The organism is Streptomyces sp. NPDC046831, from assembly GCF_040645305.1.
Taxonomy (GTDB): domain Bacteria; phylum Actinomycetota; class Actinomycetes; order Streptomycetales; family Streptomycetaceae; genus Streptomyces.
In genome coordinates this window covers 1-55,181 of record NZ_JBEYXZ010000002.1, presented here as the reverse complement: position 1 = coordinate 55,181, position 55,181 = coordinate 1, and the positions used below count along the sequence as shown (strand labels likewise).

Below are 55,181 nucleotides of genomic sequence, written 5' to 3'. Positions count from 1 at the left end.
ACGACCTGCTCACGGTGCACGGACGGCCGGACGAGCACGGACCGGACCGGTGAACGCGCCCCGCCCGGGGCCGGCGGCGACCGTTTCCGTTCGCACTGCGGGGAACCCGGGGATCTCCGAACGGCACAGGAGGACCGACATGACCGGTGACAACGACGAGCAGGGCGACCGTTTCGACCGGGCACGCAGCTCCGAGGAGCCCGGCGCCCACTCGGGCGCGGAGAGCGATCAGCAGGAGCGCACGATCCCCGGTACGGCCAGTGCCGCGGAGGGCTACCAGGAGGAGCGGGGCACGCGCGCCGGCACGCCCCTGGAAGGCGTCGAGGCGGGGGAGGAGTCCGGGCCCGAACGGGAGGACGAGGACCAGGAAGGGGAACCCGGCGAGGCGGGTACCCCTCTCTGAGGACGACGGAGCGAAGGACGGCCGGCCGGGGCGTGCATGCCGCGGCCGGCCGTCGCGCGGCCGGGACGAGGTGCGTACGACGCCCGCCGGTGCGGGGCGGGAAGGGGAGGGCCCTTGCTGGACGGGGCGACGCGGGGGAGCCGGCGACCTGCCGGACGGGAGCGCGGACGCGGGGACGCGCGGCTCCCGGGCGCGGGCGGGGCACGGCCCGACGGCGCACCGTACAGGGCCGACGGCCGCAGCGGGTCCCCTCCGCCGCGGTCGGTGCGCGCGCGGGCCGCGGCGCGCGGGGGACCGGTGCCGCGGACGCCGGGGGCCGTGCGGTCCACGGTCCGCGACGGGCCGTCCACGCCGCGGATCCGGCTCGCGCGCGCCGCGGCGTACGCGGGCCGCACCCTGCGCGGCGAGTGGCACGGGATCGTGGTCGATCCGGTGCGGCGGCTGCTGCGGCGCGGGCTCGGCGGGCTGTTCCTGGCGTTCCTGGCCTCGTTCGGCGTCATCTTCTTCCATGCGATCGCCCAGCGGCCGGCCGGCGAGGCGGCGGTCCGGCTCCTCGGCGGGGTGACGGCGGACCTGCCGCTGTGGCTGGCCCTGCTGCGCACTCCGGTGTCGCTGTACGTGCCCGCGCTGGATCTGCCTGTGTGGGCGGGCATCACCCAGCTCTTCCTGGCGTTCGCGCTGGCCGAACTCACGCTCGGCCGGACCCGGACGCTGGTGATCGCCTATGCGGCCACGCTGGCGGGCACGCTGACGGTCCGGGTGATGGTCGCCCTGGGACCGGGCCGGTGGGGGCTGGGCCTGCCGCCGGAGACCGGCCAGGTGCTCGACACGGGGCCCTCCGCCGCGGTGGTGGGCCTGTTCACCTATCTCTCGATCGTCCGGCGGGCCCCCGTCGTCTTCACGCTCACCGGCGGCTCGATGGTGGCGGAGTCGGTCCTCGAGCCCAATCTGGCCGGCCGCGAGCACCTGATCGCCGTGGCCGCCGCCGTCGTCCTGGGCCTGCTGCACGGACGGTGGCGCGCGCTGGTGCCGACGCGGCTGCCCGGACGGTGCGCCCGGTGGGGCGAGCCGGACGCGAGGAGGACACGGGACGCTGGGCCGGTACCCTCACCGGGCCGCCCGCCCGCCCCCGGCGCCCCGGCACCGGGCCGGCCGGCGAGCGGGGGCCGCGCCGCGGACACGCCGGGCTGACCCTCTCCGGGTGCCCGGGCCGGGCTGACCCTCTCCGGGTGCCCGGACGGAAACCAGGCGTGGGCGCCTCCGGCGCGGCGGCGCGCCGCACATGAGGAGGACGGCGGAACCGCCCGGGTGCACGGCGGTGTCTCGGGCCGGTCCGTCGCACCTCGGCAAGCGGCCCGTTCGGCCCTCCGCGACACCCCGGTCCGTGAGAACCGCGGACGGAGTCCGCCGACAGCTCAGGACGGAAGGGGCCGCCCGCCCGGCACGCGCCCTCCTCCGCCGGGCCTCTAACTCCAGGATGCTCAGCCGGGCGTCGGGCCGGCAGTGGCCGCACGCGGTCAGGCCCGTGGCGAGGAGCCGGCGGGCCTCGTCGCGGCTGACGGGACGGCGCCGTTCGCCGGCCAGATGGCAGTCGCCGGTGTGGACCTGGAGCGGGCGGCGTCCGCTGCCGATGCCGAGTTCCACGAGCCACTCCGGCGGCCGGGGCCGCAGACGGCGGCCCCGCTCCTCCTCGGCCTGCCGCTCCTTGAGCGCGGCGATCTTGCGGTCGATGCGCGCCAGCCACATGGCGTGCCACACCCGCAGGGTGTGCAGGCGGTCCAGGTCGGGCGGCAAGTCATCGAACACGTTTTTGATTCTAGATCCATGATCCGGCGGTGCGCGCCTCGCATGTTCGAATTTACGTTCGATAGGGTGGGGTCTGGGAGGTGAGAGTCATGACGTCGCAGACACATGCGCCGGAGGTGTCGACGGTGATGCACGTGCGCTGCCCCGACCGCCTGCCGGAAGAGCTCTACCGGCAGGTCCTGGAGCAGTTGGCCGGCCTGTCCCCGGTCGTGCAGGCGCTGCCCCCGTCCGCGGCCCTGGTCGAACTGAAGGGCGCGCTGCGCTACCACGGCGTGCAGGCCCGCCGCCTGGGCGAGGTCCTGCGGATCCGCACCATCTCCCGGCTGGGCGTCGACGTACGCGTCGGCATCGGCCCGTCGATCACCGTCGCGGCCACCGCCTCCGCCCAGGTCGAACTCCCCGGCGGCGTCCTCGCCGTCGGCCCCGGTGAGGTCGCCGACTGGCTGGGCCCGCTGCCGGTCGAGGCCCTCCACGGCATCGGCCCCCGCCAGGCCGAGGTGCTGCGCGAGTACGGCATCCACCGCGTGGGCCTGCTCGCCGCCACGCCGCCCGCCACCGTGCAGCGCCTGCTGGGAGGCCGGGCCGGACGGCTGGCCGCCGACCGGGCGCGCGGCATCGACCCGCGCCCCGTCGTCCCGCGCGCCCTGCCCGCCACGGCAGCCGTGCGCTGCGCCTTCCCCCGGCACGCCCTGGAGGGTGCCGAGGTCCGGGCGGCGCTGCTCGACCTGGTCGTCCGGCTCGGCCGGCTGCTGCGCCGGCGCGGCCAGGCCGCCCGCGCGCTCACCCTGGTGCTGAAGTTCGCCGGCGGAGCGACCTGGGACACCACCCGGCGCCTGCCGGAGCCGTCCGCGCACGACGAGGACCTGCGCGCCCTGGCCTACCGGCTGATGGACGCCGCCGGCCTCCAGCGCGGCCGGCTGACCGGACTCGTCCTGAAGGGTGAGGACCTCGTCGACGCCGGCCAGGTGGCGGAGCAGATCAGCCTGGACCACGCCCGCGAGTCCCGCCTCGTCGCCGAGGAGACCATGGACCGCATCCGCGACAAGTTCGGCCCCGGAGCGATCGGCCCCGCCACCCTCTTCCGGCGCGCCGGCTGACCGGGCCCGCCGGGACGCGCCCGCTGGTCGACGACGGCCTCCAGGAGCGTCGACGAGGCGCTGTTCCGCACCGTGTTCACCGTCTCCCGCGACGAGGCGGTGGAGGCGCTGCGTCGTCATCGGCCGGACGGTGGCCTCGACGTACTCGACGTACTCGACGAGCCGGCGCAGCGACACCCGCTCCGGGCAAGCGGGGCCCTGGTCGACGCCTGGCCGCGGTCGCCCTCTCCGGGCGCGTGGCGGACCCCGAGGCCGAGGGGTTCGCGGCGGTGCGCGAGCAGCTGTCCCGGATGGCGGCCGCCCGCACGCGCGCGGGCCTGAGCCCGGTGCAGCCCGGGGCACCGGGCGGGTGCGGGCGGCACAGCGGCGAGGTCCCGCACGGCCGGACCCCGGCCGTGCGGGAGACGGGGCCCCGGCCGTGCGGGGGCGGCGGACCGCAAGGACCCGCTCCGGGCTCGGGGGCACGCGGAGCACCACCGCACCGCCATGCTCCGGGGAATCGGACCTGTCGCGCGGGTGCGCCCGCCGGCGGACCGGGAACCCGGTGTCCGCGCCGACCCGCCGGGACCGTTCCCCGAGCCGAACGGAGGGCAACCGAGCGGCCCGCCGGCCCGCCGGCGCCCCGGCCTGCGCACGGGGAGACCGCGACCGGCCGGGTCCGTGGGGAAAACGGCGAATGTCCTGGTGATGTGCGGAAAGACGTGCGCTGAAGACGTTCCGCCGCTCGGCGTGTCGTGCCGTCGGCCGCGGGCCCTGCGAGACGATGGGCGCTCCTGCACAGAGCCGGGAGGCCGGGCCCGGAAGGAGGGCGTCGTGGAGCAGCGGGTCACACCGGAGCGGACCGGTGAGACCGAGGTGGCGGTGACCGGAGGCGGCGGCGCGGACCGCGGACGGGCCCCCGCCGACGCCCGGCGCCGCATCCCCCGTACCGACGTCCTGCTCGGCGATCCGCGCCTGGTGGACGCGGCCCGGCGGCTCGGACCCGGCGCGGTGAAGGCGGCGGTACGGCAGGCGCAGGAGCAGGCGCGCACCGGAACCCTCCCGCCCGAGCGGGTCGCGGACACGGCGGTCGCCCTGCTGCCGCGCACCGCCGGCGGGCTGCGGGCGGTGATCAACGCCACCGGGGTGCTGCTGCACACCAACCTCGGCCGGGCGCCGCTGTCCGCCGCCGCCCGGCAGGCGGTGGGGGAGGCCGCCGGGTTCACGGACGTCGAGCTGGACCTCGGCACCGGGGTGCGGGCCCGCCGGGGCCGCACCGCCCTCGAAGCGCTGGCCGGCCGGGTGCCGTCGGCGGCGGCCGCGCACGTCGTCAACAACGGCGCCGCCGCGCTCGTCCTCGTCGCGACCGCGCTCGCCGCGGGCCGGGAGATCCTCATCAGCCGCGGCGAGATGGTCGAGATCGGCGACGGCTTCCGCCTGCCCGACCTGCTGGTCTGCACCGGGGCCCGGCTGCGCGAGGTCGGCACCACCAACCGCACCACCGCCGCCGACTACGCCGCCGCGATCGGCCCCGACACGGCGTTCGTGCTCAAGGTCCACCCCTCCAACTTCCTCATCACCGGGTTCACCCGCGCCGCCGAGACCTCCGAACTGGCGGCGCTGGGCGTCCCGGTCGTCGTCGACATCGGCTCCGGGCTGCTCGCCCCCCACCCGCTGCTGCCCGACGAGCCCGACGCCGAGACCCAGCTGCGGGCCGGCGCCTCCCTCGTCACCGCGAGCGGCGACAAACTGCTCGGCGGACCGCAGTGCGGTCTGCTCCTCGGCGAGCAGCCGCTGGTGCGGTCCGTCTCCCGGCATCCGCTCGCCCGCGCCCTGCGCGTGGACAAGCTGACCCTGGCCGCGCTGGAGGCCACCCTCACCGGCCCCGCGCCCCCCACCGCCACGGCCCTCGCCGCCAACCCGGAGCAGCTGAGGCGCCGGGCCGCCCGGCTCGCCTCCGCGCTGCGCGCCGACGGCGTCGACGCGCACGCCGTCGACAGCGTCGCCACCGTGGGCGGCGGCGGTGCCCCCGGCGTGACACTGCTCAGCGCCGCGCTGTCCCTGCCGGAGCGGTACGCGTCCGCGCTGCGCACCGGGCCGACGCCCGTCGTGGGGCGCGTCGAGGCGGGGCGGTGCCTGCTCGACCTGCGGGCGGTGCCGGCCGACGACGACGAGCGACTGGCCGGTGCCGTGCGCGCGGCCGGGGAAGGGTAGGAGCCATGCGGGTCCTGGCCACCGCCGGGCACGTCGACCACGGCAAGTCCGCCCTCGTGCGGGCCCTGACCGGGATGGAACCCGACCGGTACGAGGAGGAGCGGCGCCGGGGACTGACCCTCGACCTCGGGTTCGTGTGGACCAGGCTGGGACCGGACGGCGAGCACCTCGCCTTCGTGGACGTCCCGGGCCACGAGAGGTTCGTCGCCACCATGCTCGCCGGGGTCGGCCCCGTGCCCGCCGTGCTGTTCGTGGTCGCCGCCGACCAGGGCTGGCAGCCGCAGTCCCAGGAGCACCTGGAGATCCTCGACGCGCTCGGCGTGCGGCACGCCCTGCTCGCGGTGACCCGGAGCGACCTGGCGGACCCCGAGCCCGTGCGCGCCGACGCCGTCGAGCGGCTGGCCGCCACCTCGCTCGGTACCGTGCCGTCCGTCGCGGTCAGCGCGGTGACCGGTGCCGGCCTCGACGCCCTGCGCACCGAACTGGGCCGCCTGGCGGACAGCCTGCCCGTGCCGCCCGCCGACGCAGACGTGCGGCTGTGGCTGGACCGGGCCTTCTCCGTGCGCGGCCACGGCACGGTCGTCACCGGCACCCTCGGCTCGGGCACCCTGCGGGTGGGCGACCGGCTGGTGACGGGGGACGGGTCGGCGGCGCTGCGGGTCCGCGGGCTGCAGTGCCTGCACGAGACCAGGTCCGCCGTCAGCGGGGTCGCACGCGTGGCGGTCAACGTGCACGGCGCCCCGGAGGGCCTCCTGCGGCGCGGGCAGGTGCTGCTGACCCCGGAGCGGTGGCTGCCGACCGATCTCGTGGACGTCCGGGTCGTCGGCGAAGCGGTCGGCGACCTGCCCCGCACGGTCACCCTGCACATCGGCACGGCCGCGGTCCCGGTGACCGTCCGCCCGCTGGGGAAGGACACCGCCCGGCTGACCCTGGACCGGGCCCTGCCGCTGCGCGTCGGGGACCGGGCGGTGCTGCGCGAACCGGGCGGCGGGCACGTGCCCTCGGCCGTGACCGTGCTGGACGTGCGGCCTCCGCGGCTGGCCCGGCGGGGTGCGGGACGCGCCCGGGCCGAGGAACTCGCGGGTATGACCGGCCGTCCCGACGGCCGGGCGGAGCTGCGGCGGCGCGGGCTGATCCGGCGCTCGCAGCTGCTTGCCATGGGCGTGCCGGCGCCCACCGAGCCCGTCGCCGGGGACTGGCTGGCCGACGAGGCCCACTGGAGCCGTCTGCGTGAGCGGCTGGCCGCCGAGGTGGAGCGGTACGCCGCCGGCCACCCCCTGGAGCCGGGCCTGCCGGCGGAGGCGGCCCGGCGCCTGCTCGGTCTGCCCGACCGGGCCCTGGTCGACGCGCTCGCCGCGACGCCGGGGGAGCCGCGCCTGCTCGCCCGCCAGGGCCGGCTCCACGGCCCCGGAAGCCGGCGGCCGACCCTGCCGCCACCGCTCGAGAAGGCCGTCGCCGCCGTACGCCGGGATCTGCAGAAGGCCCCCTTCCGCGCGCCGGAGGCGGGCCGTCTGACGGAACTGGGGCTCACCCGCAAGGCGCTGGCCGCGGCGGTGTCGGCGGGGGCGCTGCTGCGGATCGCCGACGGCATCGTGCTGCTCCCCGGCGCGGAGGCGCAGGCGGCCGCCGTACTGCGCCGGCTGCCGCAGCCGTTCACGCTGAGCGAGGCACGCCGCGCCCTGGACACCACCCGCAGGGTGGCCGTCCCCCTGCTCGAACGGCTCGACGCCGAGGGATACACGCACCGCGTGGACGACCAGCGCCGGCGCTGCCGGGCGGGGGAGGGGAACGGAGGCGGACGGGAATCGAACCCGCCTGCCCGAGATCCTCGGGCACCTCGGTTTTGAAGACCGGGAGGGCCACCAGGCACCCACACGCCTCCACCGCCCGTCAGGCTACAGGACGCCCCGGGACCCGCCCGGCACCGGCCACGCTGCGACCCGGCACCGGCCACGCCCTGCCATTGGGCGCCGCCGCCCGCCGGCCGGCGCGGTGTCACCGGTCGGCAGGCGGCCCGGCCTTGCGGCCGTCCCCGGCCGCCGGTTCTGCGGCCGGGGACGGCCGCAGAACCGGCGCGGGACATCGCCCGGGCGGGCCGAGCCATCGCTTTCACACGTTCGACGAGGCTCCACGGCGACACCCGGAGTCCCGTTCCTCACCCCATCCGCTTCAGCACCCCACAGGAGGCCGACCATGACCGCGACGCACGGGACGCCGGTACGGCTCACGCAGTTCGCGCACGGCGGCGGATGCGCGTGCAAGATCCCGCCCGGTGAGCTGGAGGACGTGCTCGGAGGCCTCGCGGCCACCCTTCCGGCCGCGAGCGACACGCCGCTCCTCGTCGGCCTGTCCACCGGTGACGACGCCGCCGTCGTCACCCTGCCCGCGCAGGGCGGCGCGGCCGCGCAGGCGATCGTGTCCACCGCCGACTTCTTCACCCCCGTCGTCGACGACCCCTACGACTGGGGACGCATCGCCGCGGCCAACGCCCTGTCCGACGTGTACGCGATGGGCGGACGGCCCGTGCTCGCCGTCAACCTGCTGGCGTGGCCCCGCGACGTCCTGCCGTTCGACCTGGCGCGCGAGGTGCTGCGCGGCGGCCTGGAGATCGCCACCGAGGCCGGCTGCCACGTCGGCGGCGGACACAGCGTGGACGACCCCGAGCCGAAGTACGGCATGGCCGTGACCGGACTTGCCGATCCGCAGCGGCTGCTACGCAACGACGCCGGCCGTCCCGGGGTGCCGCTGTCCCTGACCAAGCCCCTCGGACTGGGCGTGCTGAACAACCGGCACAAGGCCACCGGCGAGCGGTTCGAGCAGGCGGTCGCCACGATGGTCGCCCTGAACCGGGACGCGGCGGCCGCGGCCCTGGCGTCCGGCGCCACGTGCGCCACCGACGTCACCGGCTTCGGCTTCCTCGGGCACCTGCACAAGACGGCCCGGGCCTCCGGTGTGACCGCCGTGGTCGACACCGCCGCGGTGCCGTACCTGGACGGCGCCCGCGAAGCCGTCCGGGACGGCTATGTCAGCGGCGGCACCAGGCGCAACCTGGAGTGGGTCGCGCCGTTCACCGACTTCGGGGACACGGACGCCGACACCCGCCTCCTGCTGGCCGACGCCCAGACCTCGGGCGGACTGCTCGTCGCGGGGGAGGTGCCCGGCGCCCCCGTGGTCGGGGAACTCGTCCCACGCGGCTCCCATTCGGTCGTTCTCAGGTGAGGTCGCGCGCCGCACACGGTCACCGCCCTCCCCGTCCCCGCCGCGCCCGACTTCTCACCGAGGGGACGGTGCGCCGTCGCCGGTCACGGCCGGTAGCCGGGGGCCGTGATCCGGCCGTCCGCGTCGTGGAAGCCCAGGGCGTCGACCGCGGCGGCGAGGTGCGCGAAACCGCTCTCCCGCCCGGGCACCCACCGTGTCAGGCCTTCGAGGTCGAGCAGGTGGCGCACCTCGGGATCGGCGTAGGACATGGACAGCAGCAGGTCCGCGAGCCGGTCGGCGGCGGCCGCGTCGAGCGACGGCCCGGCCGGCAGTGCGCAGTGGTCGTACGGCGCCGTGCGGGTCAGCGTCCTGGTGGCGCCCGGCGGCAGGATGCCTTCCTGGCCGAGGAGGAGGTGGCCGGCGTCCAGCATGCAGGCCGCGGCCGCCTCGCCCGCGATAAGGGCGCGGGCCGCGTCGCGCTCCCCGCCGACGTGGTCCCCGTGCAGACCGACGCCGGTGTCGTGGCGCAGGACGTCGAAGTCGGCGCCCGCCGTCAGTCCCAGCTGCGCCAGGTGGTGCAGGGGCAGCAGGGGCGCCTGCGGCCAGGTGGTCGGAGGTTCCTACGCGCTCCTGGCTGCCGTCGTACCCACCGGCTGCGCCTCCGGCAGTGACACCGGCACGCACCACACGCCCCGCTGTAGGGCACGCACTGGTTAGGTAGGTTCGCGCCGCGCAGGTCCGCGTGTCCCAGGTTCGCGCCGGGCCGTGTGGTGCCGGCCAGGCCCGCGCCGGGCAGATGCGCGCCACGCAGTGAAAACCGCGAGTTCCGGCTCAATTGCACCGTCGCAGCTCGAAATTCCGTTACCGTCGCTGCTCACGGTCGCGCGCGGCCCGGAGGTCCGGCAGGTACTCTGAATTCGCCCAGGCAGGTCGAGATCGTGGCTGAGCACTGAAAGGAGCCGGGGTGTCCTCGCCGACTGCTGGAAGAGATGGTCGGTCCGCAGCCGACCGCAGCCGCGAACAGTTCGACTGGTACGTCAAAAAGAGACGCCGAAAGCAGCTGGAAGAGCTGACGGCGGAGAACCCGGTCGCGGTGCGCAAGATTGATCAGTGGGTCATTAACACAATTCTCGTCGAGCGCGAGGAACGCAAGCTCGCAACCTGGACGGGTGCGCCCATCCCGCCCGAGGAGCCGGTGCACGAGGTGATGATCAACCTGGTGTCGGGCCAGGCTGCCGCGCGCGGCGCCACTGTTCCGAAGTCCGAACGGGCCCGGGCGATCGAGGCGCGTCAAGCCGATGCCGAGGTCTACCTGCGGAGCATCCGGGCGGACCTCGAACGCCGAGGCATCGAAGCCCGGAAGGAGTTCTGGCTGACTCACAGCCTGCTCGCCACGCTGACATCGTCCGAAGTACTGGCGATGGCGGCGCGAGACGATGTCAGCAGTATCAACAGCAACAAGCCGCGCCACGTAGAGGCGCTCGACTTCAGCCGGCCGCACATCCAGGCGGATGTCCTGCCTCCCGGTACCACCGGCGCGGGCATCTCCGTGGCGGTCGTCGACACCGGCGTCGACGACACCCATCCCGCGCTAGCAGGCATCGTCGGCCCGCAACAGGACATGACCGGTTCCGCGGTAAAGCGCGACGACCGGGGCCACGGAACTCATTGCGCGGGGGTCGTAGCGAGCCAGAACGCGACATATCGCGGCATCGCCCCCGGAGCGACCATTGTCGACATCCGCATTATGGACGACAAAGGGGACGCTACTCCGGAATGGGCGGTCGAGGGGTTGATCGCTGTGGCGACCTCCAGCGCCGACGTCGCCAGCAACAGCTGGGGGTACCGACTCAGCGACGGCGAGTGGTACTGCGACGGTGGCACCTGCGTGGTGTGCACCGGAGCCGACGGTCTGGTGAGCCTCGGCGTGGTGGTCGCCGTCGCATCCGGAAACGAAGGCACCGAATTCTGGGGGGACCCCTTCCCCACAATCCGCTGTCCCGGTAACGCACACAGGGTCATCACCGTCGGTGCCACCACCGCCGACGATTTGATCGCGGGATTCTCCAGCCACGGCTCCACGCCGGACGGCAGGCCGAAGCCGGATGTCGCAGCACCGGGTGTCGCCATCGCCTCCGCGCGGGCGGCGGGAACCGGAAAGCCGGAGGACGTCGTCGCGCCGGGTTTCATCAACAAATCCGGCACCAGCATGGCGACCCCACACGTGGCAGGTCTCGCCGCGCTCATCCTGGACAAGAACGACACCCTGACTCCCAGCGCGGTCAAGAAACTCATTGTCACGAACACGCCGGGAGTGATTGGCCTTTTTTGGTACGGCAGGATCGACGCACTCGCGGCGGTCACCGCCACACCGCCGCCACTGTGACGGCGCGGAACATCACCGGTCGGAAACCGTCAACGAGGAGAGACGTTCATGTCCGACGACTTCGCGCCCCGAGCCGCAAGCGTCACCCCGAACGACAAGGCACTGGCGATCCATGTGAAACGTGGGGTCACGAACTTCCGGACGGACAACCCGGTGGAGTTCCAGGAGATGGTGAACGAGTTCGACGGCCGCAAGGCCAACCTGGCTGTGCTCGGATTCGGCCGGATTAACGTCCGTGTCGGAGGTGGTGACGTCCTGATCGAGCCGGGGCTCGGATCGGATGAGATGATGCATGGCGCCGTGTATCTGGAGGCCGCGCAGGCGATCGCGAGCGGCGTCCTCACACCACTTCAGGCCTACTTCCGGGGAGATGTCATCGTCCGGGCTCCGGCAGGCGACCTGCACAACGGCTATGGCTTCTTCGTCAGATTCGCCGAACTAGCCTTCGCGTCTGCGAGGCTGCGCGCACAGCTCGATGAGCTGCGCGATGCATTCCTCTAGGATCTTGCCGCCTCCGATCGACAACGGGTGGGCCGCGCGGCTCGACCACGCCATGGACAAGGCGGTGAGCGGACAGGATGAGGGCCTGGGCCGGATCGCCGGCGAGTTGATTCGTCACGGCGGCAAGCGGCTTCGCCCGCAGTTGCTGTTCCTCTCCGCGAGCCTCGGCGAGGCCGACGAAGCACTGCTCATGCACGCCGCCGCCGCGATCGAACTCATGCACATGGGATCGTTGCTGCACGATGACGTGATGGACGGTGCGGCGACGAGACGCGGAGCACCGAGCGTGAATTCGCTGTGGGGCAACGCACGTGCCGCCACTACGGGAACGCATGTGCTCGGCTGTGCGATGGCCGAGCTGGCGCACCTGCCGCGCGACTCGATGTCCGCCATGACGGAAGCGGCGTTTACGGTGTGCAGCGGCCAGCTCCGGGAAACCGAGCACGTTTACGACGTGGAACTGGCCACGGACGAGCATCTCGAGATCATTCGCATGAAGACGGCCACGCTGTTCGGCCTGCCATGCCGGCTCGGTGCGGAGCTGGCCGGCTGCGCGCCCGGACACGTCGATGCACTCTTTCGCTTCGGGCAGGAACTGGGGATCGCTTTCCAGCTCACCGACGACCTGCTCGATCTCGTCGGCGAATCGGCCAGCCTGGGCAAGCCGACAGGGGCCGATCTCCGCGTCGGCGTGTTCTCCTACTCGGTTCTCCTTGCGCTGCGGCAGGACCCGGGCGGGCGGCTGGCGGCGCTGTTGCGTCACGAAAACCTCACGGCGCGCGAGGCGGCCGAGGCGGCAGGGCTGGTGCGGGTCAGCGGCACCGTGGACGTGACGCGCAAACTCGCGCGCGCGTATGCCGCTCGCGCCGCCGCCGCACTCGCCGAGCTCCCGGAGTTCCCCGGCCGCGACGCGCTCGCGGACATGCCCCGACGTATCGCGAGCCGAGTGGAATGAACGTGCCGAATTGCTACGACGCGGTGGTGGTCGGCGCCGGGCCCGCGGGCAGCGCAACTGCCTACCATCTCGCGGTCCGGGGCCGCCGGGTCCTGCTGCTCGAGGCGCAGTGCTTCCCGCGGGACAAAGTGTGTGGTGATGCGCTGACGCAGCGTGCGGTCCGGGTCCTCGCCGCGATGGGTGTCCTCAGCTCCCTGCCCCACGCAAAACGGATGCGGGGCGCGCGGGTCCACATGCGCGGTCATGGCTGGCGCGATTTCACCTACGACGCCTATCTGGGCGCCGACAGCCACTGCCTCGTCGTGCCGCGCGTCGTGCTCGACGAGGCCATCTGTGGCCGCGCCGTGGCGGTCGGCGCCGAACTCTGGGAAGGGGCCGCGGTCACAGCCCCGATCGTCGAGGACGGACGAGTCGTCGGGGTACGGGTATGCCGTGCCGGCCGTCTCATCGACGTCCGGGCGGCCGCGGTCGTCGCGGCCGATGGTGCACGGTCGCTGCTGGCGCGCGCCGTCGGTCTCATGCCCGAGGGCGGCCTTGGCGTCGGCGTCCGCGGCTATCTGACCGGTCTCGACAAACTGCTGGATCTGCAAGAGGTCTTCTTGCCGCTCGACGACGTAACCGGGCGGGATCTTCTGCCGTCGTTCGGCTGGATCAATCCGACGGGCGCGTCGGAAGCGAACGTCGGCGTCGGGTTGTTCCGTTCCGGTTACGAAGGCCGCGCGGATCAAGTGTTGCAGCAGTTCCTCACTCGGTTGAGCAGGTTCGGCGGCCCGTTGCGCGGAAAGTGGGCTAAGGCACCGTTTCGCCTCGACTTCTCACCCGGACGCTGCGTTGCCGACGGCATCCTCCTCGTCGGTGATGCCGCTGCGCTGGTGAACCCGTTCACGGGGGAGGGCATCAGCTACGCGCTTGAGTCCGGAAGGACGGCGGCCGAGGTCATCGACCGCGGATTGACCCACGATCCCGCGCGTCCGAATCTGCTGGACTATGCACTGCTGCTGGAGAGCTCGTACTCCGGGTGGCTGGCGGCCGGCCGCCGGTCGGCGCACCGGTACCAGTTCGTCTGGCGGGTCCTCGAGAGCACGTTCAACAGTGAGCGCGCGCCGTTCGCGCTGTGCCGCCGGGCGCTGCTCCTGCCCGAGGGGATGGGTGAACTCAGGGCGAACCGTACGATCGACGACGTGGCCGCACTGGTGGCGCCAGGGGTCGACGTACGCACCGATCTGCTCGGCGTCGGTGAGCTCATGACGAGCGCCGTCCGCGACGAGTGGCCCTTCCTGGCCCGTCTGGCTACGTCGAGCTGGGGCGATCCCGGCGTCCCGTTCCGGCCGGCACTGTTGTTGCTACTGGCAAGCCATTTCGGCGATCCTCGCACGCGCTGCCGCATCAAGTTGGGCGCCGCGATCGAACTGAGCGCCTTGGCGGCGCTCGCGCAACTCGGTGTCGAGAACACGCCGACACCGCACTCCAGATGGGGAAACAGGTTCGCCATCCTGGTCAGCGATCTACTGATGTCGAAATCCTTGCACCTCGCCACCGACGGCGGCCCTCAGGCGCTGGAACTCATTTCCCGCGCCGTCACGAAGGTGTGCACCGGCGGAATTCGCGAGCGGCAACACGCATTCGACGTGCGGGTAACCGAGGACGATCATCTGTCGCTGGTCGAGTTGCAGACCGCATCGTCATTCGAGTTGCCGTGCCAGCTCGGCGCCGTCGCGGCTGGAGCCGATCCAGAACATGTCAGAGCACTGGCGAGCTACGGCCGTGCGCTCGGCGTCGCGTTCCGACTGACGGAGGACATCCGTATTCTCACCGGGGGCGCACGCCCGGTAGACAACGCCGCGGGCGCCGCACTGCGCGAGGGCACGCTGGCGCACCCCGTTCTGGTCGCACTGCGGCGCACGCAAGGTAGGTTGGCGAGCCTGATTCTTCGTGGGTGCTTGACGGCGGACGATGTCGACGAGGCGGTTGCAATCGTCCGCGACAGCGGAGCCCTCGACGTGACCCGTGCGCTGGCGCGGGAGCAAGCCGACCGGGCGGCGGACGCGCTTGAGGCACTGCCGGAGGGTCCCTCGCGCGCATCGCTGTTCGCGCTGATCGACTATGCGGTCACGCGACAGGTTCCGGAACGACCGGATCTGGCGCGCCGTTCGGGTGATCCGGAGCTGTAGAGCCACAGGCCGGTCGTCGCTGTGGGGTGGGGCATGGTGATCCGTGGCTTTCTCGAAGAGGGTAGTCAGGCCGCCGTACCGAAGCCCTCGACACGCAGATCCTGGTCGCGGAGCTGGGTGAAGTCGACATCGAGTTTCGGATCGTACGCCTCGGGCTGGATGCCGAGTTCATGGGTGGAGTGCTCGCGGAAGCGGCGGATGTGCTGGTCAGGTAGGGCGAGAGATGTGGGCCAGGTCATCGGGTCCATGACGCGGCCCTCCTCCTTGAGCTGGCGGACGATCTCGGCGATGTCGAGGGCGTTGTGGAAGATGACCGCGTTGGTGAGCAGGGCATTGAACTTCGTGATCTTCTCCTGCCAGGGCAGTTCCGGCGTCGGGACTGGTGGGCTCGCATGTTGCGGTGTCGCCTATTCGCGAGCCGCTCGACGCGCCGGACACGGTGAGTGATCGCTTGGGGATCGTGGTGGCCGCGAGCAATTACCAGAGCCAGCGGTCGAGGAACTCGGCCCAGATGAACCCGTTGTAGCCGTCGAAGGCAGGTGGATCGATCTTCTTGCGTTCGTCAGCGAGCATGCTGAGCTCGGGCAGGGCTTGGTCCTCGTGGTCATCCGATCGCTGAGGATTTCGGACTCGCTGACGTGCCGGCCGTAGTGGTGAAGGGTCCGCAGCCAGAGGTCGTTGGAGGAGTTGGCGAACCATGCCTCGCCTTGGGGAAGGACGTAGTGGACCGTGCCTGTCCCGGGTTCGACGCCGAACGACCATTGGTGCAAGCACGCGCGGCCGCCGCCGGCGTCGCCTTGATCAACGGTCTCAAGGTCACCTCCCACAGCCTGCGCGCCGGCCCGAACACCAACATGGCCGAGGCCTTGATCCCGCTGTCCGAACGCAACACGGCCTAGGGTCTGTTGTGAAAGTAGATCTTGTTGGTTGGTGATCAGGTCTTGTGGGACGCGGGGATCTGACTAACCGCCAGTAGGCCCGGCTTGAGCCGTTGCTGCCGGCGGGTATCAAGCCGGGCCGCTCACTTCGCCCCCTCGAACAGCGGGAGGCCGAGCCCGGCGCGGCCGCACAAGTCGTACAGCGCCTCGGTGGTCGGCGCCATCACCCGCGGCGCCAGGGCGTCGCGGAACCGGCGCTCCACACCCAGCTCCCGGCGGAACGCCGACCCGCCGCACAACCGCATGGCGCCGTCCGCCGTCTCGGCCGCGGTCTCGGCGGCCAGGGCCTTGACCTGCAGCGTCCGCAGCGCCGCGTCGGGGCGTCCCGCCTCCAGCGCCGTGAGGGTGTCGTCGAGGAGCGCGCGGGCGGCGTCGGCGCGCAGCCGCAGGGCCGCGTACTGCCGGCGCGCGACAGGCTGCTGCGCCAGCGTCCCGTCCAGGTGCTCCAGGCGGGTGTCGCGCAGATGGCGCGCCGTCAGCTCCAGCAGTGCGTCCGCCACCCCCAGGCAGAACGCGGCGTTCAGCGTCAGGAAGCAGGGCAGCACCAGTTCCAGGGCGATGGCCAGGCCCGCGCCGTCCGCGCCGAGCATCGCCGACCGCGGTACGGACACGCCGTCGGCGGTGACCGGGCTGGAGGCGTTGCCGCGCAGCCCGAACCCGTCGTAGTCGCCGTGTGTCTCCAGGCCCGCGCTCCCGCCGGGCACCAGCCACAGCGTCATGGCGCCGTCGGCGTGCAGCGGCCTGCTCGACCACACGTAGCTGTCCGCCTCGCCGGCCGCGGTGACCCACGACTTGTGCGCGTCCAGACGCACCGCGTCCGCGCCGTCCGGGACGGCGGTGCCGACGGGCGCCCAGAAGTGGCTGCGCGAACCGCGTTCGGAGAACGCCAGGGTGCTCAGGTGCCGTCCCGCCGCCACCGCGCCGCGCACGTCGTCGTCGCCGTGCGCCTCGATGACGGTGACGGCGGCGTAGTGCATCAGCAGCACCATGGCCGTGGAGCCGCAGGCGCCCGCCAGCCGCCCGACGACCGCGGCGGCCTGCCGCAGGTCCCCGCCCGGCCCGCCGTACGCGGGCGAACTGAGCAGGCCGAGCACACCGGCGTCCGCGAGGGCGTGCACGCCCTCCCGCGGGAAGCGGCCGGTGCGGTCGACCTTCCCGGCCAGCGGCTCGACGATGTCGCGCACCACGGCGTCCCAGTGCTCGGGCACGGGCCCGGTCGGCGGTGCTTCGGCGGCCTGCAGCATGGCGTCCCCTGTGAGGTGAGTCCGTGACTGTCCGTGGTCACCGCCCAGCCAAGCAGCTCACTCGCCGCCGCCGCGGGAGCGCGCGCCGCCGGGGGCCGAACGAGGGACGGTGCGGTGCGCCCGGAAGAACCAGGACCGCGACCACCCGACCCGGCGGGTCGCCGGCTGGCGGCCGGCGATCCGCCGGTCTACGCCGCGAGGAGGTCGTCGGCGTCCCGTCCGCGCGGCGGCGGGGCTGCCGTCGCACTGCCGGGGACGCGCCGCGACCGACCGACCGCGTGCGGCGGCTGAGAGGGAACCGCCGCGCTGGGACGGCCGTCGTGCGGGCGCGGCGCACCGCCCGGCGTGCCGCAACGGAGGCCGGACGCGGGACGCCTCCGGCGGACGGGGCGGCCGGTGGGCGGCCGTCGGGCCGGGCGGTCCGCTCCCGCGCGTGGCCCGGGGACCACCGTCGCCTGGCACCAGAACATCGCCCGCCTGACGGCAGACCAGCGCCGTCAGGCGGGCGATCTCTTGGGCTGCAGGGGCGAGTTGCTCGAGCTCCGCGAGGCCGTCTCCGGCTCGCGCACCCCGAGGGGTCCACCCGGGTGACGCGGAGGGCGGGGCCGGTTTCGGCCCCGCCCTCGCGGAAACTCCCACGCACAACGAGTCGGCGCTGCCGGTCCGAGGCAGCGCCCGGAGGAGGAGGTGGCTCTCCCCATGCCGTCAGGATCGAGTCCCAAGCGGGAACGACAGTACGAGCACATCAAGGACAGCGCGGAGGAGCGCGGCGCGTCGGCCGGCCGGGCGAAGGAGATGGCCGCGCGCACGGTGAACAAGCAACGTGCCCAGGCCGGGGAGACGAAGTCCTCCCGGAGCGGCTCGGGGAAGGGCGGCGGTTCGTCCTCCCGGAGCGGCGGGCGGTCGCGGTCCTCCGGCGGCGGCTCCTCGCGCTCCGGCCCGACGCGGGACGAGCTGTACGACGAGGCCAAGCGCAAGGGCATAGAGGGCCGGTCCTCGATGAACAAGGACCAGCTGGCCCGGGCCCTGGGCCACTGAGCGGCCCGCGCGGGCGGAGCCGCCGGCCGCGCCGCACGGCGGGAGGAGCCGGCCCCGGGGGCCCGGCCGTCACGGATCCGTATGCTCCTCCCGCTCCTGCCGCCTGTGCCGGTTGTGCCACGCCACGGCGCGGCGGAGCTGCGGCTCGTGCAGGCCGGTCCGGCAGGCGAGTTGTTCGACGGTCAGGGCCGGGGCGCCGGAGGTCAGCGCCCGGGTGATCTTCCCTGCCCACAGCTCCTCCTGCACGAACGGACGGCGCCGGTACAGCTCCCGCAGGACCGCAAGGTGGGCGTCGCCGCAGGCGGTGAGCAGACGGATGCCGTCGGACCGTTCGTCGACGGGGTGCACGGCGGAGAAGTCCGGCACATGGGCGATCACCGCCTCACCCGCCGGGAACGTCGCGGCACACAGGTCGCACAGTTCGAGGCGAGGTGCCGCGGCGCGCCGTGCGCTCTTCTTGCGCTTCCACATCGGGGGCTCCCGGGACGAAGCAGGCGGATGCTCTAGTTGCCCGTTCGGACGGCGCCCACACGGACCGTCCGGGGACCCGGGTCCGTCCGGGGAACCCACCCGCGCTCGGCCGCCGCGCCCTGCCTTCCGTACCCTGCCATCCTGCGGAGCGTTCGACGGCACCTGGCGGCCCGTCCGGACGGGGCCGGTGCGCGGTGGGTCGTCTGTGCGCCGGTGGCCGGTGCGGCGAGGCCGCGGGCCGGCGCGCCGATACACCCGGCGTCCGCCGCCCCCCGCGCCCTGCCGTCCCCCGGGGCGTCGGACGGCAGCTGGTGGCCCGTCTTCGGACGGGGCCGGTGCACGGTGGGTCGTCTGCGCGCCGGTGGCCGGTGCGGCGAGGCCGCGGGCCGGCGTGTCGGCGCACGCGCGGCGTGCCGCACCGCCTCGCCGCGCTCGCCCGGCACCACCCGGCGGCCGGCCGCCCTCAGCCGCATGCAGCCCGCTGCCGGCCGGGACGCTCAGGCCGGAGCGTCCGGCGCGGCTGTGGGCCGGGCGGACGCGCCGCGGACGCGGCCCACCCCGGTCCCGTGTTCGGCGAGCGGTCCCACCGACAGCCCCGCATCCCGGCAGCCGGTGACGATGTCCGGCAGCGCACCGAGAGCCGAGCGCCAGGAACCGGCGGCCGAGACCCGGTCCGAGTCGTGCAGCAGCACGGTCCCCCCGCCGCGCAGGTCCGCGACGATCAGGGAGCGGACGGAGCCCGGGGTGGCGTCGGCGGTCCAGTCCCTGCCCCAGGCGGTCCACAGGACGGGGCGCAGCCCGGCCCGCCGGGCGGCCAGCCACCGGCCCGCGGTGAGGATGCCGTAGGGCGGGCGGTACCACCGGGGCCGGCGTCCCGTGATGTCGTACACCGCGCGGGCCGCGCGGGCGACGTCCGCCGCGTCCCGCCCCGGCGAGGGCAGCCAGGGGCGGTCGTGGGTCCAGCCGTGGACGGCGACCTCGTGGCCGCGCAGCGCCGTCTCGCGCAGCAGCGCCGGATGCCGCACCACGTGCTCGCCCAGCACGAAGAACGTGGCCCGCGCGCCGACCCGGTCCAGCGCGTCGAGGAAGTACGGGGTGGAGGCGGGGTCCGGGCCGTCGTCGAAGGTGAGCGCGACGTGGTCGGGGCTGCCCGCTCCGGCGAGGCCGGGGAAGAAGCGGTGCCGCAGTCCCGGCAGCCAGGTGGCGGCCGGCACGACGTGCGCCGCCGCGACCGCGGCGAACGGCACGAGGGCGGTCGCGGGGTGCCACCGACGGGGCGAGCCGGACGGAAGGGACATCGGTGTTCTGCCTCCTTGATGTGAGGGGACGGCCGGGGTGCCGGCTCACGGGCCGTGCCGGGCCCGCTCCTGGGCGCCGGGCCCGGCACGGCCGCGTTCGGCGGGCGCCGCGTCCCACTCGCCGCCGACCGACGGGGTGCTCGCCAGCCCGATGCTGCCGGCCCCGACGAGGACGACGCCGACGATCTCGGGCAGCACGCGCACGCCGAGCGCGATCTGCTCGCCGAACAGGGCCCAGCCCAGCGCCACGCTGGTCAGGGCGTCGCCGAGGGTGAGGGCGGGCTGGGACGCCGTCAGTGAGCCGGCGCGGAAGGCGCTCTGCAGCAGCAGGAAGCTGAGGAGTCCGGTCACGGCGGCCGCGTACAGCGACCAGTGCGTCAGCACGGCGGCCGGGTCCTGCCCGAACCTGCCCACGACCTCCTTCATCAGGCCGGCCGTGGTGGCGAACGACACCGCGGAGGCCAGCCCCAGCAGCGCGGCGCGCGGGGCCCCGCGGGTGACGCGGGAGATGCCGAGGAGGATCGCCACGGCGGCCAGCACGCCCACGCCCGCCCCCAGCCAGCGCCCCGCCGGCGCGGTGGACTCGCCCGCGGTGGGGGAGGCGGTGCCGAGGAACAGCGCCAGCCCGGCGGCGAGCGCGGCGAACGCCAGCCAGGTCCGGCGGTCGGGACGGCGGTGGAACACCATGCTCCCGACCACCAGGGTGAACAGCAGCTCACTGGTGAGCAGCGGCTGCACGAGCGACAGGCTGCCCACTCCCAGAGCGGCGGCCTGGAACACGGTGGACAGCGCCAGCAGGGCCGCACCCGCCAGCCAGTGCGGGCGCCGCAGTACGCGGCCGAGCCACCGCAGGGCGTGCCGCACCCCGTGACCGCCGCTGCCCTCCTCCGTCGCGGCCCGCCGCTGCAGCACGGAGGCAGAGGCGTTGGACAGGGCCGCGAACAGCGCGAGGACGACGGTGAGGGCTTCCACGACCGCTCAGCCGAACTGCGCGGCGAGTCGCCGGTACAGCCCCGGCGCCGTACCGCGCACCCGGACGGGCAGGCGCAGCCAGCCGGGGACGTAGACCTCGTCCCGGCCCTTGCGGACGGCCTTCCAGACGGCCTCCGCCACCCGTTCGGGTGTCACCGGCTTCGGCCGTGACCGGGTGTAGGGACTGCCCCGGCGTTCGAAGAAGGGCGTGTCGACCACCCCCGGGACCACGTGGCTCACGCCGACGCCGGTGCCGCGCAGTTCGTAGCGCAGGGCGTCGGCGAAGACCCCGAGCGCGGCCTTGGCGGCCGAGTACACGGCCTCGCCGCGCACCCCGACCGAGCCGGCCAGGGACCCGATGAGCACCACCCGTCCGGAGCCGGCCGCGACCATGTGCGGCAGCAGACCGCGCACCAGGTGCATCGTGGCCAGCAGGTCCACGTGCACGACCTCGTCGACGGCGGACGGCGGCATGTTCCGGAAGTCCCCGGCCCAGCCGACGCCGGCGCCGGCCACCAGCAGGTCCACCCGGCCGGCGTGGTCCAGGGCGAACTCGGTCAGTTCGCGGCCGGCACCCGGACGGGTGAGGTCCGCGGCGAAGGTCAGGGCCGGCGCCCGCGCGGCCACCTGCTGCAGCCGCCGCTCGTCACGGCCGCTCAGCACCAGGCGCCAGCCGTTCTCGGCGGCCAGCCGCCGGGCCACGGCCGCTCCGATGCCGGACGAGGCACCGGTGACGAGGGCCGTCCTCCGGACGGCGGGCTCACGCCCCGTCGGCCCTGGTGCGGGGCCGGTCGCCGCGGCCGAGCGGGGCACGGACGGCACGCCGGCGGACCCGGCGCGGGCGAAGGCGTGGGACATGGCGGCTGACCTCGGCGGCGACGGCGAACGCGGGGCCACGGCCGGCCGGCGGCCGCTCCCGCGGTTCGAGGGGGCTTGCGGGCCAGGAGTATCCCGGTCGCCATGCGCCGAAACGTCAGTGTTTCGCCCGGTTCGGGAGGAAGCGCGGCCGGGATCGCGGCCGCGGAGACGGCGCTTCGCGCGGCCGGGCCCGCGTCCACCCGATCACTCCGTCCGGACCCGGGGGGTCAGGGGCGCCCCCCCGTCCCCCGCTCGCCGTCCAGGTGGGCCCGCGCTTCGGCCCGCGGTCGCCCGGGAGGCCGTCCGCGGGCCGGGCCCGTCCAGGGCCACGGCCGCCTTCGCCGCGGCTGCCGGGCGTCACCGAGGCCCGCCCGGACCGGCCACCCGGGCACCCCGCGCGCCACCCCGCCCGCCGGGCGGTGCGCCACCCCGCGCTCACGCCCGTCCCCACCGCCCGGCCACCAGTGGTGCTCGCAGAACCAGCGGCCGACCATCGCGCCGCCGTAGACGACGAAACCGACGCCGGTCAGCCACGACTCCACCACCAGCACGACGCCCACGGCCCCGTAGCTGACCGCGTTGGTCACGATGAGCGAGGTGAAGACCAGGTGGGAGAAGCCCCGCAGGCCGATCAGGCCCACCATCGTGGCGATCGCCCCGGGCAGCAGTGTGCGCCAGCGGACCTGACCGCCCAGCAGGAAGTGCTGGGCCCACCAGAAGAACAGCACGCCGACCGCCGTGGAGAGCGCGATCCGCTGCGGTCCCTGCAGCGCGGTCCGCGTCTGCACCTCCTGGTACAGGTAGGCGGTCAGCGCGGCCAGCCACGTGACCTGCCGCCAGACGCGGTGCCACGGGCCGGGAGGCAGCTGCCAGATCCTCTCGTACCCGTTCTGCACGCTGCCCGCGAAGGACACCCCGAACACGGCGAGCGCGACCGCGCCCCAGACGCTGGTGGTGCCGACCACCTTGAGCGGGGGGCTGATGACGTCGGTGAGCGCCTGGGCGGCCCGCCCCGACAGGCCCATGCCGTCCACCAGCCACGACGCGAAGCCCCCGTGCCCGAGCGGATCGGCGGCCGCGACCACGATGAGCAGCGGTGCCAGAGTGACCAGGGCCAGGGTGGCGAACCCCATCGCCCGGTGCATGAGCTCCAGTTCCCGGCCGTGCCGGATGAGCGCGTACGCCGCGAGCCGGTCCCACAGCTGGTGGAGCATGCGCCGGTACCGCTTCACGGGATGCTCCTCAGTGCGACCTCGGATGGCCCGCCGTCGTGGGCAGAGTCACCGTGCAGCGCCCGGACAAACGTCCGCGGCCGGGCGTGGGCCCTCACGGCGGGCACCGTCCGGCGGGTGCGTTGCCCGGCGCCGAGCCGGGCCCACCCGGGCCAGGGCGGGCGCGCACGGGGCCGTCGCGGCCCGGGGCCCGCTCCGCCGGGCCGCCCCGGAAACCACCCGTTCGGCGGACAGCGGCAGAGGCGGCCCGCGGGCCCGTGCCCCTGCCCGTTCCGTCGCGTACGTGTCAAGGGCCATACGGTGCCGGATCCGGTCCGATCAGCCCGCGGCGGGGGCCCGCGGAGGCGGTACAAAGGATGCATGACGGAACATGAGGTCCTCGTCGGGGACGTGGTGGACGATGCCGACGCGGTGACGCGGGCGGTTCTGACGGCCTCCCGTCTGCTCGTGGCGGTATCCGCCCGCTCGCTGGCAGCGGTCGAGGACCGGGTCACGCTCGCGCAGTTCCGGATGCTGGTCGTGCTGTCGACCCGCGGGGCCACGAAGCTGGTCGCTCTGGCCGACCTGCTCCAGGTGGCGCCCTCCACGGCGATGCGCATGGTGGACCGGCTCATTGCCGCGGGGCTGGCGGACCGTCAGGTGAATCCGGACAACCGCCGCGAGACGCTGCTGCGGCTGACCGCGGAGGGACGGCACACGGTCGCGGACGTCACCGCCCGGCGGCGCGCCGAGATCGCCACGATCGTCGAACGGCTCGGCGCGCGGCAGCGGGCCGCCCTGGTGACGGCGCTCACCGCCTTCAACGAGGCCGGCGGCGAGCCCCCGGTACCGGCGGCCCGCGACGCGGACGTGTACCCGCTGGGCTGGACGGACGGGATCAAGCGGCAGGCCTGACGCGGGTCCGCCCCGGTGCACGGGCCGGTGCTCGGTACGGGGGCGCTTCCGGCGGGTGGGCGTCGGCATGGGGCGTTCCGTGTGCGGAGCCGGTGTTCGGTGCGGGGACGCCCCGCGTGCGCCTGCGTTCGGGACGGGGACGCCTCGGGCGGGCGGGCCGTTCGGCATGGGGTGTCCAGCGTGCGGGGCCGGTGTTCGACACGGGGGGCCGCCGCGCCTGCGTCCGCCACGGGGACGCCTCGGGGGCCGGTCTTCGGCGCGGGGCGCTCCGCGCGGGCTGGTGTTCGATACGGGGATGCTGCGCGCGGGCCGGCGTGCGATACGGGGGGCCGCCGCGCCTGCGTCCGCCACGGGGACGCCTCGGGGGCCGGTCTTCGGCGCGGGGCGCTCCGCGCGGGCTGGTGTTCGATACGGGATGCTGCGCGCGGCCGGCGTGCGGCACGGGGATGCTGCGCGCGGGCCTGCGCTCGGCGCGGGAGCCCTCCGCGCGTGCCGGTGTTTCGGCGCGCGAGCGCCCGGCCCTGCGGGCCGGCCCACGCGGAAGTCGGCTCCGGCCGTCTCGGGGTGCGCTGGGCGTGCGAGGCCGGGGGCCCGGTGCCGCCGGGCCACCGTGAGGGCCGCCCCGGCACCGCCGCCGCATCGGCCGTCCGACGCCGTCCGGGCGGCAAGTCCGCTGTTTCTCCCGCCCGCCCCGGGTCACTTGGGTAGCGGCGGTCCCGGGGACCGACCGACGATCCCCACCGACACTGAGGGAGCGATGACTGTGGGTGACGCACAGAAGGACCGTGACGAGGCCGCTCGGCTGCCCGAGGGTGATGTGGTGGCGATCCTGCTCGACCAGCACGCCCGCATCCGGGAGCTGTTCGGTCATGTGAAGACGTCCCGAGGGGACGAGCGGAAGAGGACGTTCGACGACCTGCGCGCGCTGCTCGCGGTCCACGAGACCGCCGAGGAGATGATCGTGCGGCCGGTCGCGGCGGACACCGCGGGCAAGGCGGAGGCCGACGCCCGCAACGATGAGGAGGCCAAGGCCAACAAGGTGCTGGCCGAGCTGGAGAAGATGGACCTGGAAAGCGCCGACTTCGAGACGCGGCTGGCGGCGTTCGAGCAGTCCGTCCTCCAGCACGCGGAGAAGGAGGAGCACGAGGAGTTCCCGGCCGTGCGGGCGGGCTGCTCCGAGGACCAGCTGCAGAAGATGGGCCGGCGGCTGGTGGCGGTGGAGAAGATGGCGCCCACGCATCCCCACCCCATGGCGGCCGGGTCGCCCACGGCCCAGATGCTGACCGGGCCGTTCGCCTCCATGGTCGACCGCGCCAGGGACGCCCTCAGCAAGAGCTGAACCCCGGGCACGACTCGTCCTGCAGTGCGCACGGAGCGCACTCTTCCCCGGCCGCGGGAGCCGTCGCACCGCACGGCTCCCGCGGCCGACGCGTCCCCGCGTCCGGCGCGCCCCCGCGCCGTGCGTGTCCCCGCGTCCGGCGCCGGGCGCGCACGCGGAGGGCGGTGCCGTCCGGACGGCGGCCGGAAGTCAGGGTGAGCGGCGTGGTCATCGGGTGATCCTCGTACGCATCTCGACGCTGGTTCCGGACGGACCGGGCGTGACGGTCACCTGCTGCATCAGCGCGCGCATCAGGGCCATGCCGCGGCCGCGGTGAGGACGGGCCTGGGGCTGCGGCGTCCGCCAGCTGCCGCTGTCGGCGACCACCAGGCGCACGCCGTCGGCGGAGGCATCGGCGTGCAGGCGGACCGTGGCGCCGCGGGCGTGCCGGTGGCCGTGCTCGATGGCGTTGGCACAGGCCTCGCCGGCGGCGACCAGCACGTTCTGCCGGGTCCGCGGGGGCACCCGGCAGTGGTCGAGCCAGGCCCGCAGTGCCTCGCGGACGGGCGCGAGCTGCGACGACTCGGCGGGGAAGGCCAGGTCCAGCGGCCCGGGGCGGCGCCGGAGGAGGACGGCGACGTCGTCGTGCCCGCCGTGGGAAGGGAGCCGGGCCGTGCCGCGGGCGGTGAACTCGTCGGCCGTGACCGCGCGGCCGCCCCGGCCGGCCGCCTCGTCCCCCGACGGCGGTTCGCGCACGGCATCCTCGTACTGCGCCACTGGGCCCCTTTCGCTCGCACCGGCCGTCTCCCCGGCCCACCGGAGGCGGGCGCGCACCACGAGGCGGGACGGCGCGCCCTCACCGGCCGCGCCGCACCTCGCGGGGAACGGCGGTCGCAGGACTAGTGCCCCGACCACCGGCCCGTCACCGTGCCGATTCCCCGACGTCACCGGAGGCCACCCGTTCGGCGGCCTGTGCGAGTCCCGCGGCGCGGGTCCGTAGGATAGGGCAGCCGCCCGACGGCGGGTGTGAACGATGCGACGGGAAGGGGCGCGAGCCACGGTGGAAGAAGGCAACGCCGGCCTCGCGTCGTGTACGGCCATGGTCGGTGAGCCCGGCGGGCCGGCCGCCGCCCGCGGTGAGCGCGCGAACGACATGCCGGCCGACCCCGGGCTGGACACCGTGGCGTCCCTGGCCGCCCGGCTCTTCGGCGCCCCGATGGCCGGCGTCGCGCTCGCGGGCGAGGACCGGGTGCGGTCCACGGGCAGTCACGGGCCGGTCCGCACCGCCGGGACCGGCGGGGACTGGCCCCCGTTCCTCTCGGCCCCGCAGTGCGACACCCTCTGCGTCGTCCCCGACACCCTCGCCGACCCGCGGACGGCGACCCATCCGCTGGTCAGCGGCGAGCCGGGCATCCGGTTCTACGCCGCTGCGCCCATCGTCACCGCCCGCGGCGAGCGCCTGGGCACGGTCAGCGTGCTCGACACCCGGCCCTGCAAGCCCACCGACGACCAGCTGGGCGCCCTGGAGGACCTGGCCGCGCTGGTCACCGAGCAGGTCGAGCTCCGGCTGTCCGCCGCCCGCACCATCGCCGCCGAACGCGCCCAGCGCACCGCCGCCGAGCGCCTGGCGCGCACCCTGCAGCGGACGCTGCTGCCGCCCGCCCTGCCCACCGTGCCCGGGCTGGACGCGGCCGCCGCCTACCATCCCGCCTCCGTGGACGAGGTCGGCGGCGACTTCTACGACCTGTTCCCGCTCGACGACGGCCGCTGGGCGTTCTTCCTCGGCGACGTCTGCGGCAAGGGCGCCGACGCCGCCGCCCTGACGTCGCTGACCCGGTACACGCTGCGCGCCGCCGCCATCTACGAGCCCGACCCCTGCGCGGTGCTCGCCAACCTCGACGCCGTCCTCAAGGGCGAGCACCAGGGCAACGCGCCCCGCTACTGCACCGCCGTGTTCGGCATCCTCCAGCCCGAGGCCGACGGGTCGTTCACCCTCGACCTGGCCGGGGGCGGCCACCCGCCGGCCCTGTCGCTGCGCGCCGGCGGCCTGGTGGAGCCCGTCTCCACCGACGGCGGCCAGCTGATCGGCATGCTGCCCGAACCGCGGTTCGTCCAGACCACGACCCGTCTGCGGCCGGGGGACTCCCTGCTGCTCTACACCGACGGGCTGACCGAGGCCCTCACTCCCGACGGCACCATGCTCGGCGAGGACGGACTGGCCCATCACCTGTCGGCCTGCGCCCCCGCAGGAGCCGACGACCTGCTGGGCGCCGTGCACGCACTCCTCACCGAACTGGGCGCGGGAGTCAGCGACGACACCGCGCTGCTCGCCCTGCACGTTCCCGTCCGCCGTACCACCCCGTCAGCACAGGAGAACCGGTGACCGCCGACCGCACCCTGACCGTCGCCCGACAGAAGCACCCCTCCGGCGTCACAGTGCTCACCGTGACCGGCGAGCTCGACCACCACACCGCGCCCCGCCTCACCCAGGCCCTGGAGGAGACGCCGTTCGGCACCGAGGGCGTCGTGATCGACCTGTCCGACCTGACCTACTGCGACTCCACCGGCATCACGGTGCTCATCACCGGCTACCACCGGGCGCAGGCGGCGGACGTGCCGCTGCTGCTGGCCGGTCTGAGCGCCGACCTGATGCGCGTCTTCCGCATCGTCGGACTCGACCAGGTCTTCACCTTCGAGCCCACCGTCGAGGGAGCCGTCGAGGCGCTGCGGCCGTGACCGTCCGTCCGCCCGCGGACCCGTGCCCGCAGTCCCTGCCGGGCCACCGCACCGTGGCGTCTGCAAGATCGATGCCACCCTGCTGGACCGGCTCGGGCTCGACCGCGACGACGTGGTCGGGCGCAAGCGCTTCACCGACCCGCTCACCGTCGCCGGCCGGGCCCACCGCGAGACCCACTGCGCACCGCTGCTGCGCATGCAGGGCAGCATCGGCCGGCTGACGGCGGTCCGGGCCGCCCGCTGTCCTCGGGGGAGCACGCCCGCGCGCCGGCGCCCCGGTTGATCCGCAGCGGCCGGGGCACTCGGCGGGCACAGTTCCTCGACAGCCGCGGGAGGCCGGACGTGGCCATACGTCACCAGCTGATCAAAACCGACCCGGGGACGGTATGGAACGTCCTCGCGGACGGCAATCGGTACGCCGAATGGGTGGTGGGCACGGCTGCGTCGCACGAGGTGCGGGGGGACTGGCCGGAGGTGGGCGCCGCCCTCGAGTACGAGGTCCGGCTGGGCCCCGCCCGGCTCACCAACCGGACCGTGGTGCGGCGCTGTGTGGAAGGCTCCGTCCTCGAACTCGAGGCCAAGGCGGGATGGCTGGGCACCGCCCGGATCGCCGTCGAACTGCGAAGCTGGGGCGAGTACTGCCTGGTCCTCCTGGACGAGCACCCCCTGCAGGGAACGGGCGGCACCCTGCACAACGCGGGCATCGAGTGCCTGATCCAGATCCGGCACCGCGCCATGCTCGCCCGGCTCGCGGACGTGTGTGAGAAGGACGCCGAAGGCGCGGGGCGCCGCGGCGGGAGCGGCGCGCGAACGACCGCAGGGCTCCGCGGACTGGAGGGCGGCCATGCCTGACGCCGTCGTGATCGGGGCCGGCCCGAACGGCCTGGTGGCGGCGAACCTCCTGGCCGACGCCGGCTGGAGCGTCGCGGTCCTGGAGGAGCAGCCCGAGCCCGGCGGCGCGGTGCGCCACGACAACGGCGTCCACCCGGACTTCGTCAACGACCTGTTCAGCTCGTTCTACCCCCTCGCGGCCGCCTCCCCGGTCGTCGCCGGGCTGCGTCTGGAGGATCACGGCCTGCGCTGGAGCCGCGCGCCGCACGTCCTGGCCCACCCCCTGACCGACGGCAGGTGCGCGGTCCTCGACCGCGACGTCGACGTCACCGCCCGCTCCCTCGACACGTTCGCGCCGGGGGACGGCGACGCCTGGCGCCGCCTGTACGAGGTGTGGGACCGCCTGCGGCCCGACCTGCTCGGCGCCCTGTTCACGCCGTTCCCCCCGATCAGGTCGGGGATCCGGCTGGCCGCGCGGCTGCGGGGCGCCGGCGGCCTGCGCATGGCCCGCACCATGCTCCTTCCGGTGCGCCGCCTCGGCGAAGAGGAGTTCGACGGCGAGGGCGGACGGCTGCTGCTGGCGGGCAGCGCGCTGCACGCCGACCTCGCGCCCGAGGCCGCCGGCAGCGGCGGCTTCGGATGGCTGATGTCCATGCTGGGGCAGACCTACGGCTTCCCCGTCCCGGCCGGCGGCTCCGGCGCCCTGACCGCGGCCCTCGTCCACCGGCTGCGCAGCCGCGGCGGCACCCTGCACTGCGGCCGGCGGGTGGACCGCGTCGTCGTCCGCGGCGGCCGGGCCGTGGGTGTCCGCACGGCCGACGGCGAGACCGTGGCCGCGCGGCGGGCCGTCCTCGCGGACGTGTCCGTGCCCGCCCTCTACGGCGGACTCGTCGAACCCGAGCACCTGCCCCCCCAGGTACTGGCCGACCTCAAGCGCTTCCAGTGGGACTTCGCCACCTTCAAGGTGGACTGGGCCCTGGACTCCCCGGTGCCCTGGCAGAGCGAGGAGGCGTCCCGGGCGGGCACCGTGCACCTGGCCGACGGCACCGCCGAGCTCACCCGGTTCGCGGCCCAGATCGCCACCCGCCAGATTCCCGACCGCCCCTTCTCGCTCTTCGGCCAGATGACGACCTCGGACTCCTCCCGCTCACCCCGCGGCACCGAATCCGCCTGGGCCTACACCCACGTGCCGCACGAAGTGGAGGGCGACGCCGGGGACGAGGGGCTCACCGGCACCTGGAACACCAAGGAACAGGAGATCATGGCCGACCGCGTCGAGCGCCAGGTCGAACGCTTCGCGCCCGGCTTCCGCGCCACGATCCGCGCCCGGCGCATCCTCGCCCCGCCCACGCTCGAGTCGCTCGACCGCAACCTGTGGGGAGGCGCCATCAACGGCGGCACGACGGCCCTCCACCAGCAGCTCGTCTTCCGTCCGCTGCCCGGCAGCGGACGGCCCGAGACACCGGTGCCGGGCCTGTTCCTCGCCTCCGCCGGCGCACACCCCGGCGGGGGAGTCCACGGGGCGCCGGGCGCCAACGCGGCCCGCGCCGCACTGCGCCGGCGTCTGCCCCCGGGCCGCAGCCGGGTGCAGCGCGCGCTCGCCCAGCGGGACCGGATCGGCGACAGGTCGCGGCGGAAGGGCTGACCGCCGCGACGGCGCATCCGTCACCCTCCGCCGGAGGGAAGCACCACGGCCGGCTCCCGCGAGGTCCACGACAGGACCACGCGGGGCACCGCCGGACCCGGAGACCGATGGGGACGCCGAACGAAAGGGGCCACCCGTGTCCGACAGTCCGCTCAAGGGACGCACCGTCGTGGTCACCGGAGCCGCGCGCGGGCTCGGCGCGGCGCTGGCACGCGCCTTCGCCCACCGCGGTGCCCGGCTCGCCCTGCTCGGCCACGAGAAGCCGGAGCTGGACGCGGTGGCGGCCGCGCTGCCCACCGCGGCCCTCGCCATCGAGGTCGACGTCACCGACGGCGAGGCGCTGGCCCGCGCCGCCCGTCAGGTCCGTGAGCGCCTCGGCCGGCCGTCGGCCGTCGTCGCCAACGCGGGCATCGCGGAGGGCGGCCCGTTCGCCACGTCGGACCTCGCCTCCTGGCGCCGTGTGGTCGACGTGAACCTCGGCGGCAGTGCCCAGACCGCCCAGGCGTTCCTCCCCGACCTGCTGGAGACGGCCGGCTACCACCTCCAGGTGGCGTCGCTGGCCTCGCTCGGCGCCGCACCCATGATGAGCGCCTACTGCGCCTCCAAGGCGGGCGTCGAGGCCTTCGCCCACTCCCTCCAGGCCGAGGTGGCCCACCGCGGGGTGGCCGTGGGCATCGCCTACATCAACTGGACCGACACGGACATGATCCGCGACGCCGACCGGTACCCGGTGCTGCGCGAGCTGCGCGGACACATGCCGCCGCCCGCCCGCCGCGTGCACGCGGCGGACCACGTGGCCGCCCGGCTGGCCCGCACCGTGGAACGGCGCCGCACCGCCGTGTACGTGCCTGCCTGGCTGCGGCTCGCACAGGTGGCGCGCGCCGCGCTGCCGCCCGTCGTCCTGCGTGTGTCCCGCCACGAGATCCCGCGCCTGGAGTCCGAGCAGCCGCTGACCGCCACGGGCCCCCTCGGCGCGGGCGGCCGGGTGGACGAGCACCAACACGCCGCACGCCGCGCACAGCGCACCCGCCACGCCTGACCGTCGCGAACTCCGCCCGGCCCCGGGCGCGCGCCGCCCTCCGGCGCCGAACGCCGACGGCCACGCGCGTGCCCCGGACCGGCGGACGGGACGTTCCGCCGCCGGCGCGCGCGACCGCCCGCCACCGCCCGTCGGCCCGCCGGCAGCACCCACCCCGCGCCCCCGGCTCCCTGACGGCCTCCGACTTCTGCCGACTGCCGGCCCACATGGACGCCCACGGGTACGACATGTGCCGGCCGGTGCCGGCGGATCCGGCGACGCCGACCCGGCCGTTCCTGGACTTCGCCGCCGGTTACGTCCGGCGCGCCGTCGACCGGCTGCCCCGGCAGGGCGACCGGATGCCGTGGCTGACCTCGACGAGCTACCGGGCCGACGTCAGGCCGCTGCGCGCCGACAGCGTGGTGGACCCCGAGCTCCACTTCGCGCGGGCCGCCGGACGCGGTCCGGCCCCGGACGCCGCCACGGCGGCGACCGGGGAGTGAGGGGGGAACGCACAGAACCGTACGCGTTCGGGAGGCCGGGGGAAGGCACCCGTGCTGCTCCGGGTCCCGGTGACGCCGTCGGTGCGGAGCAGCGGTCCGTGACGCCGTCGCTGCGGAGCAGCGATTCGCCGCCGAGCGGCGGCCACCGGGAACGATGAACTGTTCGATTCCGGGCAGACGGCGGGAGTGATCTTCGTATCCAGTCGAGGGAGGAGCGACACCACCGTGGCCACGCCCGCACGCCGCATACCCCGAACCGGCGGCCGCACCGTCCGTGCCGGCCGCCGGCGCCCCTTCGACCTCCGCGCGACCGCCCTGTTCTTCGGTCTCCTCGCCATCGTCGTGTGCGTGCTGGGCTTCGCGGCCCGCGCGGCGGCCGACGCCCTCGAACGCCGCCCCGCGTGGGCGGTCGCCCTGTGCCTCGTCGCCGCGGCCACCGCCCTGGCCCTGCGGCGCCGGCGACGCCGGTTCTCCGCGAGGAGGACCGCGCAGCAGGCCGCCGCCGCGCTGGAGGAGGCGGCGATGGCGGCGCTCGACGAACTGGAACGGGAGACGCCGGAAGGGCAGGCACGGGCAGCGGCGGCCCCGCCGCAGCCCGCGCGCACGGCCGTGCCCACGGCCGTCGTCGCGCCCGGACCGGCCGCCGGGGGGCCCGTGGTCGAGGACACGGTCGTCATCCAGGACCCGGCCGTGGTCGACGACACCGTCCTCGTGGAGGACACGGTCGTCCTCCCGGACGCCCCCGCGGCCCCGCCCGGCGCGGAGGCCCCCGTCGACTACGACGCCCTGGACGCCGACGCGTTCGAACAGGCGGTGGCCGCACTGTGCCGGCGCGACGGGTGCGTGGACGTGGAGGTCGTCGGCGGCGCCGGCGACCTCGGCGCCGACGTGCTGGCGGTGGCTCCGGACGGACGGCGCGTGGTCGTCCAGTGCAAGCGCTACTGCGACTCCAACAGGGTCGGCTCGCAGGATCTGCAGCGCTTCGGCGGTACCTGCTACACCGTCCACGAGGCCGACGTCGCCGTCGTCGTCACCACCAGCGACTTCACCGCCCCGGCCGCCGAGTACGCCGCGCAGTGCGGGATCGTGTGCGTGGACGGGCAGGCCCTGCGGGCGTGGAGCGACGGCACGGGCCCGGAGCCGTGGCGGATGCCGGCCGCGGCCGAGGAGCCCCGCTGCTGACCCGGCCGGTGCGCGGCGCGCGGACCGGGGCCGGCGCCCGGCTCGGTCCCCCAGGGCCGTGGGTTCAGTCCCCTGCCGCCGCCGCTCCCGCCGTGGCGCCGAGCGCGTGGTCGATGAACCGCCGCGGCGCCGGGGGCAGGGTCCGCCCGGACAGCCAGGCGATGCCGATGTCGCGGGTCCCGGGCACGTCGGTGAGTTCCAGGTAGCGGATCGGGAAGTCCTGGGGTGCCGCGGCGTCGGGCGACGAGGGGATCAGCGACACCCCCAGCCCGGCCGCGACCAGGCCCCGCAGCGTGTGGACCTCCTCGCCCTCGAAGCCGATCTGCGGGGTGAAGCCCGCCCGGCGGCACAGCGACTCGGTGATGCCGCGCAGCCCGTAGCCGGGCTTGAGCAGGATGAAGGGCTCCTGTGCGACCTCGGCCAGGCGGACCCGCCGGCGCTGGGCCAGCGGATGCTGGGTGGGCACGGCGAGCCAGAGCGGTTCGACCAGGAGCCGCCGCCAGGTGATCAGCGGGTGGCCGGGGTCGTCGCTGGTGATGATCAGGTCCGCGGTGGCGCCGAGGAGGTGCTGGACGAGACCGTTCTCCTCGTTCTGGTACAGCTCGAAGCGGACCCGGGGGAACGTCCGCCGGAAGCCGGTGACGAGCTCCGGCACCAGCCAGGTCCCCAGGGTGTGCAGGAAGGCCAGCGAGACGACGCCGGCCTCCGGGTCGACCACCTCGGCGACCGCGCGCCGTCCCCGGTCGTACCCGTCGAGGACGGCGTCCACGTACTCCTTGAACACCCGGCCGGCCGGTGTCGGCCGCAGCACGCGGCCGACACGCTGCAGGAGCTCGGCGCCCACCTCCTCGTCGAGCCGGTGCAACGCCCGTGACAGCGCCGGCTGAGTGATGTGGGCCTCGGCGGCGGCCTCGGTGACCGTCATGCCCTCGGCCACCGCCTGGAAGGAACGCAGTACCTGGAGATCCATCCCGCTCATTCTCCCCCGGCACCGCACAGGGCGGGGGGAGAGGCCGGCCGCCGGGGCGGCGCGGCCGGCGAACCGGTCAGGGACCGGGCGCTCACGGCGTCGCAGAGCTGCTCGGCCGCGGTGATGGCCCGCTCCCGGTCCGGCAGGTTCCGGACCGGCCGGCCCGGTTCGCCCTGCGCGTGGGCGACGGCCCGTCGCGCCTCCGCGAGCTGGTGGTAGGCGGCACGGCGCAGGGCGTGCCGCTGGGCCGGAGCCGCCTCGGGGGCGAGGTCGCGGTAGCGCCGGGCGGCCGCCACGGCGGTCTCGGTCACCGCGGCGGCCCGCCGGGCCGCCGAGTCGGGCCACAGCAGGAAGTGCGCCACGAGGACGATCACGGCCGCCAGGGCGGTGTCCAGGATGCGCGGCCCGTACAGCGCGCGGTGGTCGCCGAGCATGTCGACGAGGACCAGCACGACGGCGGTCAGCCCCGTCGTGGCCAGCGCGTAGTGATGCCGCACCCCGACGGCCATCAGCGCGCCGAAGGCCGCGACGGCGCCGACGAGGGCGTAGGCGTCCGTCGTCAGCAGCGTCACCGCGCCGATGGCGGCCACGCCGGCGACCGTGCCGGCGCAGCGGTGCACGGCCCGCCGGAACACCGGCCCGAAGTCGGGCTTGTAGACGAAGGCGACGGTCATGGGGAGCCAGTAGCCGCGCGGGCCGTGCAGCGCGTCGGCGCAGAGCTGCGCCACGAGCACGCAGGCCGCCAGCAGCACGGCGAAGCGCAGCTGGGCCGACCGCTCGTGCGGCAGGGCCGGCAGCCGCGGTGTGACGTCGTCGCCGCGGGCGTCGCCGGCCTCCGCGGACAGCTCCGCCAGCGCCCGCAGGCCCGGGGAGCGGCCCGTGACGTCCGCCGCGACCGGGGCGGCCGCGGTCCCCGCGGAGGCTCCGTCCGCGTCCGGGAGCAGGCGCTGCGCCATCGTCAGGGGCAGGCGCGTCACCGTCCAGGGGAGCGGACGTGCCTCCCACACCAGCGCGGACGTCACCTCGCCCAGCCGGACCGCCACGTCGAAGGCCCTCAAGGTGGCCCGCAGCTCCGGCCTCGACGGCGCGCGGCGCGTCAGATGGCGGCCCACGACCTGGTGGGCGTGGTCGAGGGCGGCCGTCAGCCGCCGGCGGGCGGCCTCGGCGCCGGGCGAGCCGGCCGCCGACAGCGCGTCCGAGGCGGCCCGGTAGACGGCGAGGACGGCCGTCCGCTCGATGTGGTGGCGGCGCCACAGCCACGGCGTCGCGGACAGCACGACGACGAGGCCCACCCCGGCGAGCAGCGCGAGAGGGGCGTGCCACCACGGGCCCGGCACGGGGATGCCGGTGCCGATCGTGACGCCCAGCAGCAGGTGCATGCCGGAGACGGAGGCGACGCGGCCGCGCAGGCTGATCGAACCGGCGGCCAGGGCTGCGACGACCAGGCAGGCCGGCACCGCCAGGGTCTGCCCGCTGCGGAGCGCCAGCTCACCGGCGAGCAGACCGAGCGCGGCGGCCAGTCCCATCCAGCCCAGCCGCCGCACGCGCAGCCGATAGGGATCGGAGCCGTCCTGGCCCACCCCCCACAGGGCACCGATCGCCGCGATCACGGACGGGATCACCGCACCGGTCCACAGACCGGCGAGCAGGGGCAGGGCGAGCGCGACGGCGCCCCGTGCCGCCGCGGCCACCGGCAGCGTGACCGGCGGGACGCGGAGCGAGGTACGCGGCCTCGGCCATGTGGCACCGCCGGGGAGGCGCCCCAGGCGCGCGCGGGCTGCTGAAGTCATACGGGCCGCATCCTTTCGTGTGCCGAGAGCCGAAGCCGGGCCGGCGCCGCGCCCGTGGGAGACCCGGAGCGCGCGACGACTGCGCCGCCGGCCGGCGGCGGTGGGAGGGGACGTCTCCAGGTTCGGTCACCTCGATGCATGCGTCCAATGACCAAGGAAGGCGAGGAATCATTCTCTGAGTGCATACATATCTGCTGACCAGCCACGATGCGCTTCCGGCGGCGTGCGGGCACCCTACCTGTGACGCGGAACGCAGTCAGTGACCGTCTCCATGCGCTGACGGCATCGGTCGGTCGCGCCGTCGATGGGGGAGCGGCCCACAGCGGGCAGCCGCGCACCCACGTGGGAGCCGGTGCTCGCCACGGGCGACCCGTCGGACGGGCGGACGCCGCCCGTCCGGAGCCCATGTCGCGGACCGGCCGCGATGGCCTCCACGGACGCTGTCCGACGGGCAGACCGTCCGCGAGACGCTGTCCGACGGGCAGACCGCCCGCGAGACGCTGTCCGACGGGCAGACCGCCCGCGGGGCGCTGTCCGACGGGCGGACCGCCCGCTGCGCGGCGGAGGCCCGCCCCGGAGGGCTCAGCCCGACGGCGCCTCCCCGGCCGCGCCGTCGGCCCGACGGATCACCGCACGTGTCCACCCCGCGTTCCGGCGTCCGCGCCGCCGGGCCGCCGCGGTGCGGGCTTCGGGCCGCCAGGTGGTCACCAGGGCCCCGGCCAGCAGCAGTTCGGCGATGTCCCCGCCGTAGTACATGAGCTCCGCGCCCTGGCGGACCTGGTCGACGGGTGCGTGGACGTCGACGAAGAACCCGCCGTACATGGCCTGCGACACGAGCGCGTGCACCGCCACGGCCACGCCCAGGTACACCAGCCGCGCCGGTACACCGGGCCGGCGGGGCGCGGGATCGGGGCCCGCGACGGCGTAGGCGAACAGGCAGCCGGAGAGCAGGAAGTGCGCGTGCAGCAGCCAGTGGCCCGCCGGGTGGTCCATCGAGGCGTTGTACAACGGCGTGAAGTACAGCAGGACGAGTCCGCCGGTGCTCAGGGCCAGGGCGACGGCCGGGTGGGCGGACACGCGCGCGTACCGGCTGTGCAGCAGGGCCGTGACCCGGCGGGCACGAGGCGGCGGCAGAGCCCGCAGCAGCACGGTGACCGGGGCGGCCAGCACCAGTGCCAGCGGCGCGTACATGCCGATGAGCAGGTGCTGGAGCATGTGCGCGCGGAAGTCCGTGTGCGCGGCGGGAGCCAGCGGCGGCAGCAGGGCGACGGCCAGCAGGGCGAGTCCGGTCAGGAAACAGGCCGCTCGCCGTCCGTACCGGCCGGGCTCGGGATGGCGCCGCCGGGCGCGCCGGGCGAGCAGCAGGTAGCCCCCGGCCGCCCCGAGCAGGAGCAGCGCGATCAGCACCGTCCCGGGTGCGGCGCCGCCGCCGGCCGTGTGCGCGGGGGAGTGCATCGGATGTCCCCCGTCCATCAGGCGCCCCGCGCTCCCGCGGTGCCGGCGGCGCCCGCGGGGCCGGGCGGCCGGCCGCCCCGCTGCAACGCGTAGCCGCCCGCCACGAGCAACGCGCCGAGGACGAGGAAGCCGGCGTCCCACCATGCCTGGTACGGGCCGCCGTGCACATGGTGGATGCCCAGGATCTGGTGGTCCAGGAGGCCCTCGACGATGTTGAACAGCCCCCAGCCGACGACGATCCATCCCCACAGCACCCGCGAGGTCCACACCGCGCGCCGGTCGTGGGTGACCCGGGCGTACAGGATGCCCAGACCGGTGATCACGGCAACCCAGCACACGGCGTGGAAGACGCCGTCCCAGACGGTGTTCATCTCCAGCCCCGACACGGTGCGCGGGTCGTAGTACTTCACGCCGATGCGGTCGTGGTTGGTGCTTGTCAGCATGTGGTGCCACTGGAGGAGCTGGTGCAGCAGGATGCCGTCGACGAAGCCGCCCAGCCCCACGCCCAGCACGATGCCCGGCAGCCGGATGCTCCCGGGTGCGGGTACGGCCGCCCGGACCGCCTCTGCGCTCGTCATCTCGCACGTCCTCTCGTCACCGGTGGCCCGAGCGGCCTTCCCGCGGTCGTCGCGCCGGGTCTCCCGGCAGGGGGCTCCCAGTCACCGCGCCGTCCACCCAACCACCGTTCGCCGGGCGGGGCCCATCAGGAAAGGGCCACTTCCCGTACGGCGAATCGGTCCGGCCACGGCCGGCGCGGCCGGAAGCGGACGGGTGCCGGCGTGAGTCAGGCGCCGCGCCTGTGACGCGGGGCGGGGCGGCGGGCGCTCTGCTGGCCGAGCAGAAGGGCGGCCAGCACCAGCGGTCCCGCGGTGCAGAGCGTGAAGATCACGGCGCTTCCTCTCGCTTCACCGAACACTGTGGTCAGCGCATACCCCGCGCACGCCGTTCCCCGCACCGGTTCCCCCTTTCCGGTGCATGGCCGCCTCCGGTGCATGGCCGCCGCCCGGTCCGCGCACCGCGTCCCCCGCGGGCGGCGCCCGCCGAGGCCCGGCGCCGCCCGCTCGTCGCTGCCCGTCACCGCCCGCTCGCCGGGCACGCGCCGCCGGCCGGTCCGCCCGCCGGGTCTGCCGCGGCCCGTCGGCGTCCGGGGCGCCGGGCGGATGGCGGCCGATCAGCGTCCCGGACCACCGCCTTCGGGCGGTGACGGGCGCGCCGCGTCGGCCGCCGTCACCCGCCCGCCCGGCCGTCCCCCGTCCGTGGGAGTGAACGGCGAGACGCGGCCGTGCCGGCGTGGACTCTGCCAACCTGCCTCTGCCGGGCGATCGGCCCGGCCGGCACAGGGAGGTGGGCGTTTGTCGGGTCACTTGGGGCGCGTCGGCGGTCGGCGGGTGGTGGCCGTCCTGGCGTTGGGGGGCGGCCTCCTGCTCGGTCCGGTCCTGCCCGCCCAGGCCGGCGAGGACCAGGCGGCGGGGGCGGCCGGCACCGGTCCCGTCCCGACCGCGCTGGACGCGGCGCAGGACCTCGTGTCCCCGGTCCTCACGCCCGGCGACGAGCGCGGCAGGGACGCGGGCCGGGGGACGGGCCTCGGCAAGGGTCAGGGGAAGGGCCACGGAGGGGTCCATGGCAAGGGGAAGGGGCGAGGTCAGGGAAGGACCGAGGGCGCGTGACCGGTACGGCGCCCTGCTCGTGAGGTGAACAGGACGGCGCCCGGCCGGGAGGACCCGCCGGGCGCCGCCCGTTTCCACCCGAGCGGCACCGTCGGCGGGGCGGGCGACTGCACGGCACGGCACGGCAGAAGGGCGCGCACGGGCACCCGGCGCGCACGGGCGGGGGAGCGGACACCAGGTCCGCGGGCACATGGCGCTGGCGGGCGCCGACCCTCCGTATGCGGTGCCCGGGTCGGGGGCATCCGGACAGCACGCGACGCCACGGCGTCCACCCGACTGGAAAGGAAGCGTGCACCGTGCTGGCCATCGTCTCTGCCGTCCTGTTCTTCATCGCCTTCCTCATCAACGCGGCCGACATAGCGACCAACGACACCTTCAGCTCGTCCAACATCATGCTCATCGGGCTGACCCTGCTGGCCCTGCACCTGGCGGGCGTCGGCAGCGGCTGGTCGGCCCGCGGCCGCAGGCGCTGAGGGGCTCGCCGGGCGCCGCGGCACACCCCGCTCTCCAGCCCTGCCGCGGCCTCGTTCCCGCCCGGTCCGTCGAGCCGTTCCCGGTGGTGCCGTGTGCCTCGCGTGACCCCGGGCAGCCGCTCCGACGTGCGCCGAAGGGACAGGGCGGCGCCGCCCTCGCGCGAGCGAGGAGCGTGTGAAAGTGGCAGGAAGGCAGCAGCGTGGCTGACGCGGCGCCCACCGGCGGGCTCCCCTCCACGGCACGGTCGAGGTGCCGGCTCTTGTGCCGAACCTCCCGGACAGGTCCGCACTGACCTGACCCGCAGGGTGCGGCGCAGGAAGCGCGAGGCCGCCATGATCCTGCTCGCCGTGCCGTCCTTCCTGCTGCTCAAGGCGCACGGCACCTGGGCGCCGGTCGCCGGGGTGCTCATCCTCTCGACCCGGCGGGCCTGCTTGGCCGCGCCGAGCGCCGCCACCCTGCCCGCGCTTTTCCCCACCGCCGTCCGCTACGCCGCCATGGGTATCGGCTTCAACGTCGCCGTCTCCGCCTTCGGCGGCACCACCCCGCTCGGACCGAGGCCCTGGTGCACCCCACCGGCAACGACCTGATGCCGGCCGGCGTCATCGGCCCGGTGACGGTGAAGTTCCTGGAAGTCCCTGCCGGAGACCGCCCAGGTACCGCCGAACGGATCGCAGCCGATGGTCGGATGGCGGGAGGAACAGCGCGCACTGATCGTCACCTCCAAGGAGCTGTACCGGGTCTCTGCGCAGACCGCCTCCGGCGGTGGCTCGCAGGACCGCCGGGAGGCGATCCGGGTGTCAGCCGCCCGCGGCGGACGGCCGGCTGACGACGGCGATCTGTGCTCGCACAGCGATCATCACGAGAACCGGCTGGAGGGCTGCCGGGCTCCGCGCCACCGGACTCGAGGCCATGAGGCCGGTGTGAAGGTGAGGGGCGATTGAACACTCCTGGGCCGCAGTGCGTATGGAGCGGGGGTATTTCCCTGTCCGGCCGACCACACGCCTAGGAGTGCTTCCCTTGGGACGCAACACGCGCAGACGACCCACAGGCCCACGACGCGCCACCTTCGCCGCGGTGGCCCTGATGCTCGGCGGGGGCGGGCTGGTCGCGGCCAACGTGTACGCGTCGGCCACCGAGGACCCCTGGGGGGCGGCGGCGGACGGCGGGAACCGGGTCATGGCGGCGGCCACGATCGACTGCCCGGACGTGGGCGACCGCCTGACCGCCGTACCCGACGCGGCGCGGGCCGACGTCGACACGCAACTCGCCGCACTCGACGAGCAGGTGGCCGCCGCCTACCGGCAACTGCAGGAGGCGGCGCGGGCCGAGGGGGAGGACCCCGGCTCCGCGGACGACTCGATCATGCAGCCGCTGGAGGAGAAGCGGACGGAGACGATCGGGCGCATCGAGGACGCCATCGACGATGCGGGCGACCGCCCGGAGGGGCTGCGGGACCTCGCGGCCTGCGACCTGCGCGCGTCCGGCAACCAGCAGGGCGGCGACGGGCAGGGCCAGGGCGCCGGTGACGACGGCGACGGGCAGAACGGGAACGACGGCGGGGACCAGGGCGGCGACGCGCAGCAGGACGGGCAGGACCAGAACGGGAACGGCGGCCAGGGCGGCAACGGACCCGTCGCCGCGGACTACGCCGACATCACCACCGTCCAGCCCCAGGCGGCGGCCGCGAACCCGGGGGCGGACGCGTCCCGGGGCACGTTCAGCAGCAGCTGCGGAGTGAACGAGAACGGCCTGTTCAACTCCGACAACATCATCGTCGCCCCCGGCGTCACCAACGGGGCCCACCACTTCCACGACTACGTCGGCAACCAGGCCAACAACGCCTTCGCCAGCGACGAGGACCTGGCCAACGCCGACACCACCTGTGCGGACGAGGGCGACAAGTCCACGTACTACTGGCCGGTGCTGCGGCTGCAGGACGGAAGCCGCGAGCGGGACGCCGACGCCCCCGGCGGCGGGACCGAGGGCAACGTCGGAAAGATCGTCACCCCCCGGGAGGTGACGCTGACCTTCGTGGGCAGCCCGCGCTCCGAGGTCACCGCGATGCCACGCCTGCTGCGCATCATCACCGGCGACGCCAAGGCGTTCGTCAACGGCCCCGGCAACGCCAACGCCTCCTGGAGCTGCACCGGGTTCGAGGACCGGCAGCTGAAGGACAAGTACCCGCTGTGCCCCGAGGGCAGCGACGTGGTCCGCACCTTCCGCTTCCAGAGCTGCTGGGACGGCCGGAACATCGACAGCGCCAACCACCGCACCCACGTCGCCTTCGCCGCGGCCGACGGCAGCTGCCCGGACGACTTCCGGGCGATCCCGCAGCTGGTCCAGCGCATCGTCTACGACGTCGACCCCCCGAGCCTGCAGGACGGCGGCCGGACGACCCCGCTGTTCGCCGTCGACTCCTTCCCCGAGCAGCTGCACAAGCCGGTGACGGACCACGGCGACTTCATCAACGTCTTCGACGAGGACCTCATGCGTGAGGTGGTCGACTGCATCAACAGCGGCCGGCAGTGCGGTGCGGGAGCGGGCCAGGGCTCGGGCAGCGGCGAGCAGTCGGAGGAGCCGCAGCAGCCCGGCGAGCCCCAGCAGCCGGAGAACCCTCAGCAGCCGCAGCAGCCCGGGGAACCGCAGCAGCCCGGCGAGCCTCAGCAGCCGGAGAACCCTCAGCAGCCGGAGAACCCGCAGCAGCCCGCGGAGCCTCAGCAGCCCCAGGACCCTCAGGACTCCCAGGGTGATGCGCAGGATCAGCAGACGGCGGCTCCCGGCCGGCCGACCGCGCAGCCCGCGGGCGACGGCGCGTCCGGCGCGGTGGAGCCCAAGGCCGACACGACCATGTCCGCCACGAGGCTCCCGGCGAGCGCCGCGCCGCAGGGCGGCTCGGCCGCGGACGGCGCCGGGGAGATCGGCGCCCCCGCACAGCCCCCGGCCACCGCGGGACCGCAGACCCGGCCGCAGGCCGTCAGCGGCGGCCTGGCCGAGACCGGTGCCCAGCTGTGGCCGGCCGCGGCCGGAGCGGTCCTCATGATCGGCGGCTTCGTCCTGCTCCGCCGGGTCAGGCGCTCCTCGGTGTGAGACACCCTCGCGCGACCCCGGCCCGGCGGCACGTCACCGACTCGTGCCGCCGGGCCGGGGCACGCCGCGCCTGGCGTTGTTGTACAGCCGCAGCAGGTGCTTGGCCACGGCGCACGGCGCGGGGTGGGCATGGCACTGGCGGCAGGTGCGCGCATGCTCCTCGTAGTCGGATCGCGCCTGCTGGAGTGCGTCGTTCGTGGACGGCACGGAGAACCTCGCTTCATGGGGGCGTGGGCGGAGAAGGCGCTCAGCCGGCTGTAAGGGGCACGTAAAGAAAAGTTGATCAGATTACTGCCGGTAGGGGAAAGCCTGCGTCCGCTCGCACCGCGTGGCCGAGCGCCGGCCCTGCCGGCCGACGGCGCGCAGGCCGTCCGGGGCCGCTACGATCACGGGGGCCCGGGCGGTGTGGCCCGGTGGAGGGGGGCTGTGCGCCATGTCGTTTCATGCCGCGGTGGAGTTCTCGGCGTCCGGCAGGGTGCGCGTCGCAGCGCACATCCTGCTCATGGTGCTCAGGTTCTTCCGCTGGCCGCACTGGCTCCAGCTCGCCCTCGGTTCCCTGTTCGCGCTCGGCGCCGTCGTCGTCCTGGTCCGGAAGCTCACGGGCCGTGAGGACCCCGACGGCACCGGGCGGGAGGAGGCCGCGTCGTGAGCGCCGGGGCCGCGCAGGAACGGCGCAGGATCCTCGCGCCCGCCCGGGCCGGCTCACCGGCGCGCTCCGTCGGCGCCGTCCCGGCGGCCACCGGCGCGCTGCTCGGCACCCTGGCCCCGTGGGTCGCCGGCCTGGTCTCCGTCCACCTGGCCATCCGGCACGCACATTCGGCTGAACACCGTTCGCCGGGGCGCCCCATGGCCGGGCGTCACATGCCCCGCCCCGGGACGGCGGGCGGGCGGGTCCGGCACGCGGCAGGCCGGCCGGGTGCCGGCCTCGGGTCCGTGGAGCGCCAACGGCCCACGGAGGCCGAGGTCTTGCGGTCCTGGTGGTTCTCGTGCCGCCTGTGCCCGAACCACTGGAGCCACTCGTAGGGCGCCGGAACGGTGAGCTGGACGCCGACCGCGGGCGGATCCGGCAGCCCCGGGGCGGGGAAACCGTCACCGTGGGGCGGCCGCCGCCCGCGTCATCCGCTGGTGGCGGTCGCCTCGGCCGGCGGGCGGAAGCAGGCGGTCACGGTCTTGCCGTGCGGACAGGGCCGTGCCTCCCAGCTGTCGGCCAGCGCGTCCACGAGGAACATGCCCCGTCCGCCGACCCGTTCGGTGCTCGGCGGGCGCGGCGTCGGGATGTCCTTCGAGTTGTCGTGCACCGAGATGTGCAGGCACCGGTTGTCCCAGGTCAGCACCAACTGGGCAGAGCTGTGCGCGTGCCGGTGGGCGTTGGTGACCAGTTCCGAGACGGTCAGCAGCACGGCGTCCACCGTCTCCGGGGCGCCGGCCGTCCACCCGAGTGTCTCCAGGTGCTCGCGCGCCCAGTCACGGGCGGCCTTCACTCCGCTGTTGATCGGCAGGGAGCGTGCCCAGCCCACTGCCCGAAGCGACGATCCGTCCACTGTGGTGGTCCCTTCCCGGTCGGTCCTGCTGTGCCGCGTCTACCCCCGGCGCCGGGGTTGACGCGGGCGCGGGGTGAACCGGTCGCGCGGAGGTCCGGCCACCGCGGTGCCGTACGGGCCCTCGGACCCCTCGCGGCCGCTGAGGTGCCCGTATGCCGCCGTGCCCGCTCCGGCCCGCTCGGGGCACTCGTCCGGTGGGCGATGTGGTGGGCGCGGCCCACGCCTTCCCGGCCGGCTGCCGCCCTGGCCCGGCACGCGGCCGTCGCGCACCGACCGGGGGACCGGAGGGGCGGCGCGGATCCGTCGCCGGACCCGTGCAACCACCGGGGGGCTTGGCGGGTCGTATCAGACACAGCACCGACAGCGCTCCCCGGACACCTCGCCGGGCGGGCGCACGAACGGCCTGGGGGACTCATGGACATCCGTACGCGCAGCACCCGGCTCGCCGTCGCCGCTCTGGCGGCAGCGGCCGTCGGCCTCACCGCCGTCCCGGCGGCGGCCGGCACCACCACCGGCTCCGGCACGGCGGCCGCGGGGTCACCGCGGTTCCTCGCGCCGGGCGAGCTGCCCCCGCACCCGGCGTCGCCGTGGTACGCCGGACCGGTCACCGCCGGACAGCCGGACCCGCTGCCGGTCTGCGTCGGCGAGGCCCTGCCGTCGATCGCGAGCCACCGCCGGTACTGGACCGAGTTCGACACCGGTGCCCTCCAGGTCACGGTCGTCGAGCGGAGCGTGCAGCGGGCCAAGGCGTTCGCGGCCCTGCTCCGCAAGGACCTCGCCGGCTGCGCGCGGAAGCTGACGCGCGAGGACCCCGGCATCACCGCGGTGGGGAAGTACTACGGCAGGATCGCCGTCGAGGAGGGTGCGCACGTCTACGGCCTCCACACCGCCTCCGCCTGGGGCAGCTCCGACATCAACCTCTTCTCCGTCGGGCGGGACGGCAGGACCGTGACGTTCGTCCGGTGGGGCCAGATGGGCGACTTCCGGAACGCCCAGGTCGGCGACTTCAAGGCCACGACCGTCACGGCCGTCGGCAAGCTGTACTGACAGCGGCCCGGACCGGCCGGGGTTCCCCACCTCGGCCGGCCCGGCGCCCTCCCGCGCTCACCGCCGGTACCGCCGCCTGTCCCCGAAGGTGCCGGGCCCCGGCGGGGACGGCGCGCCGGCTCACCGCACGGAGCCCTCGAGGAACTCGGCCAGGGCCTTGCCGGGGCGGAAGGTGACGGCGCCGTCGTCGCCGTGGAAGCTGCCGAAACTGCCGCACACGACCGTCTCGCCGTTCCTGAGCGCCTCGGCGATCGTGCCCGGGTGCTCCACGGTGCCGAACACCGCGTTCAGCACCCTGTCGACGTCCTCCGCCGCCAGCCGCGCCTGCGGATCCTGTTCCGTGGCCTTGCCCGCGGTCGCCTCGACCAGCCGCCTTCTGTCCATGTGACGCACCTGTTCCCGATCGGCCGGCACACCGGATCGTGCACCTCCACCATCGTGGTCCGCGCGCCTGCCGGCCGCACCCGCAGCGGGTCAGATCCGGTGTCCCCGCGCCGAGAGCCACCGGTGCACGCTCTCCTTGTCCGCGGGGGTGATGCGTGCCGGACCCCGGACGTCGGGGCCCTCGTCCTCGTTGAAGGCGGTGTCGGTGACCCGGGCCGTCACCCAGTGGGCCAGGTCCTGGGCCGCGTCCGGCGACAGCGAACCCTTCTGCCAGCCCTCGTCGGCCCGGCGCGCGGCCTCGGCGTCGTTGCGGCGTGTCTCCTCCAGCCAGACCGGCACGAGCCGGTCGACCACCTGCTGGTCGTCGGAGGGGGACGTGGACTGCTGGTCGTGCTGCTGATCGTGTGTCATGCGGGGCCGGGTTTCCCGCAACGACGTCACGATGCGCCCGGTGGGCGTCCGCCCGGCCGGGCCAGGACGGTGCTCGGCCGGCGGACCCGGCACGGCGTCCGCTCCTGCGCGGGGGACGGCGCGGCCCGGTGTGCGTCAGGGACGCAGGACCAGACGGACGGGATCGCCCTCCTTCCGTTCCAGCCGCTGGACGGCCTCGGCGGCCTCCGCCAGGGGGAGCACGCCGCTGACGGAGGCGGAGAAGTCCAGCCGCCCGCCCTGGATCAGCCGCAGGAGCTGCGGCAGGGCCGCCGGCATGTCGGAACCGTAGTGCCCGAGGATGCGCTGCTGGAGATAGCTGAACCGGGTCCCGTCCGTGACGGTCAGCGGCTTGTCGGTCAGCCCCACAAGGACCAGCCGCCCCTTCGGGGCCAGCACGGACAGGGCCTGTTCGCGCACGGCGGGGACCCCGGCGAAGTCGAAGGCGGCGGCCAGGCCCAGGCCGGTGGTGACGGCGCGGACGCGGTCGCGCAGGTCCGTGTCGGCCGAGTCGAGCGCGAGGTCCGCGCCGGCGGCCAGGGCCCGCTCGCGGGCGACGCGGCTCGGGTCGACCGCGACGATCGGGCAGGCGCCCATCGCCCGCAGCAACTGCACCGCGTGGACGCCCAGACCGCCCACGCCCCACACGCCGACCGCCTCGGCGGGCCGCACGTCGCCGGTGGCGGTGATCGCCCCCCAGGGCGTCGACACGGCATCGGGGATGATCGCACCCTGCTCGAACGGGATCGTGTCCGGCAGCAGCGTCAGGGCGTCCGCCGCCGACAGCGCGTACTCGGCCCACCCTCCGTCGTAGTCGACGCCGCGGGTGTAGGTGGCGCCGTCGCGCGTCTCGCCCGCGTACAGCACCACGCGCTGGCCGGGCGTCCAGGCGCTGACGCCCTCCCCGGTCTCGGCGACGGTGCCGGACACCTCGTGCCCGAGCGTCACGCTCTCCTCGCGCAGGAACAGGGGTGTCAGCGTGCCGTCGATCAGGTGTACGTCGGACAGGCAGACCCCGGCCGCCTCGACCTTCACCAGCACCTGCCCGGGACCCGGCTGGGGCCGCGGCACCTCCTCCAGGCGCAGCGAGCGGGTCGGGACGTGCAGACGGGCGGCGAGCATGCGGTCCATGGCGCGCGTGACCTCCTGGGTGGGTGCGGGTGATCCACGCGGCTGTCGCAGGTCACCTCGCGGTGCACCGTACGGTGCCCGGCAACACAACGCAAGAAGACTTGCTTTAGGGTGGTGGCATGACATCGTCCGGCCCTGCCGCGCCGCCCCTGCGCCGCCGCGGTGAGCACATGCGGCAGGCCGTGCTGGCCGCCGTGGTGGACCTGCTGTCGGCCGAGGGGCTGGCGGGCGCGACCGTCGCCGCCGCGGCGCGACGTGCCGGGGTGCACGAGACGTCGGTCTACCGCAGGTGGAAGACCCGCGAGAACCTGATTCTCGACGCGCTGACCACCCGGCTCGACACCGCGCTGCCGATTCCGGACACCGGTGAGGTGCGCGAGGACCTGGTGCGGTTCTTCGGGTCCCTGGCCCGCCTCCTCGGCACCGCCGAGGGCCGGGCGCTGCTGCGGCTGAGCGTCGAGCGCGACGACACCCTCGACGGCCGCCGGGGCCCCTACTGGAGCGAGCGTCTGGCGCGCGCCGCCGTCATGGTCCGGCGGGGCGTCGAGCGGGGCGAACTGGCCGTGGACACCGACGCCGCTCTGCTCGTCGAGGCCGTGAGCGGACCCCTGTTCGCCCGCGTCCTGCTCAGCGGGGCGCCCCTGGAGGAGACGCTGGCCCCCAGGCTGGTCGACCTCGCCCTGCGCGGAGCCGCGTCCCGGCAGGACGGGACGGCGACCGCCGCCCGGGACGGCGCCTGACGGGAGGCGCTCCGCGGGCGGCCCCGACCCGCCGCACACAGAGGCGCCCCGACTGCCCTGGGCAGTCGGGGCGCGTCGTCGCCGTTGTCAGTGAGTGCCACCGGCGTCCCCTGGCGCAATGCGTCCGCGCCAGGCTCCGGACTCGTCACCGCGTTCCTCGATGTACTGCTTGAAGCGCTTCATGTCCCCCTTGATGCGCCGGTCCATCACCCCCAGCAGGTCGCCGGTCTTCTCGACCACGCCGCTGGGCTCGATGTCCATCACGAGTTCGACGCGCGTGTGCGTGTCGTCCACCCGCTCGAAGCGGACCGTGCCCTTCTGCTGGGTGTCGCCGCTGGTGGTGCGCCACGTGATGCGCTCGTCGGGGAGCTGGTCGACGATCTCGGTGTCGAACTCCCGCTTGACGCCGGAGATCTTCGTGACCCAGTGGTTGTGCCGGTCGTCCAGCTGCCTGATCTCCTCGACGCCCTCCATGAAGTGGGGGAAGGACTCGAACTGCGTCCACTGGTTGTACGCGGTGCGGACGGGGACCTCGACTTCCACCGTTTCCTTGACCGTGCTCATGTACGTGTGCCTCCAGTCTCACTGATCGGCCGCGGCGGGCCGCCGGCCCGCCGCTCGGCATGGTGCGCGAGTACCCGACGAATGCGGCTTTACGACTGCGCGTTCCGGGTGGGCGGTTCAGGCAGCCGGCCGCGCCGGCCCGCGGCGGGACACTCCGGGGCAGCTTCCGGGATCTCTGTGCGGACGCCGCTGCCCGGTTTCCTCCCTTGACGGCCCATCGGCCGGCCGACACCATCCCAGGCACCCCACATCGATCGTGGACATGTCATGCGGTCTTCCGGCGCACCCCGGCCGGAGCCGCGTGCCTCCCCACCTCGAACAGACGGAGCACCCATGAAGCACTCCGTTCGTCTCGCCGGCCCTGCCGCGACCACCGCCGTCACCGTCGTCGCCGCCGCACTCCTGTGCGGCGGCGGTGCCACGGCGGGAGCGGCCCCGGCTCCCCGGACAGCGGCCGCCGCGCCCGACATCTCCCTGACCAACGTCAAGGCGCACCTGGCGCAGCTGCAGTCCGTCGCGACCGCCAACGGCGGCAACCGCGCGCACGGCCGCACCGGTTACCGGGCCTCGCTCGACTACGTGAAGGCCAAGCTGGACGCGGCCGGATTCACCACCACCGTCCAGCAGTTCACCGCTTCCAGCCGCACCGGATACAACCTCGTGGCCGACTGGCCGGGCGGCGACACCAACCAGGTCCTCATGGCGGGCGCCCACCTCGACAGCGTCACCGCGGGCCCCGGCATCAACGACAACGGCTCCGGCTCGGCGGCGCTCCTGGAGACCGCGCTCGCCGTGTCGCGGACCGGCTACCAGCCCGCCAAGCACCTGAGATTCGCCTGGTGGGGCGCGGAGGAGCTCGGCATGGTCGGCTCCCGCACCTACGTCGCCGGGCTGTCCGCCACGAACCGCACGAAGATCAACGGTTACCTCAACCTCGACATGATCGGCTCGCCCAACCCGGGCTACTTCGTCTACGACGACGACCCCGCCATCGAGCAGACGATCAAGAACTACTACACCGGCCTCGGCGTCGCGACGGAACGGGAGACCGAGGGCGACGGCCGCTCGGACCACGCGCCCTTCAAGAACGCGGGCATACCGGTCGGCGGCATCTTCAGCGGGGCGGACTACGTCAAGACCTCGGCGCAGGCGGCGAAATGGGGAGGTACGGCGGGCCAGGCCTTCGACCGCTGCTACCACTCGTCCTGCGACACGTCGTCCAACATCGACGACACCGCCCTGAACCGCAACGCGGACGCTGTGGCGTACGCGGTCTGGGCCCTGTCGTCGTAGGACCCCGGAACTCCCCCCGGGGCGTGGGAGCTCCCCGGGGGTGCCGGCACTCCGCGCCCGACGGCGCCGGCGTGCCGTGACGGGGCCGTCCGTCCGACGCCGCGGTCGGACGGCACCACCTCCGCCCGGTCAGCGCACCCGGGCCACACCCGCGTAGATGCCGCTCTCCTCCGGAATCAGCTCCAGGCCGGGCTGCGTCCACTGAGTGGCCGTCACCAGGCCGGGCTCGACCAGGTCCATGCCGTCGAAGAAACGCTCCACCTCGGTCCGCGTGCGGAAGGCGAGCTGGATGCCGCCCCGGGCGTACTCGGCGGTGACCTGGGCCGAGAGTTCCGGGTACAGGTCCGACGCGGCGTGCGACAGCACCAGGTAACTGCCGGACGGCAGCGTGGCGACCAGGTCGCGGACGATGCCGTGGGCGTCCTGCTCGTCGGGCACGAAGTGCATCAGCGCGATGAGCGACAGCGCCACCGGCCGGTCGAAGTCCAGCACCCGCCGGGCGTGCCGGACGATCCCCTCCGGCTCCCGCACGTCGGCCTGTATGTAGTCGGTGGTCCCCTCGGGCCGGCTGACCAGGAGCGCCTCCGCGTGGCGCAGGACGATCGGGTCGTTGTCCGTGTAGACGACCTTGGCCGACGGCACGACGTCCTGGACGATCTGGTGCAGGTTCGGCTCCGTCGGGATCCCCGTGCCGATGTCGAGGAACTGCTCGACGCCCTGCCGGGCCAGCCAGGCCGCGGCCCGGTGCATGAACTCCCGGTTCTGCCGCGCCGCGTCCTTCGCCTGCGGCGGCAACTGGGCGCCGACCGCCTCGTCGACCGGGTAGTTGTCCTTGCCGCCCAGCAGCCAGTCGTAGACCCGCGCGGGGTGGGCCCTGCTGGTGTCGATCGGCGGGTGAGGGGTGTCGGTCGTCATGGCAGTCTCCGTCGCACCGGTGAACAGCTCGCGCCGTTTTTTCGGATCATCCTACGTCGGAGCCGACCCGCCGTGCAGACAGGGGAGTTGGGGCGGTCACGGCCCGAACTCGGCGGCGCGCGGAGGCCGTCGGCGCGGGCAGCGGCGCGGTGGTCCGCCGGGGCGGGGGAGTTCACGTCCCGGCGCAGCACGGCGCGCCGGGCGGGCGGGTCGGTCCCGCCGCGCCCGGGGACCGCGCGGGGTCAGCCGAGGGTTCCGGTGCGGGCGGCCTGCCACAGGTCGACGTCGCCGTCGGTGGCGTACTTGTCGATCTCGGCCAGCTCCTCGCCGGTGAAGTCCGGGTTCTGCAGCGCGGCGACGTTCTGCTCCAGCTGCTCCACGCGGGAGGCGCCGATGACGAGCGACGTGACGCGCTCGTCGCGCAGCGCCCAGGCCAGGGCCATCTGGGCCAGGGTCTGCCCGCGCCGGGCCGCGATGTCGTTCAGCGCCCGCAGCCTGCCGAGCATGGCGTCGGACAGCCAGCCGGTGTCGAACGACTTCCCCTGCGCCGCCCGCGAGTCCTCGGGGACGCCGTCGAGGTAACGCCCGGTCAGCAGGCCCTGGGCGAGCGCTGTGAAGCCGATGACCCCGAAACCCTCCTCCTGGGCGGCGTCGAGCAGGCCCTCGGTCTCGACCCACCGGTTGAGCATGCTGTACGACGGCTGGTGGATGAGCAGCGGGGTGCCCAGGTCGCGAAGGATGGCCGCCGCCTCGCGGGACCGCTCGGCGTCGTAGGAGGAGATGCCGACGTACAGGGCCTTGCCCTGACGGACGGCGGTGTCCAGTGCGCCCATCGTCTCCTCGAGCGGCGTGCTCGCGTCGAGCCGGTGGGAGTAGAAGATGTCCACGTAGTCCAGCCCCGTCCGGCGCAGGGACTGGTCCAGCGAGGCGAGCACGTACTTCCGCGAGCCGCCGCCCTGGCCGTAGGGGCCCGGCCACATGTCCCAGCCGGCCTTGGTGGAGATCACCAGCTCGTCCCGGTACGGCGCCAGGTCCTGCTTCATCAGACGCCCGAAGTTGATCTCCGCGGCGCCGTAGGGCGGGCCGTAGTTGTTGGCGAGGTCGTGGTGGGTGATGCCCAGGTCGAAGGCGCGCAGGGCGATCTCGCGCTGGGTCTCGAACGGCCGGTCGTCGCCGAAGTTGTGCCAGTAGCCCAGCGACAGGACGGGAAGGTCGAGCCCCGAGCGCCCGGTGCGGCGGTAGCGCATGGTGCCGTTGTAGCGCTCGGGGTCTGCGACGTAGCTCATCAGGCGTTTCTCCGGGTGGTGCGAGGAGGTGCGGCCGCTTCGGGAAAGCGGGGGACAAGCCCACCCTGCATCTGCCCGACCCCGAAGTCCAACCGTTCCTCCACATGGCATTCAGCAGCGCCGTCGCTGAATGCGGTCGCGGCCGTCCCGGCCCGCTGTCAGTGGCGCCTGCGATCCTGCCCGCATGGATGAGCTGGAGTTCATGCGCGGCCGGGTCTACGGCGCCGACCACGACGATGCGGGGCCACGGCCCGGGCGGTCGTACGCGGAGCTGGTCGGCGGCCCCCTGGACGGCCTGCTCCTCGACGTCACGGACCGGTCCGAGGAGGAACTGCGGGGCGGGGTCGAGCTGCGCACCGAGATAGGACGCTACGGTCCGGGCGGCCGGGCCCTGTACCGCCCGCGGGCCGACGGCGGCCGCCGCTTCGACTGGCGCGGGGACGTGCCCTGACGGCGGGGGACCCGCGGCCCTGCCCGGCCGGAACGGCGCTTCCGCCCACCGTGTGCTCCGGGCCTGGGCGGAGGACGAGTCCGCCGGGACGGACATGGACGGACCACCCGACGCCGCGCTGGGCCTCGGCTCGGAGCGGGAGCGGGAGCGGGACCGTTCGAGTACGCCGTCGGGGTCGGCTTCGCCGCCCGGCCGCACGGGCCCGTGCATGGGCCGGCGCGCAGCGGGTACCGGGAGCGAGCGGATGGATGGGGAAAGACGGGTGGCGCGGTCCTGGGGCCGCGCCACCTGCGTGTCCGCGTCCGCCTGCGCAGTCCGCCCCGGCCGGGCCTCCGCCTGACCTCCGTGACGTGGCTCCGTCCCGGTGGCACCGCACGCCGTCAGGGAGGTCCCCACCGGACCGCGGACGGCCAAGGCGACCACCGCCCCTGATGCCGGCAGCCGTACGCACGCGCCCCCGGCCGGGCTTTCGCCGCGAGCACCGGTGCCGACGTCGCCGCGGGCACCCGAGTCCGCGGCGTGGGGCCGGATGTGGCGGTGCGTCAACGGGATGACTAGGTCCGGCGGACCGGCCGGGACAGCGGAACCACAGCCGTCGGCGGTCGCATTGAGTATCTGACGCGTCAGAAACGTCACTGTAGTTGACAGTGATGGTGCAGGGACGGACAGGAACATGGGCGACGGACACAGCGACGGCACCGGAGCCGCCCACTCGCGCCCGAACACGCCCGGACGCGCACCCGGGACCGGCCCGGCGGCCCCCGCAGTCACCGGTGTGAGCACGGCACTGAGCCGCGCGCTGCGAGCCGGGCCTGCGGACGCCGCGGCCGAGCAGCGCGCACTGGCCGCCTTCCGCGCCGCCCGGGACGCGGGGATCCACGAGGGCGCGCGGACCCGGCGCCGGGACGACTGGCGACCGCGCCGCGCCGGCCCCCGACGCCCGGGATGAGCCACGGGCCGGCGAGCCGCGCGGCGCGGAGGACGACCGGACAGACCGGCTGCGCAATAGCGCGCGGCGGGTCGTGGCACAAGGCCGGTCACCCGAAGGTGTGGTGGAAGCGGGACGCATGGTACCGGGACGCGCGGTGCGGACGTACCGTCACATGCCGGTCGCATGAAGCAACGGCTCCTGCGGGCCGGAACAGGGGAGAGGACGTGAGCGGAGTGAGAGTGGAGACCGACTGGGCCGAGCGCGGGACATGCCGGGTGGGCAATCCGGACGACCTGTTCGTCGAGGGAGCGGCGCAGCACCGGGCCAAAGTCGTGTGCACCGGCTGTCCGGTCCGTACCGAGTGCCTGGCCTACGCCCTGGACCACCGGATCGAGCACGGTGTCTGGGGCGGCATGACCGAACGCGAGCGCCGGGCCCTGCTGCGCCGTCGGCCGACCGTCACCTCTTGGCGACGGCTGCTGGAGACGGCACGGATGGAACACGAGAACCACCGCGCCGCCGCGCAGGGTGCCGAGAACCAGCCGGTGAGGGCGGCCTGCTGAGAGCCTCCTGCTGAAGGCGGCCTGCTGAAGGAGGGACGGTCGATACGGCGGCGGCCGGCCGGACCGTCTCGTCCGTAGGCCCGCCGGTGTGCCGGCGGGGTGCCCGTGCCCCGCACAGGACGACCGCGACCGTCGGCTCGGTGCTGGCGGTGAGGCGGGAGAAAGAGGAAAGGAATGAGAAGAAGAGGGGCGCGCCGCCGATGCGCGCGGGCACTCAGCGGTCCAGGCTGAGCGTGGCCGTGACCCGCTTGCCGCCGTCGAGGGGAGCGGCTTCCAGCCGGTCGCTGAGCGTGTTGACCAGGTGCAGCCCGTGGCCGCCGACGCGCCGTGGCTCGGGCGCCTGCACGCGGGGCAGCTCGGGGGAGGTGTCCCAGACCGTGATGCTCAGGGTGCGGTCGCCGGGCGTGAGCCGCAGCTGCAGCCCGCTGGGGCCGGGAGCGTGCCGGATGGTGTTGGTGACGAGTTCGCTCACTATCAGCTGGGCGTCCTGGGTGACGCGCCGATCGCCGGTGAGGCCGGCCTGGAGCAGGAATGCCTGCACCGCGTCCCGCGCTTCCGCGATGCGCAGGGCGTCGATGTCCCAGGTGGCGCTGTAGTGCAGGGTGGGAGTCGAGCCGGGAGGCCGCTCGGCCGCCGCCTGCTTCCTAAGCGGATGGGCCATGCTCAGTGCCTTTGCGTGTGAGAGGGGTCCTTGCTGTTTCTGTGACTACGGGCCGTGTCCTCGCTCTCCTGTCGGTTACCCGCTGTCGCCTCACTCATGGGGACGGCGGCCGCACGCCGCCGGTTGCGGGCGTCCGCGGTTCAGCCGGCGTCGGCTTCCAGTGCCGCGGAGCGCGAATCGGTGATCGTGAAGTGCTCGAAGGTCCCCGTCAGCCGCAGCAGCCGCACGATGGACTCCTGCAGGGGACCGAGAAGTATCAGGGAACGGCCGCTCGCCAGGTGGCGCTGCCGAGCGGCGATCAGGGCGTTGAGCAGACCGCTGTCGCCGAACGTCACGCCGGACAGGTCCACGACCGTCGCGGACGTGCCCGCTTCGTCGGCTTCGGCCCAGGCCGCCTCGAGCAGGTCGGTCTCGGCATAGTCGACATCGCCGCGCACCGAGATCTCGAAGATACGCTCATGCTTTCTGACCTGCACAGTCGCTTCAGAAGGCCAATTCATCGGGACATCTTCACACTTCCGGGCGCCGCCGATCCAGTCGTGTGACCCTCCCCTCGCGCCCGGGTCGCGCAGGCCCGCCGGAGATCGGCAGGTGTGTCACCCGGATGGCGGGGTAGACGCAGCCCAACGTGGTCAGGCACAGGGCCGGTCACCAGGGAGGACGAACATGACGGCGACGGCGACGGCGAAGATCGACACGAGCACGGCGCGGTTGCCGGAGGTCGCCGATCCCTCGAAGGTGGCTCCGCGGGACGCGCGGGAGCTGAGCCGGGTGTTCTTCGATCAGCTGGCGGTGCTGGAGGAGGGCACGCCGGAGTATCAGTACGCGCGGAACACGCTGATCGAGATGAACATGTCGCTGGTGCGGTTCGCGGCGGCGCGGTTCCGCAGTCGTGGGCCGGAGGAGATGGAGGA

General features: G+C 74.6%; 54 protein-coding genes, 1 tRNA gene and 6 pseudogenes (1 of these 61 running past the window's edge). 35 read left to right on the top strand and 26 right to left on the bottom strand.

Going from position 1 to position 55,181, the window contains the following annotated elements:
- From ABZ920_RS02150 to ABZ920_RS02140, 3 genes are all read left to right on the top strand, one after another.
- Positions 1-53, top strand: partial view of an ATP-dependent DNA helicase RecQ gene (locus ABZ920_RS02150; RefSeq protein ID WP_361497767.1) — the 3' portion only. It extends 1,669 nt beyond the left edge of the window; only the last 53 of its 1,722 coding nucleotides appear in the window; the start codon falls outside the window, past its left edge; the stop codon is at positions 51-53.
- A gap of 86 nt (positions 54-139) precedes the next feature.
- Positions 140-403 (top strand): hypothetical protein, encoded by a 264-nt coding sequence (locus ABZ920_RS02145; RefSeq protein ID WP_361497764.1) that lies wholly within the window; start codon positions 140-142, stop codon positions 401-403.
- 357 nt (positions 404-760) lie between these two features.
- A complete protein-coding gene (locus ABZ920_RS02140; protein ID WP_361498351.1) occupies positions 761-1,594 on the top strand; it encodes a hypothetical protein in 834 nt (277 codons plus the stop codon).
- On the opposite strand, the gene ABZ920_RS02135 is transcribed toward ABZ920_RS02140, so the two are convergent.
- Positions 1,511-2,149 carry a DUF6233 domain-containing protein gene (locus tag ABZ920_RS02135; RefSeq protein ID WP_361498349.1) on the bottom strand — a complete coding sequence of 213 codons (639 nt, stop codon included), beginning with the start codon at positions 2,147-2,149 and terminating at the stop codon, positions 1,511-1,513. The two genes, ABZ920_RS02140 and ABZ920_RS02135, sit on opposite strands and share 84 nt — an antisense overlap.
- 149 nt (positions 2,150-2,298) lie before the next feature.
- On the opposite strand from ABZ920_RS02135, the gene ABZ920_RS02130 reads away from it, so the two are divergent.
- The 4 genes and pseudogenes from ABZ920_RS02130 to ABZ920_RS02115 all read left to right on the top strand — a co-directional run.
- The gene (locus ABZ920_RS02130) at positions 2,299-3,306 is read left to right on the top strand and encodes a hypothetical protein (protein WP_361497761.1); all 1,008 of its coding nucleotides are present in this window, start codon (positions 2,299-2,301) and stop codon (positions 3,304-3,306) included.
- A 60-nt stretch (positions 3,307-3,366) separates the two neighbouring features.
- Positions 3,367-3,629 (top strand): annotated as a pseudogene (locus tag ABZ920_RS02125) (hypothetical protein); the annotation flags it as partial.
- Positions 3,630-4,167: 538 nt separating this feature from the next.
- Positions 4,168-5,499 (top strand): L-seryl-tRNA(Sec) selenium transferase, encoded by a 1,332-nt coding sequence (gene selA, locus ABZ920_RS02120; RefSeq protein WP_361498347.1) that lies wholly within the window; start codon positions 4,168-4,170, stop codon positions 5,497-5,499.
- Positions 5,500-5,504: 5 nt separating this feature from the next.
- Positions 5,505-7,253 (top strand): annotated as a pseudogene (locus ABZ920_RS02115) (SelB C-terminal domain-containing protein); the annotation flags it as partial.
- A 35-nt stretch (positions 7,254-7,288) separates the two neighbouring features.
- Here the strand turns inward: ABZ920_RS02115 and ABZ920_RS02110 are convergent.
- Positions 7,289-7,381: transfer RNA gene (locus ABZ920_RS02110), tRNA-Sec, on the bottom strand.
- A gap of 311 nt (positions 7,382-7,692) precedes the next feature.
- On the opposite strand from ABZ920_RS02110, the gene selD reads away from it, so the two are divergent.
- Positions 7,693-8,718 (top strand): selenide, water dikinase SelD, encoded by a 1,026-nt coding sequence (selD, locus tag ABZ920_RS02105; RefSeq protein WP_361497758.1) that lies wholly within the window; start codon positions 7,693-7,695, stop codon positions 8,716-8,718.
- Positions 8,719-8,801: 83 nt separating this feature from the next.
- Here selD and ABZ920_RS02100 read toward each other — a convergent pair whose 3' ends face one another.
- On the bottom strand, positions 8,802-9,278 hold the full coding sequence (locus tag ABZ920_RS02100) for a PhnD/SsuA/transferrin family substrate-binding protein (protein WP_361498345.1): 477 nt from the start codon (positions 9,276-9,278) through the stop codon (positions 8,802-8,804).
- Between the two features lie 383 nt (positions 9,279-9,661).
- Between ABZ920_RS02100 and ABZ920_RS02095 the strand changes: the two genes are divergently transcribed.
- Genes ABZ920_RS02095 through ABZ920_RS02080 form a run of 4 tightly spaced genes read left to right on the top strand, consistent with a single transcriptional unit; the run spans position 9,662 to position 14,710 of the window.
- Entirely contained in the window at positions 9,662-11,083 is a 1,422-nt protein-coding gene (locus ABZ920_RS02095; RefSeq protein WP_361497755.1) for a S8 family serine peptidase, read from the top strand.
- Between the two features lie 48 nt (positions 11,084-11,131).
- Positions 11,132-11,584: a hypothetical protein gene (locus ABZ920_RS02090; protein ID WP_361497752.1), complete on the top strand. Its 453-nt coding sequence runs from the start codon at positions 11,132-11,134 to the stop codon at positions 11,582-11,584.
- Positions 11,585-11,588: 4 nt separating this feature from the next.
- Positions 11,589-12,539: a polyprenyl synthetase family protein gene (locus ABZ920_RS02085; RefSeq protein WP_361497749.1), complete on the top strand. Its 951-nt coding sequence runs from the start codon at positions 11,589-11,591 to the stop codon at positions 12,537-12,539.
- Positions 12,536-14,710 carry a geranylgeranyl reductase family protein gene (locus ABZ920_RS02080; protein WP_361497746.1) on the top strand — a complete coding sequence of 725 codons (2,175 nt, stop codon included), beginning with the start codon at positions 12,536-12,538 and terminating at the stop codon, positions 14,708-14,710. Before ABZ920_RS02085 ends, ABZ920_RS02080 begins: the two co-directional genes overlap by 4 nt.
- 65 nt (positions 14,711-14,775) lie before the next feature.
- Here the strand turns inward: ABZ920_RS02080 and ABZ920_RS02075 are convergent, their stop codons facing one another.
- Entirely contained in the window at positions 14,776-14,958 is a 183-nt protein-coding gene (locus ABZ920_RS02075) for a hypothetical protein (RefSeq protein WP_361497743.1), read from the bottom strand.
- 459 nt (positions 14,959-15,417) lie between these two features.
- Between ABZ920_RS02075 and ABZ920_RS02070 the strand changes: the two genes are divergently transcribed.
- Positions 15,418-15,609, top strand: a complete 192-nt coding sequence (locus ABZ920_RS02070) for a hypothetical protein (protein ID WP_361497740.1) — start codon at positions 15,418-15,420, stop codon at positions 15,607-15,609.
- A gap of 122 nt (positions 15,610-15,731) precedes the next feature.
- Here the strand turns inward: ABZ920_RS02070 and ABZ920_RS02065 are convergent, their stop codons facing one another.
- Entirely contained in the window at positions 15,732-16,892 is a 1,161-nt protein-coding gene (locus tag ABZ920_RS02065; RefSeq protein ID WP_361497737.1) for an acyl-CoA dehydrogenase family protein, read from the bottom strand.
- Between the two features lie 699 nt (positions 16,893-17,591).
- On the opposite strand from ABZ920_RS02065, the gene ABZ920_RS02060 reads away from it, so the two are divergent.
- The gene (locus ABZ920_RS02060) at positions 17,592-17,930 is read left to right on the top strand and encodes a plasmid stabilization protein (RefSeq protein WP_361497734.1); all 339 of its coding nucleotides are present in this window, start codon (positions 17,592-17,594) and stop codon (positions 17,928-17,930) included.
- A 69-nt stretch (positions 17,931-17,999) separates the two neighbouring features.
- Here the strand turns inward: ABZ920_RS02060 and ABZ920_RS02055 are convergent, their stop codons facing one another.
- From ABZ920_RS02055 to ABZ920_RS02035, 5 genes and pseudogenes are all read right to left on the bottom strand, one after another.
- Positions 18,000-18,401, bottom strand: coding sequence for a hypothetical protein (locus tag ABZ920_RS02055; protein ID WP_361497731.1), 402 nt, complete (start codon positions 18,399-18,401; stop codon positions 18,000-18,002).
- Between the two features lie 497 nt (positions 18,402-18,898).
- Positions 18,899-19,699, bottom strand: coding sequence for a polysaccharide deacetylase family protein (locus ABZ920_RS02050; protein ID WP_361497728.1), 801 nt, complete (start codon positions 19,697-19,699; stop codon positions 18,899-18,901).
- A gap of 45 nt (positions 19,700-19,744) precedes the next feature.
- Positions 19,745-20,671: a DMT family transporter gene (locus ABZ920_RS02045; RefSeq protein WP_361497725.1), complete on the bottom strand. Its 927-nt coding sequence runs from the start codon at positions 20,669-20,671 to the stop codon at positions 19,745-19,747.
- A 6-nt stretch (positions 20,672-20,677) separates the two neighbouring features.
- The gene (locus tag ABZ920_RS02040; RefSeq protein ID WP_361497722.1) at positions 20,678-21,529 is read right to left on the bottom strand and encodes an SDR family NAD(P)-dependent oxidoreductase; all 852 of its coding nucleotides are present in this window, start codon (positions 21,527-21,529) and stop codon (positions 20,678-20,680) included.
- 461 nt (positions 21,530-21,990) lie between these two features.
- Positions 21,991-22,743, bottom strand: a pseudogene (locus ABZ920_RS02035) (ribonuclease BN); the annotation flags it as partial.
- A 378-nt stretch (positions 22,744-23,121) separates the two neighbouring features.
- On the opposite strand from ABZ920_RS02035, the gene ABZ920_RS02030 reads away from it, so the two are divergent.
- Positions 23,122-23,655 carry a MarR family transcriptional regulator gene (locus tag ABZ920_RS02030; RefSeq protein WP_361497719.1) on the top strand — a complete coding sequence of 178 codons (534 nt, stop codon included), beginning with the start codon at positions 23,122-23,124 and terminating at the stop codon, positions 23,653-23,655.
- Between the two features lie 757 nt (positions 23,656-24,412).
- Positions 24,413-24,994, top strand: a complete 582-nt coding sequence (locus ABZ920_RS02025) for a hemerythrin domain-containing protein (protein WP_361497716.1) — start codon at positions 24,413-24,415, stop codon at positions 24,992-24,994.
- Between the two features lie 207 nt (positions 24,995-25,201).
- Here ABZ920_RS02025 and ABZ920_RS02020 read toward each other — a convergent pair whose 3' ends face one another.
- Positions 25,202-25,750 (bottom strand): ATP-binding protein, encoded by a 549-nt coding sequence (locus tag ABZ920_RS02020; protein ID WP_361497714.1) that lies wholly within the window; start codon positions 25,748-25,750, stop codon positions 25,202-25,204.
- Positions 25,751-26,033: 283 nt separating this feature from the next.
- Between ABZ920_RS02020 and ABZ920_RS02015 the strand changes: the two genes are divergently transcribed.
- The 8 genes and pseudogenes from ABZ920_RS02015 to ABZ920_RS01980 all read left to right on the top strand — a co-directional run bounded on the left by ABZ920_RS02015 (position 26,034) and on the right by ABZ920_RS01980 (position 32,888).
- Positions 26,034-27,356: a GAF domain-containing SpoIIE family protein phosphatase gene (locus ABZ920_RS02015; protein ID WP_361497711.1), complete on the top strand. Its 1,323-nt coding sequence runs from the start codon at positions 26,034-26,036 to the stop codon at positions 27,354-27,356.
- Complete coding sequence (locus tag ABZ920_RS02010; protein ID WP_361497708.1) at positions 27,353-27,709, top strand: STAS domain-containing protein; 357 nt, start codon at positions 27,353-27,355, stop codon at positions 27,707-27,709. Before ABZ920_RS02015 ends, ABZ920_RS02010 begins: the two co-directional genes overlap by 4 nt.
- Before the next feature lie 58 nt (positions 27,710-27,767).
- A pseudogene (locus ABZ920_RS02005) lies at positions 27,768-27,923 on the top strand (histidine kinase); the annotation flags it as partial.
- A 128-nt stretch (positions 27,924-28,051) separates the two neighbouring features.
- Positions 28,052-28,561 carry an SRPBCC family protein gene (locus tag ABZ920_RS02000; RefSeq protein WP_361497705.1) on the top strand — a complete coding sequence of 170 codons (510 nt, stop codon included), beginning with the start codon at positions 28,052-28,054 and terminating at the stop codon, positions 28,559-28,561.
- A complete protein-coding gene (locus ABZ920_RS01995; RefSeq protein ID WP_361497702.1) occupies positions 28,554-30,185 on the top strand; it encodes an NAD(P)/FAD-dependent oxidoreductase in 1,632 nt (543 codons plus the stop codon). Before ABZ920_RS02000 ends, ABZ920_RS01995 begins: the two co-directional genes overlap by 8 nt.
- Before the next feature lie 136 nt (positions 30,186-30,321).
- Positions 30,322-31,224 (top strand): SDR family oxidoreductase, encoded by a 903-nt coding sequence (locus ABZ920_RS01990; RefSeq protein WP_361497699.1) that lies wholly within the window; start codon positions 30,322-30,324, stop codon positions 31,222-31,224.
- A 206-nt stretch (positions 31,225-31,430) separates the two neighbouring features.
- Complete coding sequence (locus ABZ920_RS01985; RefSeq protein ID WP_361497696.1) at positions 31,431-31,706, top strand: hypothetical protein; 276 nt, start codon at positions 31,431-31,433, stop codon at positions 31,704-31,706.
- Between the two features lie 225 nt (positions 31,707-31,931).
- Complete coding sequence (locus ABZ920_RS01980; protein ID WP_361497693.1) at positions 31,932-32,888, top strand: restriction endonuclease; 957 nt, start codon at positions 31,932-31,934, stop codon at positions 32,886-32,888.
- Between the two features lie 64 nt (positions 32,889-32,952).
- On the opposite strand, the gene ABZ920_RS01975 is transcribed toward ABZ920_RS01980, so the two are convergent.
- The 4 genes from ABZ920_RS01975 to ABZ920_RS01960 all read right to left on the bottom strand — a co-directional run bounded on the left by ABZ920_RS01975 (position 32,953) and on the right by ABZ920_RS01960 (position 37,681).
- Positions 32,953-33,858: a LysR family transcriptional regulator gene (locus ABZ920_RS01975; RefSeq protein ID WP_361497690.1), complete on the bottom strand. Its 906-nt coding sequence runs from the start codon at positions 33,856-33,858 to the stop codon at positions 32,953-32,955.
- Between the two features lie 5 nt (positions 33,859-33,863).
- Positions 33,864-35,648, bottom strand: coding sequence for an FUSC family protein (locus ABZ920_RS01970; RefSeq protein WP_361497687.1), 1,785 nt, complete (start codon positions 35,646-35,648; stop codon positions 33,864-33,866).
- 582 nt (positions 35,649-36,230) lie between these two features.
- Complete coding sequence (locus ABZ920_RS01965) at positions 36,231-37,103, bottom strand: cytochrome c oxidase assembly protein (protein WP_361497684.1); 873 nt, start codon at positions 37,101-37,103, stop codon at positions 36,231-36,233.
- 17 nt (positions 37,104-37,120) lie between these two features.
- Entirely contained in the window at positions 37,121-37,681 is a 561-nt protein-coding gene (locus ABZ920_RS01960; protein WP_361497681.1) for a DUF2243 domain-containing protein, read from the bottom strand.
- A 774-nt stretch (positions 37,682-38,455) separates the two neighbouring features.
- On the opposite strand from ABZ920_RS01960, the gene ABZ920_RS01955 reads away from it, so the two are divergent.
- The 4 genes and pseudogenes from ABZ920_RS01955 (at position 38,456) to ABZ920_RS01940 (ending at position 42,331) form a co-directional block, all read left to right on the top strand.
- Entirely contained in the window at positions 38,456-38,770 is a 315-nt protein-coding gene (locus ABZ920_RS01955) for a hypothetical protein (RefSeq protein ID WP_361497678.1), read from the top strand.
- A gap of 296 nt (positions 38,771-39,066) precedes the next feature.
- Complete coding sequence (locus tag ABZ920_RS01950; RefSeq protein WP_361497675.1) at positions 39,067-39,243, top strand: hypothetical protein; 177 nt, start codon at positions 39,067-39,069, stop codon at positions 39,241-39,243.
- A gap of 327 nt (positions 39,244-39,570) precedes the next feature.
- A pseudogene (locus ABZ920_RS01945) lies at positions 39,571-39,993 on the top strand (MFS transporter); the annotation flags it as partial.
- 334 nt (positions 39,994-40,327) lie between these two features.
- Positions 40,328-42,331: a DUF1996 domain-containing protein gene (locus ABZ920_RS01940; RefSeq protein WP_361498343.1), complete on the top strand. Its 2,004-nt coding sequence runs from the start codon at positions 40,328-40,330 to the stop codon at positions 42,329-42,331.
- Between the two features lie 33 nt (positions 42,332-42,364).
- Here ABZ920_RS01940 and ABZ920_RS01935 read toward each other — a convergent pair whose 3' ends face one another.
- Positions 42,365-42,538 carry a hypothetical protein gene (locus tag ABZ920_RS01935; RefSeq protein WP_361497672.1) on the bottom strand — a complete coding sequence of 58 codons (174 nt, stop codon included), beginning with the start codon at positions 42,536-42,538 and terminating at the stop codon, positions 42,365-42,367.
- 226 nt (positions 42,539-42,764) lie between these two features.
- Between ABZ920_RS01935 and ABZ920_RS01930 the strand changes: the two genes are divergently transcribed.
- A complete protein-coding gene (locus tag ABZ920_RS01930; RefSeq protein ID WP_361497669.1) occupies positions 42,765-42,980 on the top strand; it encodes a hypothetical protein in 216 nt (71 codons plus the stop codon).
- Positions 42,981-43,188: 208 nt separating this feature from the next.
- Here ABZ920_RS01930 and ABZ920_RS01925 read toward each other — a convergent pair whose 3' ends face one another.
- Together ABZ920_RS01925 and ABZ920_RS01920 are read right to left on the bottom strand one after the other, a co-directional pair.
- Positions 43,189-43,401, bottom strand: a complete 213-nt coding sequence (locus ABZ920_RS01925) for a hypothetical protein (RefSeq protein ID WP_361498341.1) — start codon at positions 43,399-43,401, stop codon at positions 43,189-43,191.
- 45 nt (positions 43,402-43,446) lie between these two features.
- Entirely contained in the window at positions 43,447-43,872 is a 426-nt protein-coding gene (locus ABZ920_RS01920; RefSeq protein WP_361497666.1) for an ATP-binding protein, read from the bottom strand.
- 414 nt (positions 43,873-44,286) lie between these two features.
- On the opposite strand from ABZ920_RS01920, the gene ABZ920_RS01915 reads away from it, so the two are divergent.
- Positions 44,287-44,919, top strand: a complete 633-nt coding sequence (locus ABZ920_RS01915; RefSeq protein WP_361497663.1) for a hypothetical protein — start codon at positions 44,287-44,289, stop codon at positions 44,917-44,919.
- A 120-nt stretch (positions 44,920-45,039) separates the two neighbouring features.
- Here ABZ920_RS01915 and ABZ920_RS01910 read toward each other — a convergent pair whose 3' ends face one another.
- The 3 genes from ABZ920_RS01910 to ABZ920_RS01900 form a co-directional block, all read right to left on the bottom strand.
- A complete protein-coding gene (locus tag ABZ920_RS01910; protein ID WP_361497660.1) occupies positions 45,040-45,303 on the bottom strand; it encodes a hypothetical protein in 264 nt (87 codons plus the stop codon).
- 90 nt (positions 45,304-45,393) lie between these two features.
- A complete protein-coding gene (locus ABZ920_RS01905; RefSeq protein WP_361497657.1) occupies positions 45,394-45,714 on the bottom strand; it encodes a hypothetical protein in 321 nt (106 codons plus the stop codon).
- Positions 45,715-45,849: 135 nt separating this feature from the next.
- Positions 45,850-46,863, bottom strand: a complete 1,014-nt coding sequence (locus ABZ920_RS01900; RefSeq protein WP_361497654.1) for a zinc-binding dehydrogenase — start codon at positions 46,861-46,863, stop codon at positions 45,850-45,852.
- Positions 46,864-46,982: 119 nt separating this feature from the next.
- Between ABZ920_RS01900 and ABZ920_RS01895 the strand changes: the two genes are divergently transcribed.
- Positions 46,983-47,603, top strand: a complete 621-nt coding sequence (locus ABZ920_RS01895; protein WP_361497651.1) for a TetR-like C-terminal domain-containing protein — start codon at positions 46,983-46,985, stop codon at positions 47,601-47,603.
- Between the two features lie 87 nt (positions 47,604-47,690).
- On the opposite strand, the gene ABZ920_RS01890 is transcribed toward ABZ920_RS01895, so the two are convergent.
- The gene (locus ABZ920_RS01890; RefSeq protein ID WP_361497648.1) at positions 47,691-48,167 is read right to left on the bottom strand and encodes an SRPBCC family protein; all 477 of its coding nucleotides are present in this window, start codon (positions 48,165-48,167) and stop codon (positions 47,691-47,693) included.
- Between the two features lie 333 nt (positions 48,168-48,500).
- Here ABZ920_RS01890 and ABZ920_RS01885 point away from each other — a divergent pair, with 333 nt between their 5' ends.
- The gene (locus ABZ920_RS01885; protein WP_361497645.1) at positions 48,501-49,460 is read left to right on the top strand and encodes a M28 family metallopeptidase; all 960 of its coding nucleotides are present in this window, start codon (positions 48,501-48,503) and stop codon (positions 49,458-49,460) included.
- A gap of 129 nt (positions 49,461-49,589) precedes the next feature.
- On the opposite strand, the gene ABZ920_RS01880 is transcribed toward ABZ920_RS01885, so the two are convergent.
- A complete protein-coding gene (locus ABZ920_RS01880) occupies positions 49,590-50,375 on the bottom strand; it encodes an SAM-dependent methyltransferase (protein ID WP_361497642.1) in 786 nt (261 codons plus the stop codon).
- Positions 50,376-50,617: 242 nt separating this feature from the next.
- Positions 50,618-51,661, bottom strand: coding sequence for an L-glyceraldehyde 3-phosphate reductase (gene mgrA, locus ABZ920_RS01875; RefSeq protein ID WP_361497639.1), 1,044 nt, complete (start codon positions 51,659-51,661; stop codon positions 50,618-50,620).
- Positions 51,662-51,845: 184 nt separating this feature from the next.
- Between mgrA and ABZ920_RS01870 the strand changes: the two genes are divergently transcribed.
- Together ABZ920_RS01870 and ABZ920_RS01865 are read left to right on the top strand one after the other, a co-directional pair.
- The gene (locus ABZ920_RS01870) at positions 51,846-52,112 is read left to right on the top strand and encodes a hypothetical protein (protein WP_361497636.1); all 267 of its coding nucleotides are present in this window, start codon (positions 51,846-51,848) and stop codon (positions 52,110-52,112) included.
- Between the two features lie 1,164 nt (positions 52,113-53,276).
- Positions 53,277-53,606, top strand: a complete 330-nt coding sequence (locus ABZ920_RS01865) for a WhiB family transcriptional regulator (RefSeq protein ID WP_361498339.1) — start codon at positions 53,277-53,279, stop codon at positions 53,604-53,606.
- Between the two features lie 214 nt (positions 53,607-53,820).
- Here ABZ920_RS01865 and ABZ920_RS01860 read toward each other — a convergent pair whose 3' ends face one another.
- The gene (locus tag ABZ920_RS01860) at positions 53,821-54,267 is read right to left on the bottom strand and encodes an ATP-binding protein (RefSeq protein ID WP_361497633.1); all 447 of its coding nucleotides are present in this window, start codon (positions 54,265-54,267) and stop codon (positions 53,821-53,823) included.
- 140 nt (positions 54,268-54,407) lie between these two features.
- The gene (locus ABZ920_RS01855) at positions 54,408-54,743 is read right to left on the bottom strand and encodes an STAS domain-containing protein (protein ID WP_361497630.1); all 336 of its coding nucleotides are present in this window, start codon (positions 54,741-54,743) and stop codon (positions 54,408-54,410) included.
- Between the two features lie 190 nt (positions 54,744-54,933).
- Here ABZ920_RS01855 and ABZ920_RS01850 point away from each other — a divergent pair.
- Positions 54,934-55,181: pseudogene (locus ABZ920_RS01850) on the top strand (RNA polymerase sigma factor SigF); the annotation flags it as partial.

Bases quoted from the DNA above. Each gene is read 5' to 3' on its own strand.
- ABZ920_RS01860 (WP_361497633.1), bottom strand. From the start codon at position 54,267: ATGGCCCATCCGCTTAGGAAGCAGGCGGCGGCCGAGCGGCCTCCCGGC.
- ABZ920_RS02130 (WP_361497761.1), top strand. From the start codon at position 2,299: ATGACGTCGCAGACACATGCGCCGGAGGTGTCGACGGTGATGCACGTG.
- ABZ920_RS01890 (WP_361497648.1), bottom strand. From the start codon at position 48,167: ATGAGCACGGTCAAGGAAACGGTGGAAGTCGAGGTCCCCGTCCGCACC.
- ABZ920_RS02080 (WP_361497746.1), top strand. From the start codon at position 12,536: ATGAACGTGCCGAATTGCTACGACGCGGTGGTGGTCGGCGCCGGGCCC.
- ABZ920_RS02090 (WP_361497752.1), top strand. From the start codon at position 11,132: ATGTCCGACGACTTCGCGCCCCGAGCCGCAAGCGTCACCCCGAACGAC.
- ABZ920_RS02040 (WP_361497722.1), bottom strand. From the start codon at position 21,529: ATGTCCCACGCCTTCGCCCGCGCCGGGTCCGCCGGCGTGCCGTCCGTG.
- ABZ920_RS01880 (WP_361497642.1), bottom strand. From the start codon at position 50,375: ATGACGACCGACACCCCTCACCCGCCGATCGACACCAGCAGGGCCCAC.
- ABZ920_RS01985 (WP_361497696.1), top strand. From the start codon at position 31,431: ATGGACGCCCACGGGTACGACATGTGCCGGCCGGTGCCGGCGGATCCG.
- ABZ920_RS02025 (WP_361497716.1), top strand. From the start codon at position 24,413: ATGACTGTGGGTGACGCACAGAAGGACCGTGACGAGGCCGCTCGGCTG.
- ABZ920_RS02135 (WP_361498349.1), bottom strand. From the start codon at position 2,149: ATGTGGCTGGCGCGCATCGACCGCAAGATCGCCGCGCTCAAGGAGCGG.
- selD (WP_361497758.1), top strand. From the start codon at position 7,693: ATGACCGCGACGCACGGGACGCCGGTACGGCTCACGCAGTTCGCGCAC.
- ABZ920_RS01895 (WP_361497651.1), top strand. From the start codon at position 46,983: ATGACATCGTCCGGCCCTGCCGCGCCGCCCCTGCGCCGCCGCGGTGAG.
- ABZ920_RS02145 (WP_361497764.1), top strand. From the start codon at position 140: ATGACCGGTGACAACGACGAGCAGGGCGACCGTTTCGACCGGGCACGC.
- ABZ920_RS02075 (WP_361497743.1), bottom strand. From the start codon at position 14,958: ATGGACCCGATGACCTGGCCCACATCTCTCGCCCTACCTGACCAGCAC.
- ABZ920_RS01960 (WP_361497681.1), bottom strand. From the start codon at position 37,681: ATGACGAGCGCAGAGGCGGTCCGGGCGGCCGTACCCGCACCCGGGAGC.
- ABZ920_RS01885 (WP_361497645.1), top strand. From the start codon at position 48,501: ATGAAGCACTCCGTTCGTCTCGCCGGCCCTGCCGCGACCACCGCCGTC.
- ABZ920_RS02050 (WP_361497728.1), bottom strand. From the start codon at position 19,699: ATGTCCCTTCCGTCCGGCTCGCCCCGTCGGTGGCACCCCGCGACCGCC.
- ABZ920_RS01870 (WP_361497636.1), top strand. From the start codon at position 51,846: ATGGATGAGCTGGAGTTCATGCGCGGCCGGGTCTACGGCGCCGACCAC.
- ABZ920_RS02060 (WP_361497734.1), top strand. From the start codon at position 17,592: ATGCCGTCAGGATCGAGTCCCAAGCGGGAACGACAGTACGAGCACATC.
- ABZ920_RS01995 (WP_361497702.1), top strand. From the start codon at position 28,554: ATGCCTGACGCCGTCGTGATCGGGGCCGGCCCGAACGGCCTGGTGGCG.
- ABZ920_RS01915 (WP_361497663.1), top strand. From the start codon at position 44,287: ATGGACATCCGTACGCGCAGCACCCGGCTCGCCGTCGCCGCTCTGGCG.
- ABZ920_RS02065 (WP_361497737.1), bottom strand. From the start codon at position 16,892: ATGCTGCAGGCCGCCGAAGCACCGCCGACCGGGCCCGTGCCCGAGCAC.
- ABZ920_RS01900 (WP_361497654.1), bottom strand. From the start codon at position 46,863: ATGGACCGCATGCTCGCCGCCCGTCTGCACGTCCCGACCCGCTCGCTG.
- ABZ920_RS01975 (WP_361497690.1), bottom strand. From the start codon at position 33,858: ATGGATCTCCAGGTACTGCGTTCCTTCCAGGCGGTGGCCGAGGGCATG.
- ABZ920_RS01910 (WP_361497660.1), bottom strand. From the start codon at position 45,303: ATGGACAGAAGGCGGCTGGTCGAGGCGACCGCGGGCAAGGCCACGGAA.
- ABZ920_RS02055 (WP_361497731.1), bottom strand. From the start codon at position 18,401: ATGTGGAAGCGCAAGAAGAGCGCACGGCGCGCCGCGGCACCTCGCCTC.
- ABZ920_RS01940 (WP_361498343.1), top strand. From the start codon at position 40,328: ATGCTCGGCGGGGGCGGGCTGGTCGCGGCCAACGTGTACGCGTCGGCC.
- ABZ920_RS01965 (WP_361497684.1), bottom strand. From the start codon at position 37,103: ATGCACTCCCCCGCGCACACGGCCGGCGGCGGCGCCGCACCCGGGACG.
- mgrA (WP_361497639.1), bottom strand. From the start codon at position 51,661: ATGAGCTACGTCGCAGACCCCGAGCGCTACAACGGCACCATGCGCTAC.
- ABZ920_RS01905 (WP_361497657.1), bottom strand. From the start codon at position 45,714: ATGACACACGATCAGCAGCACGACCAGCAGTCCACGTCCCCCTCCGAC.
- ABZ920_RS01930 (WP_361497669.1), top strand. From the start codon at position 42,765: ATGTCGTTTCATGCCGCGGTGGAGTTCTCGGCGTCCGGCAGGGTGCGC.
- ABZ920_RS02030 (WP_361497719.1), top strand. From the start codon at position 23,122: ATGACGGAACATGAGGTCCTCGTCGGGGACGTGGTGGACGATGCCGAC.
- ABZ920_RS01970 (WP_361497687.1), bottom strand. From the start codon at position 35,648: ATGACTTCAGCAGCCCGCGCGCGCCTGGGGCGCCTCCCCGGCGGTGCC.